This window comes from Phenylobacterium sp., assembly GCF_016124325.1.
Classification (GTDB): Bacteria; Pseudomonadota; Alphaproteobacteria; order Caulobacterales; family Caulobacteraceae; genus Phenylobacterium.
On the sequence record NZ_WGNY01000028.1, the window covers coordinates 112,164 to 168,053 of the forward strand.

55 protein-coding genes and 1 other RNA gene (2 of these 56 running past the window's edge) are annotated in these 55,890 nt (G+C 69.5%); 17 read left to right on the plus strand and 39 right to left on the minus strand.

What is annotated here, in order from left to right; all coding sequences use genetic code 11:
* Positions 1-762, plus strand: partial view of an alpha/beta hydrolase gene (locus GC203_RS16180; protein ID WP_293456596.1) — the 3' portion only. Its footprint begins 45 nt before the window's first position; 762 of the gene's 807 nt are visible here — the last part of the coding sequence; its start codon lies beyond the left edge, outside the window; the stop codon is at positions 760-762.
* Between the two features lie 3 nt (positions 763-765).
* On the opposite strand, the gene chrA is transcribed toward GC203_RS16180, so the two are convergent.
* On the minus strand, positions 766-1,971 hold the full coding sequence (gene chrA, locus GC203_RS16185; RefSeq protein ID WP_293456598.1) for a chromate efflux transporter: 1,206 nt from the start codon (positions 1,969-1,971) through the stop codon (positions 766-768).
* Positions 1,972-2,090: 119 nt separating this feature from the next.
* Here chrA and GC203_RS16190 point away from each other — a divergent pair, with 119 nt between their 5' ends.
* Positions 2,091-3,173 (plus strand): Zn-dependent alcohol dehydrogenase, encoded by a 1,083-nt coding sequence (locus GC203_RS16190; RefSeq protein WP_293456601.1) that lies wholly within the window; start codon positions 2,091-2,093, stop codon positions 3,171-3,173.
* A 48-nt stretch (positions 3,174-3,221) separates the two neighbouring features.
* On the opposite strand, the gene GC203_RS16195 is transcribed toward GC203_RS16190, so the two are convergent.
* The 6 genes from GC203_RS16195 to ctrA form a co-directional block, all read right to left on the minus strand.
* Complete coding sequence (locus tag GC203_RS16195; RefSeq protein WP_293456602.1) at positions 3,222-4,730, minus strand: carboxylesterase family protein; 1,509 nt, start codon at positions 4,728-4,730, stop codon at positions 3,222-3,224.
* 91 nt (positions 4,731-4,821) lie between these two features.
* Positions 4,822-5,148, minus strand: a complete 327-nt coding sequence (locus GC203_RS16200; RefSeq protein ID WP_293456605.1) for a cytochrome c — start codon at positions 5,146-5,148, stop codon at positions 4,822-4,824.
* Positions 5,149-5,194: 46 nt separating this feature from the next.
* Positions 5,195-6,520, minus strand: a complete 1,326-nt coding sequence (locus GC203_RS16205) for a M23 family metallopeptidase (RefSeq protein WP_293456607.1) — start codon at positions 6,518-6,520, stop codon at positions 5,195-5,197.
* A gap of 117 nt (positions 6,521-6,637) precedes the next feature.
* Positions 6,638-6,988: an arsenate reductase (glutaredoxin) gene (gene arsC, locus GC203_RS16210; protein WP_293456609.1), complete on the minus strand. Its 351-nt coding sequence runs from the start codon at positions 6,986-6,988 to the stop codon at positions 6,638-6,640.
* Positions 6,989-7,018: 30 nt separating this feature from the next.
* Positions 7,019-9,394: a M20/M25/M40 family metallo-hydrolase gene (locus GC203_RS16215; protein WP_293456610.1), complete on the minus strand. Its 2,376-nt coding sequence runs from the start codon at positions 9,392-9,394 to the stop codon at positions 7,019-7,021.
* A gap of 109 nt (positions 9,395-9,503) precedes the next feature.
* Entirely contained in the window at positions 9,504-10,199 is a 696-nt protein-coding gene (gene ctrA / locus GC203_RS16220; RefSeq protein ID WP_293456611.1) for a response regulator transcription factor CtrA, read from the minus strand.
* 286 nt (positions 10,200-10,485) lie between these two features.
* Here ctrA and GC203_RS16225 point away from each other — a divergent pair, with 286 nt between their 5' ends.
* From GC203_RS16225 to GC203_RS16235, 3 genes are all read left to right on the plus strand, one after another.
* The gene (locus tag GC203_RS16225) at positions 10,486-10,869 is read left to right on the plus strand and encodes a hypothetical protein (RefSeq protein WP_293456613.1); all 384 of its coding nucleotides are present in this window, start codon (positions 10,486-10,488) and stop codon (positions 10,867-10,869) included.
* Positions 10,870-10,934: 65 nt separating this feature from the next.
* Positions 10,935-12,272 (plus strand): flagellar protein export ATPase FliI, encoded by a 1,338-nt coding sequence (fliI, locus tag GC203_RS16230; protein WP_293456615.1) that lies wholly within the window; start codon positions 10,935-10,937, stop codon positions 12,270-12,272.
* The gene (locus GC203_RS16235; protein ID WP_293456617.1) at positions 12,269-12,679 is read left to right on the plus strand and encodes a flagellar export protein FliJ; all 411 of its coding nucleotides are present in this window, start codon (positions 12,269-12,271) and stop codon (positions 12,677-12,679) included. The genes fliI and GC203_RS16235 overlap by 4 nt, the downstream gene beginning before the upstream one ends.
* A gap of 109 nt (positions 12,680-12,788) precedes the next feature.
* Here GC203_RS16235 and GC203_RS16240 read toward each other — a convergent pair whose 3' ends face one another.
* Entirely contained in the window at positions 12,789-13,631 is an 843-nt protein-coding gene (locus tag GC203_RS16240; RefSeq protein ID WP_293456619.1) for a LysR family transcriptional regulator, read from the minus strand.
* An 87-nt stretch (positions 13,632-13,718) separates the two neighbouring features.
* On the opposite strand from GC203_RS16240, the gene GC203_RS16245 reads away from it, so the two are divergent.
* On the plus strand, positions 13,719-14,654 hold the full coding sequence (locus GC203_RS16245; protein ID WP_293456621.1) for an MBL fold metallo-hydrolase: 936 nt from the start codon (positions 13,719-13,721) through the stop codon (positions 14,652-14,654).
* Positions 14,655-14,660: 6 nt separating this feature from the next.
* Here the strand turns inward: GC203_RS16245 and GC203_RS16250 are convergent, their stop codons facing one another.
* From GC203_RS16250 to ssrA, 13 genes are all read right to left on the minus strand, one after another.
* Complete coding sequence (locus GC203_RS16250) at positions 14,661-15,026, minus strand: DUF4282 domain-containing protein (RefSeq protein WP_293456624.1); 366 nt, start codon at positions 15,024-15,026, stop codon at positions 14,661-14,663.
* A gap of 234 nt (positions 15,027-15,260) precedes the next feature.
* Positions 15,261-15,623, minus strand: coding sequence for a ClpX C4-type zinc finger protein (locus GC203_RS16255; RefSeq protein ID WP_293456625.1), 363 nt, complete (start codon positions 15,621-15,623; stop codon positions 15,261-15,263).
* A 76-nt stretch (positions 15,624-15,699) separates the two neighbouring features.
* Positions 15,700-17,793 (minus strand): flagellar biosynthesis protein FlhA, encoded by a 2,094-nt coding sequence (gene flhA, locus GC203_RS16260; protein WP_293456626.1) that lies wholly within the window; start codon positions 17,791-17,793, stop codon positions 15,700-15,702.
* A gap of 5 nt (positions 17,794-17,798) precedes the next feature.
* Complete coding sequence (locus GC203_RS16265) at positions 17,799-19,166, minus strand: sigma-54 dependent transcriptional regulator (protein WP_293456627.1); 1,368 nt, start codon at positions 19,164-19,166, stop codon at positions 17,799-17,801.
* Between the two features lie 27 nt (positions 19,167-19,193).
* Entirely contained in the window at positions 19,194-19,526 is a 333-nt protein-coding gene (gene fliN, locus GC203_RS16270) for a flagellar motor switch protein FliN (protein ID WP_293456628.1), read from the minus strand.
* A gap of 4 nt (positions 19,527-19,530) precedes the next feature.
* Positions 19,531-20,175, minus strand: coding sequence for a flagellar assembly protein FliH (locus GC203_RS16275; protein WP_293456630.1), 645 nt, complete (start codon positions 20,173-20,175; stop codon positions 19,531-19,533).
* Positions 20,175-21,206, minus strand: a complete 1,032-nt coding sequence (fliG, locus tag GC203_RS16280) for a flagellar motor switch protein FliG (protein ID WP_293456633.1) — start codon at positions 21,204-21,206, stop codon at positions 20,175-20,177. The genes GC203_RS16275 and fliG overlap by 1 nt, the downstream gene beginning before the upstream one ends.
* Entirely contained in the window at positions 21,206-22,849 is a 1,644-nt protein-coding gene (gene fliF, locus GC203_RS16285; protein ID WP_293456636.1) for a flagellar basal-body MS-ring/collar protein FliF, read from the minus strand. The genes fliG and fliF overlap by 1 nt, the downstream gene beginning before the upstream one ends.
* Before the next feature lie 110 nt (positions 22,850-22,959).
* Positions 22,960-25,065 carry a serine hydrolase domain-containing protein gene (locus GC203_RS16290; RefSeq protein WP_293456637.1) on the minus strand — a complete coding sequence of 702 codons (2,106 nt, stop codon included), beginning with the start codon at positions 25,063-25,065 and terminating at the stop codon, positions 22,960-22,962.
* A 71-nt stretch (positions 25,066-25,136) separates the two neighbouring features.
* On the minus strand, positions 25,137-25,913 hold the full coding sequence (locus tag GC203_RS16295; protein ID WP_293456639.1) for a C13 family peptidase: 777 nt from the start codon (positions 25,911-25,913) through the stop codon (positions 25,137-25,139).
* Between the two features lies 1 nt (position 25,914).
* Complete coding sequence (locus GC203_RS16300; protein ID WP_293456641.1) at positions 25,915-26,403, minus strand: PaaI family thioesterase; 489 nt, start codon at positions 26,401-26,403, stop codon at positions 25,915-25,917.
* A 16-nt stretch (positions 26,404-26,419) separates the two neighbouring features.
* The gene (locus GC203_RS16305) at positions 26,420-26,923 is read right to left on the minus strand and encodes a ClpXP protease specificity-enhancing factor SspB (RefSeq protein ID WP_293456644.1); all 504 of its coding nucleotides are present in this window, start codon (positions 26,921-26,923) and stop codon (positions 26,420-26,422) included.
* Between the two features lie 239 nt (positions 26,924-27,162).
* Positions 27,163-27,525, minus strand: a transfer-messenger RNA (tmRNA) gene (gene ssrA / locus GC203_RS16310).
* A 138-nt stretch (positions 27,526-27,663) separates the two neighbouring features.
* On the opposite strand from ssrA, the gene GC203_RS16315 reads away from it, so the two are divergent.
* A complete protein-coding gene (locus GC203_RS16315; RefSeq protein ID WP_293456647.1) occupies positions 27,664-28,248 on the plus strand; it encodes a septation protein IspZ in 585 nt (194 codons plus the stop codon).
* A gap of 5 nt (positions 28,249-28,253) precedes the next feature.
* On the opposite strand, the gene ilvN is transcribed toward GC203_RS16315, so the two are convergent.
* Both ilvN and GC203_RS16325 read right to left on the minus strand, forming a co-directional pair.
* Positions 28,254-28,802: an acetolactate synthase small subunit gene (gene ilvN / locus GC203_RS16320; RefSeq protein WP_293456650.1), complete on the minus strand. Its 549-nt coding sequence runs from the start codon at positions 28,800-28,802 to the stop codon at positions 28,254-28,256.
* A 32-nt stretch (positions 28,803-28,834) separates the two neighbouring features.
* Positions 28,835-29,362, minus strand: coding sequence for a DUF4262 domain-containing protein (locus GC203_RS16325; protein ID WP_293456653.1), 528 nt, complete (start codon positions 29,360-29,362; stop codon positions 28,835-28,837).
* A gap of 64 nt (positions 29,363-29,426) precedes the next feature.
* On the opposite strand from GC203_RS16325, the gene GC203_RS16330 reads away from it, so the two are divergent.
* The 5 genes from GC203_RS16330 to GC203_RS16350 all read left to right on the plus strand — a co-directional run bounded on the left by GC203_RS16330 (position 29,427) and on the right by GC203_RS16350 (position 33,099).
* On the plus strand, positions 29,427-30,203 hold the full coding sequence (locus GC203_RS16330) for an SDR family oxidoreductase (protein ID WP_293456655.1): 777 nt from the start codon (positions 29,427-29,429) through the stop codon (positions 30,201-30,203).
* 263 nt (positions 30,204-30,466) lie between these two features.
* Positions 30,467-31,489: a hypothetical protein gene (locus tag GC203_RS16335; protein WP_293456657.1), complete on the plus strand. Its 1,023-nt coding sequence runs from the start codon at positions 30,467-30,469 to the stop codon at positions 31,487-31,489.
* A 43-nt stretch (positions 31,490-31,532) separates the two neighbouring features.
* The gene (locus tag GC203_RS16340) at positions 31,533-31,868 is read left to right on the plus strand and encodes a DUF6665 family protein (protein WP_293456660.1); all 336 of its coding nucleotides are present in this window, start codon (positions 31,533-31,535) and stop codon (positions 31,866-31,868) included.
* 66 nt (positions 31,869-31,934) lie between these two features.
* Positions 31,935-32,459 carry a DUF1993 family protein gene (locus GC203_RS16345; RefSeq protein ID WP_293456662.1) on the plus strand — a complete coding sequence of 175 codons (525 nt, stop codon included), beginning with the start codon at positions 31,935-31,937 and terminating at the stop codon, positions 32,457-32,459.
* A gap of 7 nt (positions 32,460-32,466) precedes the next feature.
* The gene (locus GC203_RS16350; RefSeq protein ID WP_293456665.1) at positions 32,467-33,099 is read left to right on the plus strand and encodes a glutathione S-transferase family protein; all 633 of its coding nucleotides are present in this window, start codon (positions 32,467-32,469) and stop codon (positions 33,097-33,099) included.
* A gap of 78 nt (positions 33,100-33,177) precedes the next feature.
* On the opposite strand, the gene ybaK is transcribed toward GC203_RS16350, so the two are convergent.
* The 4 genes from ybaK to miaA form a co-directional block, all read right to left on the minus strand.
* Positions 33,178-33,648 (minus strand): Cys-tRNA(Pro) deacylase, encoded by a 471-nt coding sequence (gene ybaK, locus GC203_RS16355; protein ID WP_293456666.1) that lies wholly within the window; start codon positions 33,646-33,648, stop codon positions 33,178-33,180.
* A gap of 32 nt (positions 33,649-33,680) precedes the next feature.
* Positions 33,681-34,088 carry a GFA family protein gene (locus GC203_RS16360; RefSeq protein ID WP_293456669.1) on the minus strand — a complete coding sequence of 136 codons (408 nt, stop codon included), beginning with the start codon at positions 34,086-34,088 and terminating at the stop codon, positions 33,681-33,683.
* Entirely contained in the window at positions 34,088-35,878 is a 1,791-nt protein-coding gene (locus GC203_RS16365; protein ID WP_293456672.1) for an acetolactate synthase 3 large subunit, read from the minus strand. Before GC203_RS16365 ends, GC203_RS16360 begins: the two co-directional genes overlap by 1 nt.
* Before the next feature lie 171 nt (positions 35,879-36,049).
* Positions 36,050-36,979 carry a tRNA (adenosine(37)-N6)-dimethylallyltransferase MiaA gene (gene miaA, locus GC203_RS16370; protein ID WP_293456675.1) on the minus strand — a complete coding sequence of 310 codons (930 nt, stop codon included), beginning with the start codon at positions 36,977-36,979 and terminating at the stop codon, positions 36,050-36,052.
* Here miaA and serB point away from each other — a divergent pair.
* Both serB and GC203_RS16380 read left to right on the plus strand, forming a co-directional pair.
* On the plus strand, positions 36,966-37,868 hold the full coding sequence (serB, locus tag GC203_RS16375; protein ID WP_293456678.1) for a phosphoserine phosphatase SerB: 903 nt from the start codon (positions 36,966-36,968) through the stop codon (positions 37,866-37,868). The two genes, miaA and serB, sit on opposite strands and share 14 nt — an antisense overlap.
* A gap of 49 nt (positions 37,869-37,917) precedes the next feature.
* On the plus strand, positions 37,918-38,586 hold the full coding sequence (locus tag GC203_RS16380; RefSeq protein WP_293456680.1) for an HAD family phosphatase: 669 nt from the start codon (positions 37,918-37,920) through the stop codon (positions 38,584-38,586).
* Between the two features lie 146 nt (positions 38,587-38,732).
* Here the strand turns inward: GC203_RS16380 and GC203_RS16385 are convergent, their stop codons facing one another.
* Entirely contained in the window at positions 38,733-39,623 is an 891-nt protein-coding gene (locus tag GC203_RS16385) for a protease modulator HflC (protein WP_293456682.1), read from the minus strand.
* On the minus strand, positions 39,620-40,792 hold the full coding sequence (hflK, locus tag GC203_RS16390) for an FtsH protease activity modulator HflK (protein WP_293456685.1): 1,173 nt from the start codon (positions 40,790-40,792) through the stop codon (positions 39,620-39,622). Before hflK ends, GC203_RS16385 begins: the two co-directional genes overlap by 4 nt.
* A 127-nt stretch (positions 40,793-40,919) precedes the next feature.
* Between hflK and GC203_RS16395 the strand changes: the two genes are divergently transcribed.
* The gene (locus GC203_RS16395) at positions 40,920-42,065 is read left to right on the plus strand and encodes an Mrp/NBP35 family ATP-binding protein (protein WP_293456688.1); all 1,146 of its coding nucleotides are present in this window, start codon (positions 40,920-40,922) and stop codon (positions 42,063-42,065) included.
* Between the two features lie 8 nt (positions 42,066-42,073).
* On the opposite strand, the gene GC203_RS16400 is transcribed toward GC203_RS16395, so the two are convergent.
* From GC203_RS16400 to GC203_RS16430, 7 genes are all read right to left on the minus strand, one after another.
* Complete coding sequence (locus GC203_RS16400; protein ID WP_293456691.1) at positions 42,074-43,492, minus strand: MFS transporter; 1,419 nt, start codon at positions 43,490-43,492, stop codon at positions 42,074-42,076.
* A 117-nt stretch (positions 43,493-43,609) separates the two neighbouring features.
* On the minus strand, positions 43,610-45,040 hold the full coding sequence (locus tag GC203_RS16405; RefSeq protein WP_293456694.1) for an MFS transporter: 1,431 nt from the start codon (positions 45,038-45,040) through the stop codon (positions 43,610-43,612).
* Positions 45,041-45,098: 58 nt separating this feature from the next.
* Positions 45,099-46,484, minus strand: coding sequence for an MFS transporter (locus tag GC203_RS16410; RefSeq protein ID WP_293456697.1), 1,386 nt, complete (start codon positions 46,482-46,484; stop codon positions 45,099-45,101).
* A gap of 197 nt (positions 46,485-46,681) precedes the next feature.
* Entirely contained in the window at positions 46,682-47,587 is a 906-nt protein-coding gene (locus GC203_RS16415; protein ID WP_293456699.1) for an SDR family NAD(P)-dependent oxidoreductase, read from the minus strand.
* Positions 47,588-47,739: 152 nt separating this feature from the next.
* A complete protein-coding gene (locus GC203_RS16420; protein ID WP_293456701.1) occupies positions 47,740-48,711 on the minus strand; it encodes an HlyD family efflux transporter periplasmic adaptor subunit in 972 nt (323 codons plus the stop codon).
* A 5-nt stretch (positions 48,712-48,716) separates the two neighbouring features.
* Positions 48,717-49,478 (minus strand): ABC transporter ATP-binding protein, encoded by a 762-nt coding sequence (locus tag GC203_RS16425; protein ID WP_293456704.1) that lies wholly within the window; start codon positions 49,476-49,478, stop codon positions 48,717-48,719.
* A complete protein-coding gene (locus GC203_RS16430; RefSeq protein WP_293456706.1) occupies positions 49,475-50,617 on the minus strand; it encodes an ABC transporter permease in 1,143 nt (380 codons plus the stop codon). The genes GC203_RS16425 and GC203_RS16430 overlap by 4 nt, the downstream gene beginning before the upstream one ends.
* Before the next feature lie 249 nt (positions 50,618-50,866).
* On the opposite strand from GC203_RS16430, the gene GC203_RS16435 reads away from it, so the two are divergent.
* Positions 50,867-51,688, plus strand: coding sequence for a thioesterase family protein (locus tag GC203_RS16435; RefSeq protein ID WP_293456708.1), 822 nt, complete (start codon positions 50,867-50,869; stop codon positions 51,686-51,688).
* Positions 51,689-51,698: 10 nt separating this feature from the next.
* On the opposite strand, the gene GC203_RS16440 is transcribed toward GC203_RS16435, so the two are convergent.
* Genes GC203_RS16440 through GC203_RS16450 form a run of 3 tightly spaced genes read right to left on the minus strand, consistent with a single transcriptional unit; the run spans position 51,699 to position 54,696 of the window.
* Positions 51,699-52,601 (minus strand): hypothetical protein, encoded by a 903-nt coding sequence (locus GC203_RS16440; protein WP_293456711.1) that lies wholly within the window; start codon positions 52,599-52,601, stop codon positions 51,699-51,701.
* Positions 52,598-53,512 (minus strand): hypothetical protein, encoded by a 915-nt coding sequence (locus tag GC203_RS16445; protein ID WP_293456714.1) that lies wholly within the window; start codon positions 53,510-53,512, stop codon positions 52,598-52,600. The genes GC203_RS16440 and GC203_RS16445 overlap by 4 nt, the downstream gene beginning before the upstream one ends.
* A gap of 2 nt (positions 53,513-53,514) precedes the next feature.
* The gene (locus tag GC203_RS16450; protein WP_293456716.1) at positions 53,515-54,696 is read right to left on the minus strand and encodes a glycosyltransferase; all 1,182 of its coding nucleotides are present in this window, start codon (positions 54,694-54,696) and stop codon (positions 53,515-53,517) included.
* Between the two features lie 199 nt (positions 54,697-54,895).
* On the opposite strand from GC203_RS16450, the gene GC203_RS16455 reads away from it, so the two are divergent.
* Positions 54,896-55,890: the 5' portion of a glycosyltransferase family 1 protein gene (locus GC203_RS16455; protein ID WP_293456719.1), read on the plus strand. The gene runs 271 nt beyond the window's last position; only the first 995 of its 1,266 coding nucleotides appear in the window; its start codon is at positions 54,896-54,898; its stop codon lies off the right edge, out of view.

The following is a 55,890-nucleotide window of genomic DNA, read 5'->3' on the forward strand; positions in this document are numbered from 1 at the left end:
ATTTCCGCCCTCGAGACCCCGCGCGAGAAGCCGGCCCCCTGGAAGATCGTCGTGATCACCGGCGCGCCGTCGTGGGCCGAATATTGGGCCGAGGTGCTGGCCGAGCTGCCGAAGGACCGCGAAATGGTCGTGGTGGACCGTCCGGGGTTCGCCGCTTCCGAGCCGCTGCATCCCGTCACGGACATCCGCGTGCAGGCCGAGGCGTTGAGCCCGGTGCTGAATGTCCCGCGTGGTCAGAAGGTGCTGCTGGTCGGTCAGAGCTATGGCGCGGCGATCGCCTCGATCATGGCCGACCGCAATCCCGGCAAGGTGGCCGGCCTCGTCCTGCTGTCGGGCTACTTCGGCGAGTCCGGGCCGACGGCCAAGTGGCTGCTCGACCTCGGCTCCCGCGCCCTGGGCGTCATCCCACGCGACCTGCGCAACGCCGTCATCGAGGTGACCGGCCAGAAGCCCCAGTTGCGCCACGCCCGACGTGCGCTCGCCCGGCTCAACATCCCGGTCCACATGATCCATGGCGACCAGGACGACTTCGCGCCGCTCGAGGTGGCCGAGAAGCTGGCGCAGGACACGGTCACCCGACGTCCGATCCGCGTGGTGCGCACGGAGGGGGCCACCCATTTCCTGAACGATGGCCCGACCGAAACCCTGATCGAGGCGCTGGAGGCGTGCATTCCGGCGCGGCGGTTCGGCTGGAATTTCATTTGGCCGAAGATGTCCCAGCTCTGGCCCGCGAAGCTGCCCGATACGGCGTCGGCCGCCTGACGTTCAGGACGCGAACACCCCGGTCGCCAGGGCGAACCCCACCACGACCAGCCACGGCGGCAGCTTGACGACCTGCAGGAAGACGAAGGCCGCGGCCACCAGGGCCCAGTCCGTCGGCTTCCGCACCGCGCTCATCAGCACGGGGTTCCACAGCGTCGCGGCCAGGACGCCCACCACCGTCGCGCCGACGCCCGCCATCAGGCCTCGCGCCCAGCCCTCGCGCTTCAGCCGGTCCCAGAACGGCAGCACGCCGGTCACCAGCAGGAGGCTGGGGAGGAAGATGGCGAACAGGGCGATCAGCCCGCCCACGAAGCCCCGCGGTCCGTAGCTCTCCGACGCGCCCACATAGGCCGCGAAAGCGAACAAGGGGCCGGGCAGCGCCTGCATGAGCCCGTAGCCGGCCAGGAACGACGACTGGTCCATCCAGCGCCGGGCGACGATCTCGTGCTCGAGGAGCGGCAGCACAACGTGGCCGCCGCCGAACACCAGCGAGCCGGTGCGATAGAAGACGCTGGCGACCCCCAGCCCGGGGTTCTGCAGAAGGCTCGCCAGGAACGGCAGACCCACCAGCAGGCCGGCGAAGAGTCCGAGCGCGACGAGCGCGCTCTGCGGATCGATCCAGCCGGCCGCCGCGTCGGGCGCGTCTTCGGGCGGCGTCCCGCGCAGGAACACGACGCCGAACAGCCCGCCGGCGACCAGCGCCGCGACCTGGGCCACCGGCCCCTGCGCCACGATCAGTCCCGCCGCCGCGCCGATCGCCAGGCCGGCGCGGATCGGGCCGGTGGCCAGCGTGCGCGCCATCCGGATGACCGCCTGCATCACGACGGCCGCGGCCGCCACCTGCAGCCCGTGGAGCCAGCCGTACCCGAACCGGGCGGTCAGATCGGGCGCCAGCATGGCGAAGGCGATCATCGCGACGGCCGCGGGGAGGGTGAAGCCCGCGAAGGCGGCCAAGGCGCCCGCCAGCCCCGCTTGCCTGAGCCCGATCGCCATGCCGATCTGGCTGGACGCGGGGCCGGGCAGGAAGTGGCAGAGGGCCAGGAGGTCGGCGAACGCCGCCTCGCTGAGCCAGCCGCGCCGCTCCACGAAGTCGCGCCGGAAATAGCCGATGTGCGCGGCGGGCCCGCCGAACGCCGTCAGGCCCTGACGCAGGAAAGCCAGGAACACGTCGAGCGGGGAGGCGGTCCTTGCGGGTTGAGCGGCGTCCATGGTCCCTAGATGAAAGGCGGTTGCGGCCTTGTCGAGGCGAACCGCCGATAAGGGCTTCCCAGCGCCATCTGATCGGCGATAAGGCTCTTGGCAAATCCAGGAAGGACAAGGGGAACGTCATGAAGGCCGCTGTGTTGCGCGAAGTGGGCAAGCCGCTCGCGATCGAAGACGTCCAGATCGCCAAGCCGGGTCCGCACGAGGTGCTGATCCGTACGGCCGCGGCCGGCGTCTGCCACTCGGACCTCCACTTCATCGAGGGCAAGTATCCGCACCCGCTGCCGGCGGTTCTGGGCCACGAGAGCGCCGGCGTTGTCGAGGCGGTGGGCTCGGAAGTCCGCACCGTGAAGCCGGGCGACCACGTGATCACCTGCCTGTCGGCCTTCTGCGGCCACTGCGAGTATTGCCTGACCGGCCACATGAGCCTCTGCACCTCGCCCGAGACTAAGCGGGAGCAGGCCGACGAGCCGCGCCTGACCTCGCCCAAGGGGCCGATGCTCCAGTACCTGAACCTGTCGTCCTTCGCCGAGCAGATGCTGATCCACGAGCACGCCTGCGTCGCGATCCGCAAGGACATGCCGCTCGATCGCGCCGCTCTTATCGGCTGCGGCGTGATGACCGGCGTGGGCGCGGTGTTCCACACCTCGAACGTCCGGCCGGGCGACACCGTCGCGGTCATCGGCTGCGGCGGCGTGGGCCTCGCGGCCATCAACGGGGCGGCGATCGCCGGCGCCGGACGCATCATCGCCATCGACATGGCGGCGGGTAAGGAGAACCTGGCCAAGTCGATGGGCGCCACCGACTTCGTGCTCGGCGGCGACGACGCGGTGAAGCAGGTCATCGAAATGACCTCGGGCGGGGTTCAGCACAGCTTCGAGGCCATCGGTCTGGCGAAGACGGCCGAGCAGGCCTTCAACATGCTGCGCCGGGGTGGCACCGCCAACATCATCGGCATGATCCCGGTCGGCCAGACCATCAGCCTGATGGGCGCGGCCTTCCTGGGCGAGAAGCGTATCCAGGGCTCGCTGATGGGTTCGAACCGCTTCCCGGTCGACATGCCGCGCCTGGTCGACGCCTACATGGCCGGCAAGCTCCACCTCGACGACATGATCAGCCGGCGCATCAAGCTGGACCAGGTCAACGAGGCGTTCGAGGAAATGAAGACCGGCGCGGTGGCCCGCTCAGTCATCGTCTTCGACTCCTAAGCCTTCGGATCGTCCCTCCCCCGAAGCTTCGGGGGAGGGACGGCCGTCTCAGCTCAGGACCGTGCGCACTTCGCTGAGGGGATCGTCCTCGAGGCGGCTCTCCACATCGAACACCTTCGTCGTCCGCGTGGCCGCGTCATAGGCGGGCCAGCCAGGATCGCTGGTGCGGGCGAAGCGCAGCCAGGCGTCCGACATCTGATCGGCGACGATCTGCGGTTCGTCGCCCCGGCCCACGAAGTTCCGGGCCTTCTCGACATTGTCGAACACCAGCGGGATCTCCAGCGCATGCGGGCACTTCAGCCGCCCGCGCGAGACCGGCGTCTCCCAGGTCAGCATGTACATGAAGACGGGCGCGGCCTTCTGCGCGGCCTTGCGCTCGGCCAACCGCACCGAGTTGATCCACATGTTGCCGACGGTCTGGGCCGCGGCGCCGATGTGCGTCGGCGAATAGTCGGGATAGGCGCGCCGCAGCGCCGCCAGCAGCTCGTCGGCGCGGTCGCCCGCGGCGGCCCTGGCCTGCTTCGCCACGTCGTCGTCCGTGAAGTCGCCGAACCGTGGATGGGCCAGCAGGAACAGCGTGGCCTCGTCCTTGTTGCTGCCGATCATCAGCGGCACGTCGGCGTTCAGGGGTGAGGCGTCCGGCTGGTACGGGTGGCGCGGGATGGCCGTTCCGTCCAGCACCGGCGAATAGAGGCGCATGACCTCGCCGGGCAGGGTGACGCTGGCTTTGGAGAGCACGTCCGTAGGCACGGCGGCCAGCGCCTCGGGCGTGTCGACGCCAAGGATCTTCAGCAGCGCGCGGGCCGTCTCGGTGGCGTCCTTCACCGGCTTGGCCGTCAGGCCGGGACCGCTCTGGATCACCGCCTTGTGGAACAGGCCGCGCGCGCCGGGCATGGCCATCAGCAGGCTGACCTTCCAGCCGCCGCCGCTCTCGCCGAAGATCGTCACGTCGCCGGGGTCGCCCCCGAAGGCGGCGATATTGTCGCGCACCCACTCCAGCGCCTGGACGATGTCGAGCATGCCGGCCGCGCCGGACTGGGCGTAGTCGTCGCCGAAGATCTCGCCCAGGTGGAGGTAGCCGAAGACGTTCAGGCGGTGGTTCACGGTCACGGTCACCACGTCGCCCTTCCGGGCCAGCGCGCCGCCGTCGTACATGGCCGCGCCGCCAGAGCCGTTGGCGAAGCCGCCGCCGTGCAGCCAGACCATCACCGGCCGCCGCGCCGCGTCGGTTCCCGGCGTCCAGACGTTGAGGAACAGGCAGTCCTCGGACGAGGCCGGCTCGTCCGGCGCCGGGGGATCGCCCGGCGAGGTCCGCCGTTCACCCGCGGCCAGACCGGACTGGATGGCCGGCGCGCCATAACCCGTAGCGTCGGCGGGCGCGGCCCAGGGCTGGGGTCTCTGCGGCGGCTTGAAGCGCAGGGCGCCGACCGGAGCCGCGCCGTAGCGCAGGCCCTTGAACACCGCGAGCCCGTCTTCGAAGTAGCCCGCCACGGGACCGTTCGAGGTGTTCACCGCATCGGTGCGCGCCAGGGCCGCAGGGGCCAGGTCGTCCGCCATCGCCATTCCTCCCACCATCCCGGCGTCTTCGCGCGCCCGGTCGGAGGCATTGTGGCGCCGTGCGGGGCGCCGGCAAACCGTTGTTTCGAAATCAGCCCGGCTGCTTGGTCTGGATCGATTTCAGATAGATGATGATCGACTGCACGTCGTCGGGCTCGAAACGGAACTCCGGCATCATCGGGTGGCCGGTCAGCAGGCCCTCGCCCAGCGCCTCGCCGAGCTGTTCCGGATCGTAGCGCTTGTGCAACTCGCGGAAGGGCGGGGCGGCCGGCTCGTGGCTCGCGCCGCTGCGGCCCACCGCATGGCAGCCGCCACAGTGGAGCCGCACGAGCGCCTCGCCGCGTTCGGGGGTGGCCGCCGAGGCGGCGCCGGCGAACGCGAGGCTGGAGGCCAGGACGATGGCGAAGTTGCGGTTCATGGTCGGCACTGGACAGCCTTGAGCATCCGGTCCGCCTTGACGCCCGTCAATCCGCGGCCGCGTATTCGGAGGTCTTCATGTCGCCGCCCTGCGCAAGCAGCTGCTCGACGCGCGCCTTCTCGATCCGGAAGCGCTTGAGTTCGGCGCCGGCCAGGATCGTGCCCTGGGGAACCTTGGCCCCGATGGGGTTCACGCGCTTGCCGTTCCGCCAGACCTCGTAGTGGAGGTGCGGACCGGTCGCCAGGCCGGTCGAGCCCACGTAGGCCACCACCTGGCCCTGGCGCACGTGGACGCCGGGATGGACGCCCTTGGCGTAGCGGGAGATGTGCGCATAGCCGGTGGCCCAGCCGCCGGAGTGGCGGATCTGGAGCCAGTTGCCGTAGCCGCCCCAGCGGGAGGCGCGGGTGACGACACCGTCGCCCGCGGCCAGGATCGGCGTGCCGCGCCCGGCGCCGAAGTCCACCCCCTGGTGGGCTCGCGTGTAGCCCAGGATCGGATGCTTGCGGCGGCCGAAGGTGGAGGTGATGCGCGCGCCATCCACCGGCGTCCGCAGGAGGAAGCCGCGGATGTTGCGGCCCATCTCGTCGAAGTAGTCGACGTCGCCGTCGTCGCGCTCGAAGCGGAAGAACTTCACACCGTGGATTTCGGCGTATTCGACATCGCCGGTCTCGACCGTGCGGCCGCTCTCGGTGACCTTGCGGTCGAAGATGAGCCGAAAGTCGTCGCCGGGCTGGATGTCGCGCTGGAAGTCCAGCTTGTGGGCGAACAGCTTGGCGACCTGTGCGATCAGCGTCGGCGTGGCCCCGAGCTGCTGGGCGCTTTCGTAGAGCGAGCCCTCGATCTTGCCGTCGGCTACGGTGGTCTCGTCGCTGACCTTCTCCTCCATCGCGCGCACCCGAAGCGCGCCGTCGAAGGTGCGGGAGAGGGTCACCGCGCGGACCGGGCTGGTCCTGAGCGAGATTCCGATCAGGCGCGCCGGGCGGTCTTGTCCGTCGGCTCCGGCCACGGCGGCGTCGAACGCCATGCCGGCCTTGATATGAACCGTATCCATGGCGCGGCCGAGGACGCCGACGGCCTCGCGCGCCTCTTCGGGAGCCACGCCTGCGCGCAGGACCGCTCGCTCCAGGGTCTCGCCGCGCTGCACGCGGACCTGGACGTTGCGGGGCCGTCCGTAGCCGTCCCGCGCCTCGGCCTCGGTGAAGGCGGCGTGCTGCAGCGCCGCGGCCGCCTCGGGCGTCAACCTGGCGCCGCCGTGGTCGATCCGCGCGGCCGTCTGCCACCCCACGATGCCGAACACCGCCGCGCCGGCGACGGCCAAGGCCACCACCGGAATCCGGCGGATCGGGAACTTTCGCGGATCAAACTCGGCCATAGGATCCCCCAGGCGTTCACGACTGAGCGGCCGCAGCTTGCAGCGCCGCCGCCATGTGACCACCCCCCCAGGCTCACGCTTCGATATCAGCAGACCCTAACCGGAACCTTTCCGGATTCAGATCAGGCTCAGGACCAAGTCGGCCGGCCGGCACAGGGCCGCACCCTTGTCGGTGACGACGATAGGGCGATTCACCAGGATCGGTTCGACGATCATGGCGGCGATGATCGCCGCGTCCGAAACCGACGGGTCGGTGAGCCCGAGTTCGTCGGCGTTGGTGCCGCGAACGCGCAGGATTTCGTGCGCGCCGACGCCCATCCGCTTCAACAGGTCCTCGAGCTGGGCCTTGGTCCAGCCGGTCTTCAGATATTCGACGATCTTGGGCTCGATCCCCTTCTCGCGCAGCAGCGCCAGCGTGTTGCGCGAAGTCCCGCAATTGGGGTTGTGGTAGATGGTCACGTCGCTCATGGGCCGCCTCGATAGCGGGTCGCAGGCCGATCACCAAGCGTAGGCGTGCGAACCGGTGACGAAGGTCGAATCCGAGTCGTCCCAGAGCATGATGTCGGCGGGCCGCGGGGGCAGGGGAGCCGCCTCGGCCGGCCAGCCGTCGATCGTGGCCGCGTAGCGCACCTGCAGCCGGCCCGGCGCGGAGGGCTGCAGGTTCATGACGATCGGCGCGCCCGGCGACGCCCAGAACACCCTCACCCACCGGTCGGTCGGCAGCGCCAGGTCAGTCGGCACGCCGTTGACGGCCAGAAGGCGGGCGGCCTTGTCGGCGCGGAGTTGGAGCGCAAGCCGCCGCGATCCCGGCGGCGGGGCGACGGTGAGCCGCATGGCGCCGTCGGCCGCGGGCTCCAGCGTGGTCGCGGGCGTGGCGACCGACACGGGACGTCCCGGCGCAGCCAGCATCGGGACCCGCCATGACCAGTGGCCGCGCGGCTGCACCGTTCCGCCCAGCGCCTGGCGCGTCCACGACCCGTCCATGGAGGCTGGCGCGAACCGCCACGTGCGGCCCGTGTCGGCCTCGACCTGGAAGCCCACGTAGGTGATCCGCGGATAGCGCGGCGTCCAAGGATCCTCGGCGCGGACGAAGAGCGTGATGATGAAGCCCATGATCAGCAGGGCGCCGCCCACCACCAGGCCCTTTTCCGCGTTGGTGTCGGGCTGGGCCAGCGGCCACAGCACCAGGCCGGCGGTCACCATCTGCAGCGAGAACAGCGCCATGACGTCCATGCTGAGGAAGGCCAGATGCGAGATGCCGCCCTCCCAGCCTAGCGCGAGGGCCGCCAGGACCGTCAGCAGCGCCAGGCCAAGGACGCCGCGCCGGGCGCTGAGCGCCGTGGCCGCCGCGCCGAGGCTGGCCACCAGCAGCGGCCAGGCGATCACATAAGCGGCCTCGGGCGCCGCGATCTGGAGAACGATCGCCAGCAACAGGCCGAGAAGCAGGACGCCGGCCCAGGCGCCCTTGCGGCTGGTCGGACGATTGTAGACGAAGAACCCGATGACCCCGGCCGTCACCCCGGCGACGGCGCCCACCATGTCGAACGTGCCGAACGCCGAGCACGCCAGGCCGAACAGCACCGGAATGGCCGCCATCCAGCGCCGCCCGCGCGCCATGTCGCCCGCCGATCCCATCAGCACGCCGAGCGAGATGAGCATGATCGCCCATTCCCAACGCTGGGCCTGGGCGAGCAGGAACCGCTGTTCGAGGTAGCCGAACTCGGCGCCGGTCAGCCGCCTCGCGAATTCCAGCACCGCGGCGGTGGAGAGCGCCGCAAAGGCCAGCGCGCCCGCGCCTCGCACGATGTCCATGGCCGGGAACTCGCCCGAGTGCCGCGCCCAGCGCACGGCGAGCGCGATCAGGAATGCGATCGCCGCCAGCAGCACCCAGCCCGCCCAGACCGGGTAGGCGATGACGAGGTCGCCGAAGACGCTGCTGTAGACGGCCGAACCCGCCCGTCCCGGCAACTGCTGCGAGAACGCGAGTTCGCTGGCGACGGCCAGCGCCTGGGTTCCCATGTCCTGCAGCGAGCCCCGGTCGAGGTTGGCCGCCGTCGCCGTCGGGCTGTGGTAGTCGAACTGGTTGCCGATGATCGCATAGTTGAGGCCCGACTTGCCGGCTTTCAGCGCCTCGGTCAGGTCGGTGTCGTTGGGCATCTTGTCGTAGATCAGCACCGACAGCGATGACGACGCCGGGCGTTGCGCGGTCCGTTGGAAGACCTCAATCAGCTTGCCGTTGTCGGGGCTGGTCTGGAACATCTGGACCCGGCCGGCCGACCCGCGCGCCTCGAGGTTGACGACCAGTCCGATGCGTTCGGCCAGCGGATCGCGGCGGAAGAAGGCGTTGGCGCCCAGGAGACCGGCTTCCTCGCCGTCGGTGATCAGGAGATAGACGTCACGCGCCGGCGTCCCCCGCGCCTTGATGGCGCGCGCGGTCTCCAGGACGGCGGCGACGCCCATCAGATCGTCGGCGGCCCCGGGCGAGCCCGGCACGCTGTCGTAGTGGGCCATCAGGGCCAGCGCCGGCGCGCTGCGGTCGCGGCCGGGCAGCACGCCCACGATGTTCTCGATCTGGCCGGCGATCACGGCGTCTGGCGCGCGGGGCGACTGGAACACTCCGACGCCCGGCCGCACCTGCGGGCTGAAGCCGAGCCGCAGCATCCGCCCCACGATGGCGTCGCGAACGTTGGCGTTGGCCACCGAGCCGGTGGGGTGGGGCACGGCGGACAGGAAGTTCACGTCGGCGAAGGCGCGTTCGCCGGAGAATTCGGTGGCTGGCGTCGAGAGCGGCGCCGACTCGGGCAGCAACTGGTCGTTGAAGGCGATCCATGACCCCAGGATCAGAGCCAGCAGCAACGCCAGATATCGGCCCATCTCGTTGTCCCTCCCCGCGAACAACTTCTATCCGGCAGGCTAGACCGGCTCGGCGAAAACGAAAACGCCCGCCGGAGGGCGGGCGTCTCGCTTGGACTGTCGATCAGGATCAGGCCGCGACGGCGCTTTCCTGCGGGTCGCGCAGCACATAGCCGCGGCCCCAGACCGTCTCGATGTGGTGCTTGCCGTCGGCGGCGGCCGCCAGCTTCTTGCGCAGCTTGCAGATGAAGACGTCGATGATCTTCAGCTCGGGCTCGTCCATGCCGCCGTAGAGGTGGTTCAGGAACATTTCCTTGGTGAGCGTCGTGCCCTTGCGGAGCGAGAGGAGCTCCAGCATCTGGTATTCCTTGCCGGTCAGGTGCACGCGGATGCCGTTCACCTCGACCGTCTTGGCGTCCAGGTTCACCACGATATCGCCGGTCTTGATGACCGACTGGGCGTGACCCTTGGAGCGGCGGACGACGGCGTGGATGCGGGCGACCAGTTCGTCCTTGTGGAACGGCTTGGTCATGTAGTCGTCGGCGCCGCCGGAGAAGGTCTTCACCTTCGTCTCGATCTCGGCGGTGCCCGAGAGGATCATGATCGGCGTGTTGATCTTGCCGACGCGCAGCGTCCGCAGGACATCCATGCCGCTCATGTCAGGCAGATTAAGGTCGAGAAGGATAAGATCGTAGTCGTAGATCTTCCCCAGATCGACGCCTTCTTCTCCAAGATCCGTCGTATAGACGTTGAATCCTTCGGACTTGAGCATCAATTCGATGCTCTGCGCGGTCGCGCTATCGTCCTCGATCAACAATACGCGCATTGCCCTCTCCTGCCCGCGTCCCGCTCTGCACCGCGAATTCCGCCGAACCCGCATGGTGGCTCGCTGTTAACCTGCCCTACCGTTCTTTAAGACCGGTTAATGCTGCTGGCCCCTCCGTCCGAATCGTTAATCTGATTTCGGAATCCGACTCAAGCTGAGCTGAGTGGGCGGCGAGTCGGATCGGCGATGAATCTTTCGTGATTGGACAGCCGCGGCGAAGCGAGCCGGGGGGAACGCATTGTCCCGTCGGGGGTTTTCATGGGTAGGCCAAGTCGGAGGACGACCCATGACAGATGACACCAAAGTTCTTGCCGATCACCGCCTTCCCTGGCGGCGCGATCCCCTGAAGCGCCAGCGCGCGCAGGCGGCGCGGCGCGGCGGCGCGGGCATGTTCCTCGGGGCGATCGCCCTCGGGGTGGCCGGCTTCTTCGCCTGGCGCAATCGCGAACAGATCGCGCGCAAGGCCGGTCCGATGATCGATGGCGCGAAGTCCAAGAGCCTGGACGTCCTCGACAAGGCTGCGGCGAAGAGCCACGACCTGATGGACGACGCCGCGCTCAAGGGCCATCGCCTGGTCGACGACGCGCGGACGCGCGGGCAGGCGCTCGCCGCCAAGGCGCGCGTGCGGCGACCGGCCGCGCCGGAGTCGAACTCGCTGGAAGTTCACTGACCCTCTTCTTCATCACCCCTTAAGACCGCCCGGCCAGAGTGCCGAGCATAGCTCAAGGGGTGTGCGTGAAGAGCCTCGTGGCCGCGATCGAACGGCTCGATCCACTGACTGTTTCTGGCCGCGTCGCCGCGGTGAACGGCCTCCTGATCGAGGCGCGCGGCGGGTTGTCGCGGCTGGCCGTCGGCGCCAGGGCCGAGATCGATCGCTTCTCCGCCAAGCCGGTCGCCGCCGAGGTGGTGGGCTTCCGTGAGAACCGCGCGCTGCTGATGCCCTTCGGCCCGGTCGAGGGCGTGGCGCCAGGCGCCGAGATCCGCATCCAGCCGCTGGGTTCGGCCGTCCGGCCGACCAAGGCGTGGCTCGGCCGCATCGTGGACGCCTTTGGCGAGCCCATCGACGGCAAGGGGCCGCTGCCGCAGGGCGTCGCGGCCTACCCGCTCCGCGCTTCACCGCCCTCGGCGCATGCGCGGGCCCGCGTCGGCGAGCGCCTGGACCTGGGCGTCCGGGCCATGAACGTCTTCACCACCTGCTGCCGCGGCCAGCGCCTGGGCGTGTTCGCCGGCTCCGGGGTCGGCAAGTCGGTGCTGCTCTCCATGCTGGCCAAGAACGCCGACTGCGACGCCGTCGTCGTGGGCCTGATCGGCGAGCGGGGCCGCGAGGTCCGCGAGTTCATCGAAGAGACGCTGGGCGAGGAGGGCCTGAGCCGCGCCATCGTCGTGGTCGCGACCTCGGACGAGCCGGCGCTCAAGCGCCGCCAGGCGGCCTACATGACCATGGCCATCGCCGAATATCTCCGCGACCAGGACATGGAAGTCCTGTGCCTCATGGACTCGGTCACCCGCTTCGCCATGGCCCAGCGCGAGATCGGCCTGGCCGCGGGCGAGCCGCCGACCACCAAGGGCTATACGCCCACCGTCTTCACGGAGCTGCCCAAACTGCTGGAGCGCGCCGGGCCCGGCCCGATCCGTCCCGACGGCACCAAGGCGGGGCCGATCACCGGCCTCTTCACCGTGCTGGTGGACGGCGACGACCACAACGAGCCGATCGCCGACGCCGTCCGCGGCATCCTCGACGGCCACATCGTCATGGAGCGGGCCATCGCCGAGCGTGGCCGCTTCCCGGCGATCAATGTGTTGAAGTCGATCAGCCGGACCATGCCGGGCTGCCAGTCGCCTGAGGAGCGCGAGGTCGTGCGCGAAGCGCGCGAGTCGCTGTCAGCCTACGCCAATATGGAAGAACTCATCCGGATCGGCGCTTACCGCGCCGGCGCCGACCCCCTGATCGACCGCGCCATCGAACTCAATCCCGCCGTTGAACGGTTCCTCGCACAGAACCCGAACGACGCCACCAGCCTGGAAGACAGCTTCGCAGGCCTCGCTGACATCCTGAACGGAGCCGCCGCGTGAGTTGGGCCGATTCCCTCATCAAGCTGTCCACCTACGAGGCCGAGGTGTTGCAGAAGCGCCTGGCCGAGATCGTCGATCGCCGGGTCGCCGCCGAGGTGCGGCTGGCGATGCTGGAGGCGGAGGGCGAGGCCGAGGCGGCGTTCTCCGCCCAGGACGCCGCCGCCGGAATCTATCGTGCGGGCTTCTTCGAGGGGCTCAAGATCCGCAAGGCCAAGGTCCAGTCCGAGATCGACGTGATCCTGGTCGAGGAGCAGGGCGCCCGCGACGCGCTGGGCGAGGCCTTCGAGACCCAGAAGAAGTACGAGCACATCGCCGAGAACCTGCGGGTCCAGGCGCGCAAACAGGCCGGACGCATCGAAGCCGCCGCGCTCGACGAACTGGGCCTGCGAAAGAAGGCCGTCGGCTAGAGTGCGTTAGGCGAAAGTGTGAGCGGTTTCGCCGCTCGAACGCGCTCCATACTTCTGAATCTCGAGCACGATTCAGCGGTCAGGTGACTCCACCTGACCCCATCGTGTTCTAGGCGGCGCGCCGCCGCGGCCGATCGGCCGGGCGATCCCTCAATCCGTCCAGGATCCGCGTCACGCCGGGCGACGTCGCTTGCGCGCGGCGGTAGGCGACGCCCACCTCGCGGCGGAGGCCGAGGTCGGCGAGGGCGCGCAACTCGACCCTCGCGCCCGTCGGCGCCACGCCCTCCGGGATGACGGTGGCGCCGAGACCGGCCTCGACCAGCGCGATCGCCCATTCCTCGGTCGTGGCTACGGCGGCGATGTCGGGCCGGAAGCCGAGGTCGGCCATCGCGGAAGCATTCTCGCAGTTGCAGCGAGCGATGAGGCGGACACCGCCCAGGTCGCCCAGGCTCAGCGCGGTCTTGAACGTCAGCGGATGGCGTGCCGGCAGCGCCACGACGTAGCCTTCCGACCATAGCGGCGCGAACGCTTCGTCCTCGGCGACCATGGGGCGCGCTACGATCCGCGCGTCGCAGGGTTCCTCGGCCTCCACCAGCGAGAGCTGGATATCGCCGCTCTCCGTGAGCGGCCTGAGGATCGAAAGGGTGCGGGCGATGTCGAGGCTGCGCATCAGGCCCAGTGTCACGCGGCTTGCCGGCTCGGGCTCGAACATCGCCTTCAGCGACATGGCGTCGTCCACCAGCCGCCGCGCGCGGTGGTACAGGCGGTCGGCGGCCGGCGTCGCCGTCACGCCCTTGCGGTGGCGCACGAACAGCGTCGCCTCCAACTCTCGCTCCAGCGTGGCCAGGGCCGCTGATATGGACGGTTGGGAGATGAAGCAGCGTCGCGCGGCGGCCGTCACGCTGCCCGTCTCGTAGACGGCGAGGAAATAGCGGAGCTCTCGAAGTTCCATAGTCAGTGCCTATAGGTAGTCCCAGAAGTCCATATTTTACGTATGATACGCCGTGCGCAAGGCTGAAGGCTGTTCCGGAGGAGCCTCATGCCCAGACCCCTGATCACCCTCGCCCTGGCCGCTGCGATCGGCGCCATCTCGCTGGCCGCCTGCGGCGCACCCCGCGCGTCGGCCCAGATGGCCCCGCCCGCGGCCCCGCCGCCGGCTCGTCCGCCCGCCGCCATGACCATCGCCGCCATCCCGTCGGGGGCGACGCAATCGAGCGCGGCCATGGCCTTCGAGGGCGGCAAGAGCAGCGACAAGCGGACCTTCGTGGCCGGCGCCATCCTGGTGGACCATCCGCGGGGCCGCCTGCTCTTCGACGCGGGATACGGCCGCGACCTGGCGCAGCACTTCAAGACTGCGCCGAAGCTGATGCAGCTGACGATCAAGCCGGTGCTCGATGCGACGGTCGCCGACCAGCTCGCGGCCGCGGGCGTGCCGCTCGCCAGCCTGAAGGCTGTGGTGCTGACCCATGCGCACTGGGACCACGTCAGCGGCCTGGCTGATCTGCCTGGCGTGCCGGTGTGGGTCGACCGCGACGAACTGGCCTTCATCAACAGCGGCGATCCGGCCGCCGAGCTGGCGCGAAAGCTGGGGCTCGCCGACTACCGAACCTACGATTTCACCGACGGCCCGTACCTGGGCTTTCCCCGCAGCCGGGACGTTTTCGGCGATGGCTCCGTCGTCCTGGTCCCGGCGCCTGGGCATACGCCCGGATCGATCGTGGCGTTCGTGAACACTCCCGACGGCCGCCACTACGCCCTGATCGGCGACACCGCCTGGCAGGCGGAGGGCGTCGAGCTTCCGGCGCAGAAGCCGATGCTCACCCGGTTCGTCGACCACGATCCGAAGTCGACCTGGATCATGCTGCAGCGCCTGCACGCCGCGAAGGCGACCGTGCCCGACCTCATCGTCGTGCCCGCACACGACGCGCGGGTCTGGGCCAACCTGCCGCAGCTCCGGCCGCGGCGGGCCGAATAGGGGAGTCTAGCCGGCCTTGCCCTGGCGGGCGCGTTCGGCCTCCACGTCCTCGCGCAGGGCCGACAGGTCTTCCGAGATCTTGAAGATCGTGACGTAGAACTCGCAGAACGCGCGCCAGAGCAGGGCGGCGACGCCCACGCCCAGGACGCCGGCGCCCAGCACGCCCAGCGCCAGCAGGATTCCCCAGCCGCCTTCGCGGATCGCCACGCCCACCGAGGCGCCCAGCACGCCGAAGGCCATCACGCCGATGATGCCCAGGCCGGCCCAGTAGACCAGGTGGACCACCGTCCCGGTCACGAGCCGCTCGAAGGTCAGCAGGTCCCAAAGGAAAATCCGCCGGGATTCCTGAGCGCGCTGTGCTGGTCGCCGCATCCGATATCCGAGACTCACGACGGGCGGATCGCCCCTCCAAGGACCGAACCGCTACCAGCCGGGCGCGCGCGCTGCAACGGCGCAGGGTGTCTCGCGACGTCAGCAGCTTGTTGGCTGGCCTGACGAATGCGAGCCGCTGCGTAGACGGTCGCTCAAGGCTCGCCGGAAGGAAGGCCAACAGGCCATCCATCGCGAATGCGTCGCCCTAATGAGCGTAGACTGGACACTTAGAAGCTATCCGAACCGCTTCCAGGCCGCTTGTCGAGACACGCCCAGCGCTTCGCCGATCACTGACCAGCTCACATTGCGCTCGCGCAGAATGTCGGCGAGGTCCTGCATGGCGGCGTCTACTCGCTCAACGGCGGTATTGTATCCTCTGAGCACGGCAAGAAGCTGCTCGATCGGCATCTTGTCCGGGACCATGATTGAGGCCGGCTCCAGCTGATCCGGATAGGCGGCCATGACGTCCTCGCAGAGCTTGACGCACTCGTTGCAGATGAGGACTCCGGGCCCGGACACCATCTTGGCCACCTCCGTCTGCGGCTTCGCGCAGAACGAGCAACGGAACATGCGGGCAGGGGATTCGGGATCGGCCATGGCGCGGCTCCTGTCAACCTGATGTTGACAGTCAACCCCATGTTGACATCGATTGTCAACCCCATGTTGACGCGTTCTAGATCGTTCCGACCGTCTTCAGGCGGGCGCGGGGATGGATCTCGTTCTGGCTCATCACCGGCGTCTGGCCGCGGAAACGTTCGATGATCGAGCGCACGTAGGGCCGGATCGCGGGGCTGGTGAGCAGGACCGGGGAATCGCCAGCCAGGGCCGCCCGTTCGAAGGTTTCGCGCACCGCGCGGATGAAGTCCTGGAGCCGTGACGGCGCGAGCGCCAGCTGCTTTTCCTCGCCCGATCCCACCAGGGCGTCGGCGAACGCGTTCTCCCATTCCGCCGAAAGCGTCACGATGGGCAGCGTGCCATCGTCGCCGCGGTAGGCGTAGCAAAGCTGGCGGGCCAGCCGCGCGCGGACCTGTTCCACCAGCAGCGTGATCGAGCCGGTGTGCGGCGCGGCCTCGCCGATGCCTTCCAGGATCGCGGGGAGATCGCGGACCGAGACGCGCTCGCGCAGCAGCGTCTGCAGCACCCGCTGGATGGTCGTGGCGGAAACCGTGTTGGGGATCAGGTCGTCGGCCAGCTTCTTCTGCTCGGCCGGCAGGTCCTTGAGCAGCTTCTGGACCTCGGCGTAGCTGAGGAGGTCCGGCATGTTGTCCTTGAGGATTTCGGTCAGGTGCGTCGTCAGCACCGTGGCCGGATCGACGATGGTGTAGCCGCGGAAGGTCGCCTCCTCGCGCAGGGAATCGTCGATCCAGGTGGCCGGCAGGCCGAACGCCGGCTCCTTCACATGCTCCCCGGGCAGCTCCACCTGGCCGCCGCGCGGGTCCATGGCCATGAGCTGGCCGATGCGCACCTCGCCCGCCCCGGCCTCCATCTCCTTGACGCGCAGGGCGTAGCCCATCGAGGGTAGGCGCATGTTGTCGAGGATGCGCACGCTGGGCATCACGAAGCCGAAGTCGCTGGCCAGAGTGCGGCGCAGCGCCTTGATCTGGTCGGTGAGCCGGCGGCCTTCCAGGTCGTTGATCAGCGGCAGCAGGCCATAGCCCAGTTCGATCTTGATCTCGTCGATGGCGAGGGTCTGGGAGATCGGCTCCTCTTCCTCGGCGACCGGGGCGTCCTCGACCTGGATCACTTCCGGCTCCGCCGCCTGCTGGGCCCGCCGCCAGGCCAGCGCGCCGGCCCCCAGCGACAGGGCCGCGAACGGGATGATCGGCATGCCCGGAATGATCGCCAGCACGCCGGCGGAGGCGGAGACCATGCCCAGGCTGATGGGGTTGGTGGCGAGCTGGGTCACCAGCGCCTTGTCGGCCGAACCTTCCACGCCAGCCTTCGACACCAGGAAGCCAGCCGCGATCGAGATGACCAGCGCCGGGATCTGGCTGACCAGGCCGTCGCCGATCGACATGATCGTGTAGGTCGAGAACGCCTGCTGCAGCGGCACGTGGTGCTGCAGCATGCCGATCAGGATGCCGCCGATGACGTTGATGGCCAGGATGACGAGGCCCGCCACCGCGTCGCCGCGGACGAACTTCGAAGCGCCGTCCATGGCCCCGAAGAAGGTGCTCTCCTGCTCCAGCTCCTTGCGGCGCTTCTTGGCCTCGTCCTGGTCGATCAGGCCGCTCGACAGGTCGGCGTCGATCGCCATCTGCTTGCCGGGCATCGAGTCGAGGGTGAAACGCGCCGCCACCTCGGCGATGCGGCCCGACCCCTTGGTGATCACGACGAAGTTCACCACCACCAGGATGGCGAAGACGATCACGCCGATGACGAAGTTGCCGCCCATCATCAGCTTGCCGAACGTCTCGATGACGTGGCCGGCGCCGTGGGCGCCTTCGTGGCCGTGGCTGAGGATCAGGCGGGTCGTGGCGATGTTGAGCGCCAGCCGGAAGAGCGTCGCCACCAGCAGGACGGTGGGAAAGGCCGTGAAGTCCAGCGGCCGCTTGATGAACAGCGACGTCATCAGGATCAGGACCGCCGACAGGATCGAGATCGAGAGCAGCCCGTCCAGCATGAACGCCGGCACGGGCAGGATCAGCATCACGACGATGCCGACCACGCCGAGCGCCAGCGCTACTTCGCCACGCCCGACCCAGCCCCAGACGTCCTTCGCGGACGGGGCGGCGGAGAGCCGTGTTGAGACGCCGGTGTTGGCCATCTAGGTCAGGCCGCGCTCGCGCCCATCTGCGGGGCGGGAACCGGGACGCCGGCCTCGCCGTATTCCTTCAGCTTGTTGCGCAGCGTCCGGATCGAGATGCCGAGGATGTTGGCCGCGTGGGTGCGGTTGCCGAAGCAGTGCTCCAACGTGTCCAGGATCAGCTGCTGTTCCATCTCGGCGACCGTCTGGCCGACGAAGGAGCGGCTGGCGGTCTCGGCGGCGGCGGCGGCGGCCTGGGCCGTGCGCGTGTGCGCGTCGGCCGGGGCCAGCGGCTGGCCGTCGGGCAGGCGGATGGCGTGCTCGTCGATCTCGGGGCCGACCGCCAGGAGCACGGCGCGGTGCATGGCGTTTTCCAGCTCGCGAACGTTGCCCGGCCAACGGTGGGCGGCCAGTCGGCGCTTGGCCTCGGCCGAAAGCGGCTTCTCCGGCATGCCGTTGGCCGCAGCGTATTTCTTCACGAAGAACTCGGCCATGGCCACCACGTCGCCAGGACGCTCGCGCAGCGGCGGCAGGCGCAGGTTCACGACGTTCAGGCGATAGAGCAGGTCCTCGCGGAACACGCCGTCCTTCACGGCCTGGGCCAGGTCGCGATTGGACGTGGCGAGAATGCGGATGTCGACCTTCACGGGCTTGGTCCCGCCGACACGGTCGATCTCGCGCTCCTGGATGGCGCGCAGCAGCTTGGCCTGCAGGCGCGCGTCCATCTCGGAGATCTCGTCGAGCAGCAGCGTGCCGCCATTGGCCTCCTCGAACTTGCCGATGCGGCGGGCGAGGGCGCCGGTGAAGGCGCCCTTCTCGTGGCCGAACAGCTCGCTCTCCAGGAGGTTCTCGGGGATGGCGGCGCAGTTGACCGAGATGAAGGGCTTGTTGGCGCGGCGCGACTTCTGGTGGACGTAGCGGGCGACGACCTCCTTGCCGACGCCGCTTTCCCCGGTGATCAGGATCGAGGCGTCGGAGGCCGCCACCTGGTCGGCCAGCTGGATGACCTGCTGCATCGACGGGTCGCGGACGACCATGGGGCGGTTGTCGTCGGAGACGGCGGCGAGGACGGCGGCGATCAGTTCGGCCTCGGGCGGCAGGGGGATGAACTCCTTGGCGCCCGCGCGGATGGCATCGGCCGCGCGCCTCGGATCGGCGGCGATGCCGCAGGCCACCACGGGGGCGTGGATCCGCTCGGTCTCGTTGGCGGCGATCAGGCCCGCGATGTCCAGGTCGTAGTCGACCATCAGCAGGTCGGCGCCCTGGCCGGCGCGCAGCGCATGGGTGGCCGCCTCGATGGTCTCGACGTGGCTCACCTTGGCGCCCGCGCTCATTGCCATCTTCACGGCGGTCGAGAGCTGTCCGCTCAGTTTTCCGACGACCAGAAGCCGCATGTCCTACTCCTCTACCTGTCCAGCGCCTCAGGCCTGGGCGTCGCCGTCCTTGATGATTTCCGTCATGGTCACGCCGAGCCGCTCGTCGACGATCACCACCTCGCCGCGCGCCACGAGCCGGTTGTTGACGTAGATGTCGATCGCCTCGCCGACCTTGCGGTCCAGCTCCAGCACCGAGCCCTGGGCCAGTTGCAGCAGCTGGGCGACCGACATGCTGGACCGGCCCAGCACGGCCGAGATGCTCACCGGGACGTCGAACACGGTCGCCAGGTCGGCGGCGTTCTTGTCCTCGGCGGTGGTGTCGGGCAGCGCCCCGTCTTCGGGCGAGAACTCGTCGAGTTTCATGTCGTCGTCGGCCATGGTTCTAGCTTTCTGAGCCGGGGATCAGGGGTTCGGCGTGGAGGCCTTCGGCGGCCAGCGCCGCCTGCAGGGTCTGGGCGACGCGCTCGGCGGCGGCGGCCGGGTCGAAGGTCGCCTGGCCGTCGCCGAAGTCGAGCGTGAAGGCGTGCGGACCGAGGGCGCCGTCGGCCTTGACGATCACCGCGCCCTCGAAGCCGAGGTGGCGCACGGCCTCCTCGATGAGGCCCTGCAACGCCTCGGCCAGGGTCGGCTCGGCCGTGACCACGAGGCGTGGCTGGGCGTCGATCTCGCGGGCCAGCGACTCCAGCGCCGCGCGCACGACGGCCTCCGGGAACTTGTCCAGCGCCGCATCGGCGATAGCGCGCGCGCAGGCGATCGACAGATCGGCCGAGCCCAGACGGTGCTCGTGGGCCACCTGCGCCAGGCGGGGCAGGGCCTGCCGGCAGGCGTCGGCGATCTGGGAGAGCGCGGCGGCCTGCTGGGCCGCGATGCTCGCCAGGGCCGTCCGCTCGCCCTCGGCGTAGGCCGCGGCGCGGATCTGCTCGACCTCGTCGGCCGGGAACAGGCGCTTGGGGCGGGGGGCGGCGTAGGCCACCTCGCCCGTGGCGTCGAACTCGGTGTCGAACGCGAATTTCTGAGCTTCCGACATCAGTAGATCAGCTCATCTTCGCTGCCCGAGCCGGCCAGCATGATCTCGCCCTTGTTGGCGAGGTCCTTGGCGACCTGGACGATGGCCATCTGGGCCTGGTCGACGTCGCGCAGGCGGACCGGGCCCATGGTCTCCATGTCTTCGCGCATGATCTTGGAGGCGCGCTCGGACATGTTGGAGAAGAACATCTCGCGCAGGGCGTCGGAGGCGCCCTTGAGGCCGAGGGCGAGCTGGTCCTTCTCGACCGTCCGCAGCAGGGTCTGAACGCCGCCGGGGTCGAGCTTGGAGAGGTCTTCGAACACGAACATCAGGGCGCGGATGCGCTCCGCCGCCTCGCGGTTGCGCTCCTCCAGGGCGGTGATGAAGCGCGTCTCGGTCTGGCGGTCGAAAGCGTTGAAGATGTCGGCCATCATCTCGTGGCTGTCGCGCTTCGAGGTGCGCGCCAGGTTCGACATGAATTCGTTGCGCAGGGTCTGCTCGATCTTGTCGAGAATCTCGCGCTGGACCGGCTCCATGCGCAGCATGCGCATCACGCACTCCAGGGCGAAATCCTCGGGCAGCGCCGCCAGCACGCGCGCGGCGTGTTCCGACTTCACCTTCGAGAGCACCACCGCGACCGTCTGCGGGTATTCGTTCTTCAGGTAGTTGGCGAGCACGGCCTCGTTCACGTTGCCGAGCTTGTCCCACATGGTCCGACCCGCGGGGCCGCGGATCTCCTCCATCAGGGCGTCGACCTTCTCGGCCGGCATGATCGAGGCCAGAAGCTTCTGGGTCTGCTCGAACGAGCCCATGATCGCCCCGGTGCCGGTGGCGCCCGAGACGAACTCCACCAGCAGGTCCTCGACGACCCCGGAGGAGACGTTGCCGAGGCTCGCCATGGCCTGGGAGATTTCCTTGATCTCCTCCTCGTCGAGCGACTGCCAAACGCCGGCGTGCTCTTCGCCCAGGGCGAGCAGGATCACCGCGCACTTCTCGGCCCCATTCAGCCGGGAGGGATCGACGATGTTCTTGTTTGAGTTCGCGCGGGCCATCAGGTCGTCTCATGCAGCCACGAGCGGAGGATCGCGACGGACTCGTCGGGGTGGGCCTCCACGAACTCGGCCACCTTCCTGACGGTGCTCTGGCGGACCTGGCCGTCGACGCGGGCGAGGTCGATGCGGGCCTCATCGCCGCCCGGTCCGGGCAGGGCCAGTTGGCTCGAGCCGTCCGACGAGACCTGCATCTGCTGGCCGTCCGGGGTCACCATGATGCGGGTCACCGCTGGCGGGGCGGCTCCGCCGCGCGCGCCCTTGCCGCCGCCGCCGGCGCCGGCGGCGCCCAGCAGCGGACGGGCGACGAAGAAGATCATCAGGATGCCGACCACCGCCAGCACGCCCAGTTCGGCGGCGCGCATGATGTCGTTCTTGTCGAAGCCCATCAGCGGGCTGGCGGCTTCCACGCCTTCGCCGCTGTCGACGGTGGGGAAGCGCACGTTGACGACACTGATCTGGTCGCCCCGGTCGGCGTTGTAGCCCACGGCCGTGCGGACCAGCTGCTCGATCTGCTGCATCTCGGCGGTCGAGCGCGGGGTATAGGAGCCGGGCTTGCCGTCCTTGCCTGCGGCGGCGGTCACGCCATCGACGGCCACGGCGACCGACAGGCGCTTCACCGTGCCCGGCTCCTGCACCTCGGTGCGGACGGTCTTGGAGATCTCGTAGTTGGTCGTCGATTCCTGGCGGCCGCTGGTGGAGGTGTTGGAATTCAGGTCGGGCGAGCCGGCGCTCGGGATGTTGGCGGCGACCGAAGCCTGGCCCGATCCCGTCGCGTCGTTCTCGCGGCTGTTCTCGTCGGTGGTGGACTCCGAGCGGATCACCTGGCCGTCGGGGTCGAACTTCTCCTCCTGGAGCGTCACACGCGACAGGTCGAGGTCGGCGGTCACGTTCACGCGCACCTTACCGGCGCCGACGATGCCCTCGACCAGTCCCTTCACCTGCTTGCCGATGCGCTGCTCCACCTCCGACTTGCGACTGTCGGCTTCGGCGGCCATGCCGGTGTCGCCGCCGGACAGGGTCTTGGCGTGCTGGTCGACGACCGTCACCCGGTCGGGCCGCATGTTCGGCACGGCGCCCGCCACGAGGTTCTGCATGGCGCGGACCTGTTCGGCCGTGGGTTCACGCCCGCCGACGCCGATGGACACCGAGGCCGAAGGCTGCTCGGCCTCTTCCTCGAACAGCTGGCGCTTGGGCAGGACGAGGTGAACCCGCGCCGAGGTGATGCCGTCCAAGGCGCGGATCGTGCGGGCCAGTTCGCCTTCGAGGGCGCGCTGCCGGTTGAGCTGCTGGACGAAGTCGGTCTGCCCCAGGGCGTTGGCCTCGTCGAAGATCTCGTAGCCGACCGACCCCGAGGTCGGCAGGCCCTTGCCGGACAGCATCAGCCGGGTCGAGGCGACGTCGTCTCGCGGCACGAGGATGGTCGAGCCGTCGCCCTTCACCTCGTACTTGATGCCGGCCTGGTCCAGCGCCTGGGTGATCGATCCGGCTTCCTTGAGATCCAGGTTGGAATAGAGCAGGGCCTTGGGTTGGCCCAGGTTCATGAAGATGGCGGCCGACACGGCGGCCAGACCCGCGGCGATCCCGAGGATCGCGGCCAGGCGGCCGATCCCGAACCTCTGCAAAGCAGCCAAAAGCGAGTTCAAGTCGGGACGCCCCTTCCAGACACACGAAAGGGCGTTTTCTTTGCCCGCCCTTCAGCTAGGCAGGATTTACCCAGTCCTTGGTTAAGGCCCCGTTTAGAGCTGGGCAGGAATTACCGGCTCCAAGGCTCCAGGGCGCCCGCCATGGCGAGCAGCACCGAGAAGCCCGCGTAGATCGCCACAGTGGCGGTGAAGAACACCTTACGCAGCACGGTCCATGAATCGACGCGCCGGCCGCCCTGCCACACCGCCGGCAGGGCCGCGATCGTCAGGAGCGTGAGAGCCGCCGCCACGAGCGCTGCGGCCGACGCGGTGACCAGCACGGGGCCCGGCCAGTCGTACATCAGAGCCTGGGCGTCCCCGGCCTTCGCAGCCCAGATCGAGAAGAGGCCGAGGACAGTCAGCCACAGGCCGGCCTGGATGTTCTGGACGAGGGCGGCGCGGGCCTGCGTCTGGTTCTGGCGCAGCTCCCTGCGGTTGCGGAGCGCCAGGCCGAAGAGTGTCGCCACAGCGGCGATGGCGACCAGGATCGTCAGCAAAATCATAAACATAGGGCGCTGCCACATCGCCGCGCGCTGAAATGTCTGCGAGTTGTCCGCCATCTGGAAGCTGACCGCGCGGCCGCCGCTGACGCGGAACGCCATGCGCGTGTCGCCGGTCGTCGAGACAAAGCGCCCGTCGCCGAACGCGCCGTCGGGAACCCAGGCCTTGAGCCCGCCCGCCCCCGCGGTGATCAGCCGTCCGTCCGGCGTGACCGAGACCTTCGCACCGCCGCTCAGCAATCCGGCGAAGCCCTCCAGGCCGCCGTAGGCGCGGCGGGTGGTGATGTACTGGCCCGCGAACATGCCGCCCTCGCGCGCCAGCTCGGGCGACCCCGGGCGCGGGAAGATCGTCGGGGGTGCGTAGAAATGTCTCACCAGCTCCGCCGGCAGGATGTCGGCCAGCCGATCGCCGGTTTCGCTGTTGGTGGTGACGAACACGCCGAGACCCAGGCTCGGGACCAGCGTCATGTTCGACTTGAAGGCGATGGTGTGGCCAAGGTGGCCGTAGCCCTCGAAGCCGCCGGGCAGGTCGAACATCATGAAGCCGTGCGCCCACCCGTTGATCCCTGGCGGCGTGCGCCGCAGCGGCGTCCGGAACGCCTTGGCGGCGCGGGGGCCGAACACTGTCGCGCCGTTCCATGAACCGTCGCCCAGCAGCATCAGCATGTAGCGCGACATGTCGCCGGCCGTGGACGAGGCCGCGCCGGCCGGGGCGACCTGGCCGATATACTCGTAGTCGTTCTTGGCGAAGCGCGCGCCGCGCCAGCCGTAGCCCTGGGCCACGTCGGGCCAGAGCGCCCGGGGCATGGCGGCGGGCAGTCCCCGCCGTTCCGGCCTGGGCTCTCGGAACGTGGTGTGGTCCATGCCCAGCGGCCGGGCGATGTCGTCCTCGACCCGGCGCTCGAAGGTCTTGCCGGAGACGAAGGCGACGGCCTCGCCCGCCAGCGCCGCGCCGTAGTTGGAATAGCTCGACAGCACGCCTGGCGCCCGCACCCGCCCTGGCCGTTCCTGGCGAAGGTAGAGAGCGAGCGGCCGCACCCGTCGCGGATTGTTCTCGAAGAGCTGGCCCAGTGCGCGATCCTCGAAGCCGGCGGAGTGGTCCATGAGGTTGGAAACCATCAGGTCGCTCGACTTGCCGGGCAGGCGGACCTTCTCGGGGAGATAGAGGTTGATGGGCCGGTCGAGCCGGATGCGCCCGGCCTCGACGTCCTTCATCAGCAGGATCCAGGTGAACGTCTTGGAGATGGAGCCGATGCGGAAGAGCGTCCGGTCCGGATCGACGGGACGCCGCGGGGCGAGGTCGGCGAAGCCATAGCCCTTGTCCAGGATCACCTGGCCGTTCTGCACGACCGAGATGGCGGCTCCGGCGATGTGCTCGCGAGCCATGGCGTCGGAAATCCAGCCGTCGAGGAAGGCTTGCAGCTCCGCGGGATCCAGCGCCTGCCCCGGTTCGAGGCGCACCCCTGCGGACGGGCGGGACGGCGCCGCCGCCGCCGCCGCCTCGGCCGGCGGCGCTGTCCGGGCGGGCGCGATCCGCGGCGCGGGCTTCGGTGCGACCTGGCTGTAGGGGATCGGCGTCTCGGGCAGCCTGGCGGCTGGAGCCTCCTGGGCCGATGCGGCGGGCGTGGCCAGCAATAGGATGAGCGCCGTCGCGATCGCCTTTCCGAGGCTTCCCATCGTCGATCGTCCACTCCCTGCTGAAGCGCCGACCATAGAGCATCTCGGCTGAGTCGCGGCGCCCGCCGGCTTCAGTCGTCCGTCTTGATGGCGCTGTCGAAGGCGTAGAACGGCAGCATGGGGCGAAGCTGCGCGCCGACCCACACCTGCGGTTCGGACGGCGGGCTCATCTTCTCGGCGATCTCGCGCCGGCTGACGCATTCGCGCACCGCATCGGCCAGGCCATCGAAATCGTGGGCGCCCGGCATCGACGACAGGAAGCAGTCGTCGAAGTAGGGGTACTTGTTGTCCTGGCCGCAGCCGAAGGATGTGCGGTCGGGCCGTGCGGCGGTCAGCACCATGCGGTTGGGTCGCGCCAGGGTCGGCACGAACACGCCCGAGAAGCACGCAGAGATCACGACTACCGTGGGACGCTTGCCGCAGCTGCGGTCGAGCATGGTCCCCAGCGTGCCGGGGAGGAGGATGGTCTGGTCGACCAGCGCGCCTTGCGGGGCTCCGTGCGAGGAGATGTAGAACAGGCACCCGCCCGGCGCCTTGGCCGAGAGGTCGACCAGCGCGTCGTAGATGCCCTGGAGGCTGGTCTTGCCCGGGTGGGTGTCGGCGTAGCGCTCGGGTCGCACCGAGAACTGACGGATGTTCGTCTCGGCGAAGCCCGCGTGCTCCAGCGCCAGGCTCACGTCGCGCCGGGCGTTGTCGAACGCCTCGGAAGGGCCGCCGTCGTGGGCGTGCCAGTCGCCGGCGACCACGACCGCCGACCAGTCGGAAAACGCCGAGGCCGCCGTCGCGCCGCCCGCCGCGACCAGCCAGAGGCTGGCGATCAGGGCGATCAGGCGGCCGGCGGCGAACATGTCACTTGGTCTTGTAGTTCGTGAAGGGCGTGGGGATCGCCGTGCCGGTCGCCTTGGCCAGCAGCCGGCCGTCGGGATCGTAGAGTTCGCCCTCGGTGAAGGCGACCTGGCGGCCCCACTTCACCACCTTGCCGATCCCCTTGATCTTCCCCGGCATGCCGGGGCGGAAGAAGCTGGTCTTCATCTCCAGCGTCGGCGCCACCGCGGTCATGCCCGAGGCCACCATGCAGGCCACGCTCATGCACTCGTCCAGCATGGCGCAGAGGTAGCCGCCCTGGATCTGCTTCATGGGGTTCAGCAGCAGTTCGGCCTTGGCGTCGAACTCGACCTCGACCGATCGCTCGGCCTGGCTCACCGACACCATCCGGAAGCCCAGGGTTTGCGATCCCGTCGGCTGGTTCTTGGTGCGCTGGAACCGTTGGAGAATGGCCTCGTCGGTCAGACCCTCCTCGTCGGTCCTGGAAGCCGAAGGGCTGGCGACGTCGGTCATGCGGGCTCCTGAACGGTCACTTCTTCCGGAACTGGTCGAGGGAGACGATCTTGGCCTCCCCCTCGGGCGCGGCGGTTGCGGCGGTCGCGGTTTCGGCCGGCTTGGCCTCGGGCGCGCTTTCGGCTTCGGCCTTGGCCGGGGCCGCCGCCGGCGGCTCGAACTGCAGCAGGAACTGCACGGACGGGTCGTAGAACCGGGTGATCGCCGCGTAGGGGATCGAAAGGCGCTTGGGTTGGCCGCCGAACTGCAGCGTCACCGAGAAGAACGTCTCGCCCGGCGCCAGGTCCCAGTACTGGTGCTGCAGCACGATCGTCATCTCGTCGGGATACTTCGACAGCAGATCGTGCGGGCCCGACACCCCCGACGCGTCGGTCTTGAAGGTGATGTAGAAGTGGTGCGCGCCCGGCAATCCCTCGGGCGAGGCGGCCCGCTTCAGCGCCGCCTTCGCGACGCCGCGCAACGCGTCCTGCGCCAGGGCCTCGTAGTTCATCAGGTCCTGGGTCGGCGGATCCTGCGCCACGGGCGCCTCCAAATGCGAACGGAACGCCCGGAAGGTAGCGCGTGGCGGGCTCTGCGCAAGGGAGAGTACAGAGGACGCCGCACGGACTGAGGAAGGTGAGGGGCTTCTGTCGCCAGGCGCCCCCGGACTCCTGATGAAAAAGAGGGGCGCCGCACGGACTGAGGAAGGTGAGGGGCTTCTGTTGCCAGGCGCCCCGAAGACTCTTCCTGGAAATGGAGGGCGCCTTCACCGATGTGGAAAGTGGAGGGCTTCTGTTGCCAGGCGCCCTCCGGGCCCCGCCTAAGGATCTGAACCCCTAGGGCTTAGGTCGGATGTCTACCGGACCGCATTACGCGGCCAGGCGAACTTCCTCAGCGAAGTTATCGTTCGCATTTAGTTTAAAGACCCGGGACGGTGGGTCATGCCGAGAGAAAGCAACGCCTTTACACGTCTGTCGATGCTGATCGGCCCCGCACTTTTCCGGCGATAACCCGGACAAGGTTTGGTGGAGCCGCCGGGAATCGCACCCGGGTCCAGTCCGCTTATTTCGCGCGCGTTTATCTCCATAGTCGGGCGAACCCGACGCGCCAGATATAGGCGCTCGCGATTGAGAAATGAAGAACCGGAAGCGGGCGCGCCATTCGCGAAGCGCGGACGGCGGGGTGGATTTCGCGGATCGCCGCGCATTCGTCGCGGACGGATTCACGGGTTCCCGCGGCCGGTCGCTAGCCTCAGGCCATCGTTTTCCGCAGGAGTTTTCGATGGGTAATCTGATGTTCGCGGCCAAGGGCCTCCTTCAGGATCTCGCCCCCACGCTCGTGTTCGCGCTGCTGGTCGCGCTAAAGGTGGATCCAGTGATCACCACCGCCGCGGCCATGGCCGTCGGCGTCGTCCAGATCATCGCCCTGCGGCTGCTGGGCCGCCAGATCGCACCCCTGCAATGGGCGAGCCTGGGCCTCGTGCTCGTGTTCGGCACGGCCAGCCTGCTGGCCCATGACGTCCGCTTCCTGATGGCCAAGCCCACGCTGATCTACGCCATCGTCGGGGTGGTGATGCTGAAGCGCGGCTGGATGCTGCGCTACCTGCCGCCGGTCGCCGAGGGCCGAGGCGAACGCGCCATGATCGCCTTCGGCTACGTCTGGGCCGGGCTGATGTTCGTTTCCGGCGCCGCGAACCTGGTGTTCGCCATCTGGTTCAGCTCGCTGTGGCCGCTGTTCCTGGCCGTCTTCCCGACCGTCTCGAAGGTCGCCCTCTTTGCGATCCAGTACGTGACCATGCGCGTGTTGATCGTCCGCCAGGTGAGGGCCGAGCAAGGGGCGGCGCAGGCCGAACCGCAGGCGGCGTAGGCGCCCTAGAAGACCTCGACGCCCCGCTGCATCGACAGCACGCCGGTCCGCGACACCTCCACCAGGCCCAGCGGACGCATGAGGTCGACGAACTTGTCGATCTTGGTCGAGGCGCCGGTCAGCTCGAAGACGAAGCTCTCGTGGGTCGTGTCGATCACCTTGGCGCGGAAGATGTCGGAGACGCGCAGCGCCTCCACCCGATCGGCCCCGGCGCCCTTCACCTTCAGCAGCGCCAGCTCGCGCTCGATGCCGTTGGGGTCGCGGGTCACGTCCTGCACGTGGCGGGTCGAGACCATCTTCTGCAGCTGGGCCTCGATCTGGGCCAGCACCTGCGGCGTGCCGCGCGTGACGATGGTGATCCGGCTGGTGTGGGCGTTGGCGTCGGTCTCGGCGACGGTGAGGCTGTCGATGTTGTAGCCGCGCGCGGCGAACAGCCCGACCACCCGGTGCAGCACGCCGGGCTCGTTGTCCACGATCACGGCGAAGGTGGCGCGGCTCTCGGGCGCTTCCTCATGGCTGAGGTCGTAGACGGAGGCGGGCTGCTGGTCGGTCATGGCGGCGGTTCCTGAGGGTCGCGCGTCAGGTGTCACACCCCATCCGCCACTTCAAGCGCGCCGCCGCCTGGCAGGTCTGGATCGAACGGTCTGAAGAGCTGGGGCTGGCAGCGTCGAACGCCTTCCGAGCATCCATCTTCCCAGGGGAAGCGGCCGGCGTTGTCAGGAGAGAACAACTGAAAGCACTCGACGGGCTCCCGTCGGCTCGCGCGGCTTTCGTAGTACCATTTTGTGAAATAGAACCACTGAAAGCCTAGGTACTGGCTTTCGCTCACGCGCCGCCAGCAGCACTCGAAGCCGAGATCGTTCCACAGAAGACCGTCTTCCAGGGAGAGGTTGGTGGTCGCAATGCACGCCTGGGCTTCAGCGATCAAGCGAGCGGCATCGTCCCCCGACAAGGTGAACGTGATCAGCTCGGGAAGCCCGAACCTCTCCCATAGGCCGACCGTATAGGCCCAACCGAAGTCCGGTCCTTCGACCGGCACAATCGTCCAGCCATTCGTCTCAATGTTCTTTCGCAGTGCGCGCTGAGTACGCCACATGCCAAGCTGTCGAAACATCGGTTCCTCCGGAACGCATCCACGCAGTTCCGCTTTTGTTCGTCAACTAGGGATTGCTGAGTTCATGGACCTGAATCTCGCCGGCCGCACGGTGCTGATCACCGGCGCTTCGAAGGGCATCGGCGCGGCGGCGGCCGAAGCGTTCGCCGAGGAGGGCTGCCACCTCATCCTGGCCGCGCGCAGCGGCGCGGCGCTGGAAGCGCTCTGCGAACGCCTGCGCTCGGCCCGCCAGATCCAGGCCCGGGCCGTCCCCACCGACATCCGCGACCCGGCCCAGCTCGCCGCCCTGGCCGAGGCGGGCAAGGACGCCGACGTCCTGGTCAACAACGCCGGAGACATCCCCGGCGGCACGCTGGAAAGCGTCGACGAGGAGACATGGCGCCACGCCTGGGAGCTGAAGGTGTTCGGCTACATCAACCTCACCCGCGCCATCTACGCCCACATGAAGGCGCGCGGCTCGGGCGTGATCATCAACGACATCGGCGCGGCGGGCGAACGGATGGACGCCGGCTATATCGCGGGCTCGGCGGGCAACGCGGCGCTCTACGCCTTCACCCGCGCGCTCGGCGGCAAGTCGCTGCGCGACGGGATCCGGGTGGTCGGCGTCAGCCCCGGGCCCGTCGAGACCGATCGCATCGTCACCCTGATGAAGACGGCCGCGGCCCGCCGCTTCAACGACGAGAGCCGCTACCGTGAGCTGATGGCCAACTATCCGCTGGGCCGTCCCGCCAAGCCCCGCGAGGTCGCCGACCTGATGGTGTTCCTGGCCTCCGACCGCAGCGCCTATACGACCGGCGCCGTGTTCACCGTCGACGGCGGCATCAGCGCCAGCCCGGGGTGAGCGTGGCCTTGGGAACACAGCTCCGGGCCGACGCCGCTGGGGCCTGTTCCCCGCGCTTGCCACGTCCCGGCGTTCCGTGAGACACGGCGCGCCTTCTCGAATGAGAGCCCACCGAATGAACACGCACGACACACAGCCGAGCTGGGACCGTCTGATGACGGCCGCCGCTCTCGTGCGCTTCGGCGGAAACCCCGGCGCACCCCCGATCAACCGCTGACGCCGGCGCTCCTGCAGGGTGCGCGGCGCACCCTTGGGAGCCAAAGATGTTCTTCCCCGTCCTGGGCGTCGGCGCGGCGCCCGCACAGTCCGGACCGAGCGCCCTGCTGCAGATGGTGGCGGGCGAATTCGCGCCGCGCGTGGCGGCGCTGTGGCCTGCGCCGCATGGCGAATTCCTCGCCGCCTCGGCGGTGCGCCGCCATCTCGTCTGTCTCGGGCTCGCGCTGGGCCGCGAAGTGAGGCCGCTCGCCGACCGCCTGCTGGGCGGCCGGGTGCGCGAAGCGATCCGCCTGCTCTTGGCCCGCCCGCCCGCCGGCCTGGAGCGGCTGATGGGTCGCGCGGGCGAGGTGGCGTGGGACGCCGAGGCCTACCGCGCCGCGATCCGGCTGCTGGAGCGGCGCGCGCCCGCCAAGGTGCTGCGTCACGCCGAGACGGTGGACGCGGCCCTCGTCCACCGCCTGGCCGGCATGCCCGAACCCATGGCCGAAGCGGCCGGACTGGCCGCCAGTCTGAGCCCCGAGGGCGTGCTGATGCTGCGCGAGGCCTATGAGGCGGTCGTGCTGCGCGACGGGCCGGTCGCGGCCCAGGCGGTGGCGGACGGCTGGGCCAGGGCGGTCACGCCCAAGGCGCTGTTCGAGGCCGTGCGCGACGACCTGACGCCCGAGCCGGCGCCGCCGCCGCATCCGGGCACGGCGCGGCTGCGGCCGCTGGCCACCAAGGCGGCGCTGAAGGATGCGGCGCGCCGGTTCCGCAACTGCCTGGCGGACCGCGGCTCGGACGCGGCCACCGGCTGGGCGGCCTTCTACGAATGGGAAGGCCAGCCCGGCGCGATCGTCTCCATCAGCCGCGACCACGTGTTCGGCTGGCGGCTGGACGAGGCGCGCGTCCGCGGCAACGCGGCCGTGCCGGAGGACGTGCGCGAGGAGATCGTCTCCGAGCTGGCCCTCATGGGCGTGCACGTCGGCCGCAGCGGCTGGGCGATCGACCGGCTGCTGCGCGAGGACGTGGGTCGTGGCTATCGCTACTGGCCGGCGACCGACGATGTGGCCGAGGCGTTCGGCGCCGACTGATCCATCGGCGCCGGGCGCTTCCCACGCCCTTGCCATCGGCGCCGTGGCGGCCAACATGGCGGCCATGTCGTCGTTGCGCATGCCCCAGAGCCTTTCGACCCGGCTCAAGGTCGAGACCGGCGAGGCCATCCTCCGCTACGAGCTGCTGGAGGAGCAGGCCCATTCCCTGGGCCGGGCCGGCCGCAAGGTCGAGGCCGCCCTGGCGGCGCTCAGCGAGCATCCGGGCGGGGAGGGCCGCGCCGAGGCGTTGCGGGCGGCGGCCGACGCCGTGTGGGGCTTCTTCGTCCAGCGCGAGGTGATGGGCCTGCGGGACCGCGCCGCGGTGATCGCGCAGTATGGCATTCCGCGCGAAGTGCTGGCCCGCCTGGGCGCGCGCTGAATCGGTTGGCTTCCGCAGGGCGATCCGGGCATAGCTCGGCCGAACAAGCCGCTTCGGGAGGGCCCCATGTCGATCTCGCTCTATGACTGCACCGTCCGGTCGTTCCTGCAGGTGCTGGGAAGCGTCTCGGGTTTCCTGGAACGCGGGCGGGCGCACTGCGAGGACAACGGCATCGATCTGGCGGGCGTGGTCGAGACCCGCATCTTCGACGACATGTTGCCTTTCCGCTTCCAGCTTGTCTCGGTGGCCCACCACTCGCTGGGCGCTATCGAGGGCGCCAGGGCCGGCGTGTTCCGGCCGCCGGGCGGCTCGGGCATGGACCTCGACTACACGGGCCTGCAGGGCCTGGTGACCGACGCCAAGGCCGCGCTCGAGGCGCTGAGCCCCGACGAGGTCAATGCGCTGGAAGGCAAGGACATGGTCTTCGAGATCGGTCCGCGGCAGATGCCCTTCACGGTCGAGGGCTTCCTGCTCAGCTTCTCCACGCCCAACCTGCATTTCCACGCCACGACCGCCTACGACATCCTGCGCTCCAAGGGCGTGCCGCTGGGCAAGCGCGACTACATGGGCCAGATGCGGCTGAAGGCCTGAGGGCCCGATGCAGCTCATCGGCCAGTACGATTCCCCGTTCGTCCGTCGTGTGGCCATCGCGCTGCGCCTCTACGGCATCGCGTTCGAGCACTGGCCGTGGTCCACCTTTGGCGACGCGGACAGGATCGCTCCGTTCAATCCGCTGCGCCGGGTTCCGACCCTGGTGCTGGACGACGGGACGGTCATCGCCGACAGCTGGGCGATCATCGACATCCTGGACCAGATGGTCGGCCCCGAACGGGCCCTGATCGCCGCCTCCGGGCCCGACCGGCTGGAGGCCATGCGCCTGATCGGGCTGGCGGCCGGCGCGGCGGACAAGAGCGTGGCGCTCGTCTACGAGCGGGTGCTGCGAGACGCGCCGCTCGAGGCCTGGGTCGCGCGCTGCCGCGGCCAGGTGGGCGGCGCGCTTGACCTGATCGAGGCGGCGCGGGCCTCGCGCGCCTCGCCTTGGCTGTTTGGCGACCGGATCGGCCACGCCGACATCATCCTCGCCGCCGTGGGCCGGTTCGTCGGCGAGGCGCTGGAGGGCGTGTTCGACATGGGCGCCTGGCCGGCGCTGGCCGCGCACTGCGCCCGGGCCGAGGCGATGGCCGAATTCCAGGAACTGTCCCAGCCGTTCAAGGTGGCCGCGCCGAAATGAGGGCGCCGCGCTCGGGGGCGCGACTACGTGGCCCTCCGGAGCGGCGGGAATCTCCATCCTTGCCCGACGCGCTTCGCCTCAGGTCACGAGCGCTACGATCGCGCCCAGCGCGCGGACCAGATCGGCGGGCGCCAGGCGCGCCTGCAGGCCGCGCTGGCCGGCGTTGACGAAGGCGGCGGACAGGGCCGCGGCGTCCGAGTCGATCACGGTCGGGACCGCCCGCTTCTGGCCGAACGGGCTGACGCCGCCCACGCGATAGCCTGTGATCCGCTCGGCGTCGGCGGGCTTCATCATCTCGGCGGATTTTGCCCCCAGCGCGGCGGCCAGCTTCTTCATCGAGACTTCGCGGTCCGAGGCCAGCACCACGCAGGCCGGCTTGCCGTCGGCCTTGACCATCAGGGTCTTCAGCACCTCGCCGGGCGGAACGCCGAGCGCCTCGGCCGCCTGCAGGCCCACCCGCTCGGCGTTGGGATCGTAGTCGTAGCTCGCCAGCGAATAGGCGAGGCCCGCGCGGTCGAGGGCGAGCGTGGCGGGGGTCGTGCGGCTCATCTTCCAGCGACGTCTGCGTCGTTCGGGGGAGGTCAGGCCGGGCCGGCGCCGGGATAGGCCGGCCGGTCGTCGTCGATGGGCCACCATGCCGCCCGCGAGGCGGCCTGGATATGGAAGCCCACCTCCAGGCCGGTATCGCCGTCCAGGGTCCCGGCGCGAAGACGCAGGGCGCCCAGGGCGTCATCGCGCTGGCTGAAGATCGGGCCGCCGCACGCGCCGCAGAACACCCGTCGCTTGCCGGGCGTGGCGCGGTGTTCGCGAAGCACCTCCTCGCCCTGGAGCAGCCGGAACGCCGAGGCGGCCACGGGGATGTTGGCCGCGAACGCCGAGCCCTGCGCCTTGCGGCATTGCCCGCAGTGGCAGAGCTGGATCGGCGCCAGCGCCCCCTCGACCTCGTAGCGCACGGCCCCGCAGAGGCAACCGCCGCGCCGCGCCGGCATCAGACGAGCCGCTTGCCGGCGTCGTCGATGATCGCGCCCAGGTCGCGGGCCTCCTCGGCCAGGATCATCTCGTTGTGCGCCTTGCCGGACGGGATCATCGGGAAGCAGTTCTCTTCCTTGGTGACCCGGCAGTCGAACAGGACCGGCTTCCTGACCGCGATCATCTCGGCGATCTTGTCGTCCAGCTCGTCGGGATGTTCGGCGCGCAGGCCGACGCAGCCGTAGGCCTCCGCCATCTTCACGAAGTCGGGCAGCGAGGCCGAGTACGAGTGGCTGTAGCGCTCGCCGTGCAGCAGCTGCTGCCACTGGCGCACCATCCCCATCCATTCGTTGTTGAGGATGAAGATCTTGATCGGCAGGTCGTACTGAACCGCCGTCGACATCTCCTGCATCGTCATCTGCACCGAGGCGTCGCCCGCGATGTCGATGACCAGGCTGTCCGGGTGGGCCATCTGCACGCCGACCGCCGCCGGCAGGCCGTAGCCCATGGTGCCCAGGCCGCCCGAGGTCATCCAGCGGTTCGGCTGGTCGAAGTGGTAGAACTGGGCCGCCCACATCTGATGCTGGCCCACCTCGGTGGTGACGTAGGTGTCGAGGTCCTTGGTGGCCGCGTAGAGCCGCTCGATGGCGTACTGCGGCTTGATCAGCTTGCCGTCGGGCCGATAGCGGAACGACTGGCGCGCCCGCCACGCGTCGATCTCCGTCCACCAGTCCTTCAGCGCCGTCTTGCTGACCGACAGGTTGCGGCTCTTCCAGGCGGCGATCAGGTCTTCCAGCACGCTGCCTGCGTCGCCGACGATGCCGATGTCGGCGCGCACGTTCTTGCCGATCGAGCTGGCGTCGACGTCGATGTGGATCTTGCGCGAGCCGGGCGCGAAGGCGTCGAGGCGGCCGGTCACCCGGTCGTCGAAGCGCGCGCCGACGGCCACCATGACGTCGCAGTCGTGCATGGCGTTGTTGGCCTCGAAGCTGCCGTGCATGCCCACCATGCCCAGCCACTGCGGGCTCGACGCGGGGAAAGCGCCCAGACCCATCAGCGTCGAGGTGACCGGCGCGCCGGTCAGCTCGGCCAGCTCGCGCAGTAGCAGCGCCGCCTTCGGTCCGGAATTGATGACGCCGCCGCCGGTGTAGAGGATCGGCTTCTTGGCCTTGGCGATCAGCGCGGCGGCCTCGGCGATGCGTCCGGCGTCGCCCTTCACGCGCGGGGCATAGTTGTGGGCGTGCTTCACCTCGGTGGGGCCCTGGTAGGCGCCCTTGGCGAACTGCACGTCCTTCGGGATGTCGATGACCACCGGGCCTGGGCGTCCGGACGTGGCGATGTGGAACGCCTCGTGGATGATCCGCGGCAGGTCGGCGACGTCCTTCACCAGATAGTTGTGCTTGGTGCAGGGCCGGGTGATCCCGATGGTGTCGCATTCCTGGAAGGCGTCGGTGCCGATCAGGTGGGTGGCCACCTGGCCGGTGATGACCACCATGGGGATGGAGTCCATCAGGGCGTCGACGATCCCGGTGACCGCATTGGTCGCGCCGGGGCCCGAGGTGACCAGCACCACGCCCGGCTTGCCGGTCGAGCGCGCGTAGCCCTCCGCGGCGTGGGTTGCGCCCTGTTCGTGGCGAACCAGCACGTGCTGCAGCCGCGGCTCGGCGAACAGCGCGTCGTAGATCGGCAGCACCGCGCCGCCCGGATAGCCGAACAGCGTGTCCACGCCCTGGTCGAGAAGGGCGCGCACCACGATCTCGGCGCCGGAGATCGTCGTGGTTTCGGCTTCGATCGTCTGGTGGGCGGACATGGGGGCGAACCTGGGCTTAAGGGCAATAAAAAAGGCCCGCGAGGGGGCCTGGACGAGCGACCGGTCGGTCCTGACGGCTAGGTCAGTCCGTTACGGTCGCCCTACGAGTACAAGAATCTTGCGCACGAGATTTCCCGCGATTGATCGTCTTGGGGCTTTCGCATGTCGCGCTCAGACCGTCAAGCCGGGGTTGAGCGCAAGAAACTGCCTCCAATGGTCGCGGGAATCGAGGCCGGACAGCCGCGGCCAGTCCGCCATCTGGCCGCGCATCCAGGTCGTCTGGCGCTTGGCGTAGCGGCGGGTCTCCTGCTGGGCGGCGGCGAGCGCAGCCTCGAGGTTCGTCTCGCCGCGCAGGTGAGCGGCAAGTTCGCGAACGCCCACGGCCTTCATGGCGGGCAGGTCGGGATCGAGGTCGCGGGCCATCAGCGCGCGGACCTCGTCCAGAGCGCCCTCGGCGACCATCCGCTCCAGGCGCGCGTCGCAGCGGGCGTAGAGCGCCGCCCGCGGCGGATCGATCGCCACGGCCCTCCAGCTTCCGGTGGGCAGGGCCCCGGCGGCGCTGGCCTGATGGTCGGTGAGGGAGACGCCGGTGGCGACATAGACCTCCCAGGCGCGGCTCAACCGCTGGCGGTCGCCCGCCGCGATGCGGTCGGCCGCCGCCGGGTCCACGCCCGCGAGGCGTGCGCGGAAGGCGTCTTCCCCCAGGGCCTCGAACTCGGTCGCCGTTGTCCGGCGCAGATCGGCGGCGATGGCTGGGATCTCGGCCAGCCCCTGGGTCAGCGCCCGGAAGTAGAGGCCCGTGCCGCCGCCGACGACGACGTCGCGCCCGCGCGCGCCGATGTCGGCGATCGCCGCGCTCGCCGCGCGCAGCCATCGGCCCACCGACCAGCCCTCGGCCGGATCGACGGTTCCGAACAGGTGATGCGGGGCCCGCGCCGCCTCCTCAGGGCTGGGCCCGGCGGTCAGCACGCGCAGGCCCGCATAGAGCTGCATGGAGTCGGCGTTGACGATCTCGCCGCCCACAGCCTCGGCCAGGGTGAGGGCCAGCGCCGACTTGCCGCTTGCGGTCGGTCCGGCGATCAGCCAGATGCGGCCGGTCATGGAACTCGTCCTCACCCTCGTCAGCCCCGACGCCGGCCTGGCCGGCGCAGCCGCGGATCGCGCGCAGGCAGCGCTCGCAGGCGCGGGCGTCGCCGTCAAGCCGCCGCGCGCCCTCGGGCCCGGGGCCTATGAACTGCCCCTGCTGGCCGACCGCGAGGCGGCGGAGTCGGTCGTCCACACCGAGCTGGACGGCCAGCCGGTCGACATCTGCATCCAGCCCGCGGCGGGGCGGAGGAAACGGCTGCTGGTGGCCGACATGGATTCGACGATCATCAATGTCGAATGCCTGGACGAGCTGGCCGACTTCGCGGGCCTGAAGGCCGAGATCAGCGCCATCACCGAGCGCGCCATGCGCGGCGAACTCGCCTTCGAGGGCGCATTGCGCGAGCGGGTCGGCATGCTCAAGGGCCTGCCCGCGACCGCGCTACAGCAGGCCTACGACCAGCGCGTGCGGCTCAATCCCGGCGCGCGGACGATGGTGCGCACCATGGCCGCGCATGGCGCGCGCTGCGTGCTGGTCTCTGGCGGCTTCACCTTCTTCACCTCGCGTGTCGCCGAGGCCGCCGGCTTCCAGGCCAACCGCGCCAACACCCTGATCGAGACGGCCGGCGCGCTCACCGGCGAGGTGGGCGAACCGATCCTGGGCCGCGAAGCCAAGCTGGCCGCGCTGCAGGAGGAGGCTGCCGCGCTGGGCGTCGAAGCCTCGTCGGCCCTGGCGGTGGGCGACGGCGCCAACGACCTCGCCATGATCCAGGCGGCGGGCCTGGGCGTGGCCTATCGCGCCAAGCCGATCGTGGCGGCCCAGGCCCATGCGAAGATCGACCACGCCGACCTGACCGCGCTGCTCTACTTCCAGGGCTACCGGGCGGACGAGTTCGTTACGGATTGAAGCGGGCTTTGATTTCCCTGCCGGGCCCGAACGCCGCTAGAGCCGCGCCATGACCCTGCCGCGCCCCGTCAAAGCCGTCGTGTTCGATATGGACGGCCTGCTCGTCGACACCGAGGTCGTCGTCTTCCGGGCGATGGGGCGCGCGGCTGGGGGCTTCGGCGGCGAACTGCCCTTCGACACCTTCAAGCGGATGGTGGGCCTGCAGCACGCCGCCAGCGACCGGATCGTCATGGAGCACTTCGGCGACGGCTTCGACCTCGACAGCTGGAACGCCGCCGTCTCCGCCCACTTCCGCGAGGAGCTTGCGGCCGGCATCGCGCTGAAGGCGGGCGTGCTGGAGATCCTCGACCACCTCGACGCCGTGGGCATGCCGCGGGCGATCGCCACCTCGTCGAACCTGGAATCCGTGCACGCCAGCCTGGGGCCGCACAGTCTGGTCGACCGCTTCCACGCGCTGATCACCCGCGACGTGCAGACGATGGGCAAGCCGAATCCCGAGCCGTTCCTGAAGGCCGCCTCGGCCCTGGGCGTCGATCCGGCGGCCTGCCTGGCGCTTGAGGACAGCCACAACGGCGTGCGCGCGGCCGCCGCGGCCGGGATGATGACCGTGATGGTGCCCGACATGCTCGACCCGACCGAGGAGATGCAGACGCTCTGCGTGCGCATCGCCCGTGACCTGCACGAGGTGCGCGACCTGCTGGCCGCGCAGGCGGGCTGAAAAGGCGCCCCTCCTCCCCCGGCCATGAAGAAGGAGGGGGCAAGTGAACGGGCCGCGGCTTGGGGCGCGCGGCGGGACTGCGAGATTACGCGCGTAATAACTTACGCTTGTAGTGCGCTAGGTCAAGAGGGCTGGCCCCGGCCGCCTCAGCGGGCGGCGGGGCCGCGCTCGAAGTACTTGAAGAAGGCGCTGTCGGGCGACAGCACCAGCGTCGTCTCGCCGTCGGCGAAGCTGCCTTCATAGGCCTGCATCGAGCGGTAGAAGGCCGCGAAAGAGGGATCCTTGCCGAAGCTCTGCGCGAAGATGCGGGTGCGCTGGGCGTCGCCTTCGCCCATGGTCTGGCCGGCCTGTTCGCGCGCGGTGGCCAGAGTGACGGTCACCTCCTTGTCGGCCTCGGCGATCTTCTGGCGCTTGGCCTGCTCGCCGATGGCGCGGATGCGCGCGGCCTCCTGCTGGCGCGAGGTGGCCATGCGGCGGAAGACCGACTCGCGGTTGAAGGCCGGCAGATCGACGCGGCGGATGCGCAGGTCGATCACCTGGATGCCCATGCGAGATTCCTTCGCCCGCTGGGACACGGTCGCCTGGGCCTGCTGCATCAGTTCGGCCCGCCGGCCCGAGATGATATCGGACTGGGTCGCCGTACCCAGCACCTGTCGCAGCGACGAGCTGACCAGCCGTTCGATACGGTCCTCGGCGAGCTGCGGGCTGCGCAGGGTGGTGTAGAACTGCAGCGGGTCCGAGATCCGGTAGCGGATGAAACCGTCGACCAGAAGCCGTTCCTGCCGCGCGCCGATGATCTCTTCCTGGGCGATCTCGAGGGCGATGTTGCGCCGGTCCAGCTTGAGGACCTGCTGCATGAACGGGATCTTCGCGTGCAGCCCCGCCTCGTTCTTGCCGGGCGGATTGATCACGTACTGCGGATCGCCGAAGGCGACGATGATGGCTTCCTCGCGCTGATCGACGATGAAGAGGGTGTTGAGCGCCAGCACGGCCACGACGACCACGCCAACGATCCAGGCGACCAGACGCGCGTTCATTGGCTGGCCTTGGCTTGGGGTTGGGGAGTTGGCGCGCTGACCTGCGGCTGGATCGCCGGGGCCGAAGTCGATGCCGAGCCCTTGGGCCGGAACACGTCCGGCGGCAGGATGATGGGGGCCGTGGCGCCCTTGGCGTCGATCACCACCTTGTTCGTGCGCTGCAGGATCCGCTGCATGCTCTCGATGTAGAGCCGGTCGCGGGTGACGCCCGGCGCGCGCTTGTATTCGGCGTAGAGCTGGTTGAACCGCGCCGTCTCGCCGGTGGCCTCGCGGACCGCCTGCTCGCGATAGGCCTCGGCCGCCTGGATGATGCGCGAAGCGTCGCCCTTGGCCTCGTTGACCACGCGATTGGCGTAGGTGTCGGCCTCGTTCTTGTAGGAGTCGGCGTCCTGCACGGCGTTGTTCACCTCGCGGAAGTCGCCGGCGACTTCCTGGGGCGGATCGGCCGAACGGATCTGGACCTCGACGATGCTGATGCCGGTGTTCCAGGAATCCAGCGTCTTCTGCATCAGCTCGGCCGTCCGCTGCTGGACCTGTCCGCGCTCGGTGGAGATCAGCGGCTGCAGCGGAATCTTGCCCACCACCTCGCGCATCGCGCTCTCCGCGACGTCCTTCACCGCCAGCTTCGGATCGCGCACGGAGAAGAGGTACTTGCTGGGATCGGAAATCCGCCAGGTGACGCTGAAGTCCAGATCGACGATCTGCTCGTCGCCGGTCAGCATCAGGCTTTCGGCCGGCGCCTCGTTGTCGCCGTTGGAGCCCACGTCGGTGCGGTTCAGCGTGGTCACCGCCACCTTCTCGACGCGCTCGACCGGGAACGGGACGTGGTAGCGCAGGCCAGGGGTCTCCGAGCGCGAGTAGGCCCCGAAGGTGGTGACCACCGCCTGCTCGTTGGGCTGGACGATGTAGAAGCCAGACAGCGCCCAGAGGCCGAACGCGCCGCCCAGGATGGCGAACAGCACGCTGGGCTTCATGCCGCCCGGGCCGCCCATCAGCTCGCGGAGGCGCTGGATCAGGCGCTCGACGTTGACGTTGAAGTCGGGTCCGCCCCCACGACCGGGGCCACGCGGGCCGCCGCCTTGCGGCCGCCGCGGCGGATCGCGTCTGTCTCCGTCTCCCCCGGAGGGTGAGCCCCAAGGCCCGGGGTTGGCGTTGTCATTCCAGGGCATCGACCGGTTCGCGTCGTCCTTGCTTCACGTCTTCAGCTTCGATCCATAAAGCCCCGGGCGGGCTTGTAAACAGATGCTGGGGGCCGGATATGAGGTCCCACCTTAGGCGACACAAGACGAAAGCGGCATGAGCGAACCGGCGGGTCCGGACCGGACGGCGATCCTTCAGGCCCTCGACGGGGTCGTCGACCCGAGGTCCGGCAAGGGCCTGACCAGCGCCGGCATGGTGCGGGGCCTGGTCCTGCGCGACGGCCGCGCGGCCTTCATGCTGGAGGTGGCCCCGGCCGACGCCGACCTCTACCGCCCGGTCCGCGACCAGGCCGAGGCGGTGCTGGCCGACATGCCCGGCGTCGAGATGGCCCAGGTGGTGTTGACCACCGAGATCCAGGCGCCGACGCCCAGCCCGGGCTTCCAGGTCTCGCCGCGCCGTCCGCTGCCGGGCGAGACACCGCCGGCCCGGCGGGCGCGCATCGCCGAGGATCCCCAGGCCCGCCTCCATCCGATGGTCGAGGCGGTGAAGCCGGCCCACGTGACCAAGGTCATCGCCGTGGCCAGCGGCAAGGGCGGCGTCGGCAAGTCGACCGTCTCGGTCAATCTGGCCGCGGCCCTGGCCCGGATGGGCAAGCGCGTGGGCCTGCTGGACGCCGACATCTATGGCCCCTCGGCGCCCACGATGCTGGGCGTGGACGGCGATCCGACCTTCGACGCGGACAAGCGTCTCAACCCGATGGAGGCCTGGGGCGTGAAGGTCATGTCCATCGGCTTCATCGTGGAGCCTGGCACGGCCAACATCTGGCGCGGCCCGATGGCGTCCTCCGCGCTGCGCAGCCTCATGAACTCCAACTGGGGGACGGCGGACGAGCCGCTCGACGTGCTGGTCATCGATCTGCCGCCCGGCACCGGCGACATCCAGCTCACCCTGGTCCAGAAGCTGGTGATCGACGGGGTGATCATCGTCTCCACGCCGCAGGAGATCGCCCTGATCGACGCGCGGCGCGCGGCGGCCATGTTCGACAAGACGGGCGCGCCGATCCTGGGCGTCGTCGAGAACATGGCCTATTTCGTCGACAGCTCCGGCGCGAAGGCGCCGATCTTCGGGACCGGCGGGGCGCGGGCCGAGGCCGAGCGCCTGGGCGTGCCGCTGCTGGCCGAAATCCCGATCGAGGTGGCGTTGCGCGAGGCATGCGACCAGGGCCGGCCGCTGGCCGCCACCGACGCCGACAGCGCCGCGGCCCGGGCCTTCGTCGAACTGGCCGGCAAGGTGGCGGGCTAGCGGCCCCGTCAGCGCGCCGGGGCGACGCCCTCCACGGGCCCGGTCAGGCTTTCCTCGGCGGCGGCGACGTCCTTCTCCACCAGCGCCTCCAGCTGGCTGCGGATCTCGGCGTGGCGCTCGGCCGTCAGGCTGTAGCCGATGAGGCAAAGTCCGCCCACGACCACCAGGATCACGGGGGCGAAGAGGTAGCACATCTCCAGGCCCCAGATGGCGTGCTCGGTGTTCACCGCTCCATCCTTGGCGTTGTACCCGACGTAGGCGAGGATTGGATAGACGATCGAGACGGTGATCGAGGTGCCGAACTTCTGGGTCATGGTCACCAGGGCGAACAGCACGCCAGACCGCTCCCGCCCCGTTTCGAGCCGCAGCTCGTCGGCCACGTCGGCCACCATCGCCCGGATCAGCAGCACGAAGGCGCTGGCCGCGAAGCCCACGGCGAACATGCCCAACGCCGTCAGCCAGAAGTTGCCGGCGGGCATGGCCATCAGGAGCGACTGGGTGATGGCATAGACCACGCAGGCCACCTGAATGGTGCGGTGCTTCCCCAGCTTACGGGCCACGTGGCCCCAGGCCGGCGCGCCGACCACGCCCGCAAGCAGGTAGAAGATCAGCAGTTCCGGGACCTCGGTCAGGGTGAACTTCTTCGCGTCGTGGAAGAAGAAGACATACATCGGCGCCGTCGTGCCCGGGCCGAGCGTGAGAAACAGGTCGGCCAGGATCAGCCGGAACATGGACGGCTTGGTCACCACCGCCGCGTAGTCCTTGAACGACAGCTTCTCCTTGTGGGCCACCGGCGGGGCGCGCTCGGGCGCCAGCATCACCGCCAGCGGGATCGTCACGGCGGAGATCGCGATGATGATCCAGCCGATGGTCGGCATGCCCTCGGACCGGGCGGGGTTGATCGCGCCGCCGGTCAGGAAGGGCAGGGCGTTGATGGCCACATTGCCGGCCAGGGCGATGCCCATCATCCAGCCGAAGATGCGCGACCGCTCGTTGTAGTTCGCCGTCAGCGTGCCGGCCCAGGCGGCATGGCCCAGCACCAGCAGCGAATAGGCCACGTAGAGCAGCATGTACCAGACGACCAGGTACGAGATGCCGGCGTCGTCGGGCGGGTTGAACACCTTGAACACCGTGAACGCCAGGACCGGCAGGCCCAGCAGGTACCAGGGCCGGTAGCGGCCGAACGGTGTCTTGGTCTTGTCCATGGCCATGCCGATGGCCAGGTCGATGCCGATGTCCACCAGGCGGATGCCCGCGATGGCCGCGCCGAGCTCCAGCAGGCCGATGCCCAGGTGGCCGGCGTAGAAGCGGGGCAGGTAGACGCCCATGATCCCGATCAGCAGATAACCGGGGATGGCCCCGCTCGAGAACGCGAGCAGGCGCGGGAACGACAATCGATCCGCGTGCGTGGCGGTGGCGGTGGTCAAGCGGGCGTCTCCCATATCTCAGGTCGCCCTCTGGCGGAGCGTGGACTGCAGCAGAAGCCTCCGTTCCCCGCGTTACAAGAATATTTCGAAGCCAAGGTACGGCGTTACGCGGCCCGATCAGGCGGTGCGGGGCACATGCGGCGCGGCCGGTTCGCCCGCCGGGCCGCCGCCGATGGCGGCCGCCGCCTCGAGCTCGGCGTCGCGTTCCTCGAGCAGGCGACGGGTCTCGGCGGCCCGCTCGGCGGTCAGCCTGTAGCCGATGAAGCACGCCGCCCCGAGCGCCAGGAAGAAGGTGGGGCCGGCCAGGAAGGCGAACGTCAGGCCGCGGATCGCCTCGGGCGTGTTCGCCTGGCCCAGGTCGGGATGGTAGCCCAGGCTCGCCAGGAACGGATAGGTGATGGCCGGCCCCGCGGCGCCGGCGATCTTGCTGGTGGAGGTGGTGAGGGAGAAGAGCAGGCCGCTGCGTTCCTTGCCCTGGGTCAGGCGGATGTCGTCCGAGACGTCGGCCACCATCGCCCGGATCATCACGACGAAGCCCGCGCCCACGAACCCGGTGACGAAATTGATCGGGATGTTGGCCAGCACATTGCCTTTCGGCGCCCAGATCAGGGCGATGAGCGCGGCGGAATAGACCAGGCACGAGACCATGGCCGTGCGGTGCTTACCGATGCGCGTCGCCAGCCAGGCCATGGTGGGCGCGCCGAACAGGCCGGCCACGATGTAGACGCCCAGGAGCTGGTTGGCCTCGGCGGTGGTGAAGTGCATGCGGTCGCGCGAGAAGAACAGGAACAGCGCCGCCATCCAGCCCGGTCCCAGCACGAGGCACAGGTCCGCCAGCAGGATGCGGCGCATGGCCGGATGCAGGATGAGTTCGGCGTAGTCGCGCAGGCGGAAGCGCTGGCCGTGCGATTCCGGCGCGATCCGCTCGGGCGTCCCCCAGACGACGATGGCCACGCACAGCGGGGTCAGCCCGATGATGTACCAGATCATGGCGCGCACGCCTTCGGCGTCGGTCTTGCCCATGCCCGACATCAGGATCGGCACGGCGAGCACGCCCAGAGACCCGATCACGCCGGCGCCGGTCATCACGCCGAACAGGCGCGACCGCTCGTCGTAGGTGCGCGCCAGCGTCGAGGCCCACGCCGCGTGGCTCAGGATGAGGATCGACATGCCCAGGTACATCACCAGCAGCCAGACGATCAGATAGCCGCGGCCGACGCCCTGTTCCGCCTCCATCAGCATGTAGAGGCCCAGTATCAGCAGCGGTCCGCCGATCAGGGTCCAGAGCCGGTAGCGGCCCAGCCGCGTGCGGGTGCGGTCCATCGCCAGGCCCAGCGCCGGCTCGATCGGGATGTCGATGAAACGGCAGATGGCGAACACCGCGCCCACGGCCACCAGGGGCACGCCGACGCTGGAGGCGAAATAGGCCGGCAGGTGGATGGAGATCGCCAGCACCACCGCCGACAGCGGCAGGCTCGTGGCCGAGAAGGCCAGCATGCGCCCGATGGAAAGGGGCGCGCCCGCCGCGCCGGTTCCGCTTTGGGTCAAGGCTTCCTCCTTCGCGCCGGGGCCTCTGCCGGGCCCTCGGCGATGGTCGACAGTCAGGTCATGTGGTTCGCGGCGCCGTTGCGAAGTCGGTCTCGCCGGTCAGGCTTTCCAGCGCCGCGGCAGGATCGTTCATCGCCGCGTCGCGCTTCTCGAGCTCGGTGCGGATCTCCGCGTGGCGCTCGGCGGTCAGGCGGTAGCCGACGAAACACGCCCCGGCGATCATCACGAAGACGATGGGCCCGATGATGTAGGCCAACTCCAGCCCCTGGATCTGGGCCGGGCCGTTCGCGGCGCCTTCCCTGGCCTCGTAGCCGACGGCGGCCAGGACGTTGAAGGTCAGGAAGATCGAGCCCGCCGAGGCCAGTTTCGAGGTGGCGTTGGTCATGGCGTACATCAGGCCCATCCACTCGCGGCCGGTCTCCAGGCGGATCTCGTCGGCGATGTCGGCGGTGATCGCGCGGATCATCACACCGAAGCCGGCGGCCATGCCGCCGACCAGGAACATCAGTGGGGCGAAGAGCAGGAAATCGCCCCTCGGCAGGAAGGGCAGGGCGATCAGGCCCAGCGAGTAGGCCGTGGTGTTGGCGATCAGGGCGCGGTGCTTGCTGAGCTTGTTGCCGAGCCAGGCGGTGAACGGCGCGCCCACGAAGCCGGCGCCGATGTAGATGGCCAGCAGGATGTTCGCCTGGGCGATGGTGAAGCCGCGGCTGTCGGTGAAGTAGAAGAGATAGAGGGCGGCCATCCAGCCCGGGCCGAGGGTGACGAACAGGTCGGCCAGCAGCAGGCGGATCACGTTGCCGCGCGTCAGCAGCAGCATGTAGTCGCGCAGCTTGAAGTGCACCGTGTGGTCGCGGGCCACGGTCTCCCGCGTGGTCGACAGCGCCAGCAGCACGGTGATCGGCACGCCACCGATGATGAACCACATCATGGCCTGCACGCCCTCGGCGTCGGTCGCGCCGAACATGGTGGTCATGACCACGGGAATCAGCAGCACGCCCATGGCGCCGACCACGCCCATGGCCATGATCGCGCCGAACACCTTGGAACGCTGCTCGTAGGTGGGGGCGAGGCGGCCCGCCCAGGCGAGCTGGGACAGGTAGACGCACGAATAGCCGATGTACATCACCAGCAGCCAGCCGAGCAGATAGCCCTCGCCGACGTCCTGCGGCGAGCGCATCAGCATGAAGAGGGCGAACATCAGCAGCGGCGCGCCGAGGGCCATCCAGACGCGATAGCGGCCGAACCGCGTGCGGGTCCGGTCCATGCCGACGCCGATGACGGTGTCGATCGGGATGTCGACGAAGCGGACCAGGGCGAAGGCCCCGCCCACGGCCGCCAGCGACAGGCCCAGGTGGCTGGCGAAATAGCGCGGAAGATGGACCGCGACGGCCAGGATCAGGGCGGAGATCGGAATGTAGGCGCTGGCGAAGGCCAAGGCGTTCAACGGGGAGAGGGCGCCGTTCGGCCCGGCCTTACCAACGTTCGACGCCAACGTCCTGATCCTCCGAGCGCGCCTCTCGAAGGGCGCTGCGCGCAATCGTAGGCGCCTCCGCTAGGGAAGGAGCAAGCGGAATTGGATTACAAAATCGAAACGGGCGGCCGTCGGGCCGCCCGTCCAAGCTTCGCAGTGAGCGGCTGTATTCAGCCGCCTTGCATCTTGCGGAAGAACTTCGCGGTTTGCTCGCCGCCGTTCAGATAGGCCTGCTGGCCGGCCGCGTCGGTGATCTTTTCCCAGTTGTCGCGGACCTTCTCGACCGTGGCCTCATGGCCCAGGTAAACACCCTCGGTCTCGACGATGCGGCTGAGCGCGAAGGCGCCGGCGCCGGCGGTCAGGACCGCGCCCGTCGGCGCGTCCTCCGAGCAGAGGAACACCACGCCCGGCGTCACATATTCCGGCTTGAGCTGCTCCAGCACCTGAGCCGGCATGCCCAGGTTTTCGGTCATCCGCGTGGCGGCCACCGGGCTGATGGCGTTGACGTGGATGTTGTTCTTCTGGCCCTCGAGCTTCAGAGAATTCATGAAGCCGACCAGGCCCAGCTTGGCCGCGCCGTAGTTCGTCTGGCCGAAGTTGCCGTAGAGGCCGGTCGACGACGTCGTGACCACGATCCGCCCGTAGTTCTGCTCGCGCATGATCTCCCAGACGGCCTTGGCGGGCTTCACCGAGCCCATCAGGTGGACGTCGACCACCACCTGGAAGTCGCTCAGCTCCATCTTGGCGAAGCTCTTGTCGCGCAGGATGCCGGCGTTGGCGACCAGGATGTCGATGCGGCCCCAGTGGTCCATGGCGTCCTTGACCATCCGCGCGACGCCGGCGTCGTCGGTGACCGACGAGCCGTTGGCGATGGCCTCGCCGCCCAGGGCCTTGATCTCCTCGACGACCTTGTGGGCGGCTTCCGAGCCGCCGCCCGAGCCATCGACCGAGCCGCCGAGGTCGTTGACCACGACCTTGGCGCCGCGCCGCGCCAGCTCCAGCGCGTGCTGGCGGCCCAGGCCTCCGCCCGCGCCGGTCACGATCGCCACTTTGCCATCGAAGCGGATGTCCGCCATCAGGATCCCCTTTGGAACAGGTATTCGAATGCGGCCCGCCTTGTGAGGGCCGCTGGGGATCGCGTCAAGCCGACGCAGGAGAAGGCGGCGTCGAGGGAGGTCGACCTCCCCGGGGCGGAACTGGGAACCCCGAAGAGGCCTCCTCAGCCCGGTCAGCCGATTGGGGCGGCGGCTGCCTGGGCCTGTTGCTGGCCGCGTTCGAACTTCACCAGCACGCGCTGGCCGATGAGGAACGGCGCATGGGAGGAGTCGACCACCACCTCGACCACGCGGTCGTCGGTCTTCTCGTTCGGATCATCGGATTGCAGCTTGCGGGCGCCGAACACCGCGGCGCGGCGCAGCACCTTGCCAGGATAGATCTTGGTGGGGTCGCTCTCCGGCGACATCTGCACCGTCTGGCCGATCTTCACGAAGGGCAGGGAGCCCTCGGCGATCTCGGCGCGGACGATGCGGCCGGTGTGAGGTTCAAGGTCGAACATGTTCGAAACGTTCAGCGTCGAGGCGCCGGCGCCCGGGTTGGCGTATCGCCGGATGACCCGGCCGTCGGCCGGCGCGCGGATGATCGACAGCTCCTGGTCGTAGCGCGCTTCGTTGAAGGCCGCCTCGGCGGTCGCCACCGTGGCCTTCTGGGCCAGGATGCGCGCCTCGGCCTCGCGCACGGCGTCGCGCGCCTGGTCCAGCTTCTGGGCGGCCACGAAGTTCGACGGAGCCAGGCCCTCCAGCCGCTTCAGTTCGCGCTGGGCGGCGGAGAGTTGCACCTGCAGCAGGGCCAGGGCGGCGCGCGCCTGGCGCACCTCGGCGTCGGCCCGCTGCGAGGCGAGCCGGGGCTCGTCGTCCTCCAGCCGGGCCAGCACCTGGCCCTTCACCACATCGTCGCCTTCCTGGACCAGGACGTCGCGGATCACGCCGGCGCGCCGGGCGGCGACCTGGATGATCCCGCCTTCCACGTCGGCCTTGCCGTTGGCGATGGCGGTGTACGGGCTGGGCTTCACCTGCGCGGCGGCCTTGGCCTCCTCGGCCTTCTTGGCCTTGGCCTGGCTCTGCATGAAGAGGCCGCCGCCGACGACCATGGCCACGAGCACGAGGCCGATCCAGACGAAGCGGTGGCGAAGGAAGGCGAACATGGTCTTCAGGCTCCCAGGAGCGCGGGTTGTCGGTGGTGCTGAGGATCGACGCCGGAGGGCGTCGGCGCGCCCTCGACGCGCCGGTCATCCAGGATCTGGCCGTCCTCGAGGTGGATGACCCGGTCGGCGAAGGCCTCCAGGCGGATGTCGTGGGTGACGCAGATGACCGCTGCGCCGTGGCTCTTGGCGGCGCGTTGCAGCAACTTGATCACCACCAGGCCGTTCTCGCCGTCGAGCGCGCTGGTGGGTTCGTCGGCGAACACCAGCCGCGGGTCCTTGGCCAGGGCGCGGGCGATGGCCACCCGCTGCTTCTCGCCGCCCGACAGTTCGGAGGGGCGCTGGTTGAGCTTGTGCTCCAGACCCACCTCCATCAGGGCGGTGGCGGCCTTCTCGCGCGCCACCTTCTTCGGATGGCCCTGGTGCTTCAGGATGATCTCCACCTGCTGCAGCGCGGTCAGGGCCGAGAACAGGTTGAAGCCCTGGAAGATGAAGCCGCAGTGGTCGAGGCGGAACTTGTCGAGCTTGCCCGAGCGCATGCCCCAGATTTCGCTGTCCAGGGCGCGCACCTTGCCCTCGTCGGGCTTCAGCAGTCCCGACAGCGAGGCCACCAAGGTCGACTTGCCCGAGCCGGACGGGCCCATGACCATGGTCACCTCGCCATGGTTGGCGTCGAAGTCGACGCGCTTCAGCACCTCGATGTGCGTGCGCCCGGTCTTGAAGCGCTTGTAGACCCCGTTCGCCTGGATGGCGGTCTGTTTCGTGCTCATCGCAGCAGGTCCGCGGGTTGGCTCTTCTTCAGGATGCCCAGGGCCAGCAGGCCCGAGGCGCCCGAGATCACGAGCAGGAGGATGGAGACGCCGATGACCCACGGCGCAGGGAAGCCCATGGGCAGGCCGCCGCGAGTCGCCAGCAGATAGACACCGCCCGTGAACAGGGCCGTCGTCACCAGGCCGACGATCCCGACCCAGAACGACAGCTCCATCACGATCAGCCGCAGCGAGCCCATCGACACGCCCAGGGCGCGCAGCGAGGCGAACTCCTTGATCGACGACAGGATCGCCCCGCGCAGGGTCTGCGAGGTGATGCCCACGCCGATGAGAAAGCCCAGGAAGACCGAGAAGCCCAGGAAGATCCCGATGATCTGCTCCTGCATGATCGCGCCCTGGTTGGCTTCGGCCAGTTCGCTGCGGGTCCAGGCGCGGTAGCGCCCGTCGGCGGTGCGGTTGAGCTGGTCGCGCACGATATCCGCGCGCGCCGGGTCCTTGATGCGCACCATCAGCGGGCCGGTCTTGCCGCCCTGGGTCAGCTTGCCCATCAGGCGCAGCGAGTCCCGGCTCATGGTCACCGAGGCGTTGTTGATGTCGGGATAGCCGTGCAGGATCGCCCGGACGTGCACGGTCTTGCCGCTGATCGAGGCGTCGTCCCCCAGCTTCACGCCCAGCCGGCCGAGCTGGCTCTCGTCGATCGCCACGGCGTAGGGCTCCATGAGCGCCATGCGCACGTCGTCGGTGAAGTCGGTCGGCAGGTTCACCGCGCCCGCGCGCGTGTCGACCATGTTGATGTTGATGTAGGTGGTGACGGCCTTGGCGCCGTTCTTGGGGTGGTTCACCCACCGGCCGCCGTCGTTGTCCATCGAAGCGACTTCGACGACTTCGGGGTTCATGTAGATCTGCGGCTGCAACCGTTCGGGCAGCGCGCCGCCGCCCGAATTGATCAGGCTCTCCATCTTGGCCGGCAGGATCATGATATCGGCGCGGCTGCGATCGATCGTGGCGGTCGCGCCCTTCACGATGCCGGTGAACATGCCCACCTGGGCCAGGATCAGCAGGCCGGAAAACGCCAGCGCGACGACCGCCGCCGTGTAGCGGCGCCACTCGTAGAGCAATGTGGCCAACGCCAGTGACATTGTGATCTTCAGCCCTCACCTTCGAGCGCTGGGTGTCGCCTTCGGGGCCCGACCGAACCAGTTAAATCCCCGTAACGCGGGGTTGTGTGCCGGGCGTCCAAAGGCGTGCGAGGCGCTCACTTCCGAGAGGCGCCGAAGGCGCCGGGCGGATGCGGAGCGCCCTATTAAACCTTCGTAATCTCGGCCTCGGGACAGCGTTCAACCGCGCAGGGGCTTTCGTCACGCTGCGGTGGCTGGGTATCAGGGGCCATGAGCGAGACCGACACCCACGCCATGACCCTCACCGCCATCGGGCCCGGACGGTGGATCACGACCGCCGGACCCGAGTGGCGCAACCCGGGCGGCGGTCTTTGGGGCGGCTATGCGATCGGGCTGTGCGTGCGTGTGCTGGAGGCTGAACCCGAGGCGGTCGGAGAGGCGTTGTCCCTGACGCTGACCTATGCCGCCGGCCTGCCCGCGGGCGATCTCGACATCCGCACGCGGCGCCTGCGCCAGGGTGGCTCGATCGGCGTGTGGGAGGTCGAGCTGCGGCCGGCCGGCTCGGAGGAGGTAGGCGTCCACGCGATGGTGACGATGGCGCGGCGTCCCAGGACGCCCGAGTTCGTCTTCGCCACCATGCCTGGCGCGCCCGCCCCGGAAACCCTGCCCAGCCCGCCCATGCCCGAGGGCATGCAGCATTTCGGCGCCCAGGTGCTGGAGCGGCGCACGCTCGATGGCTTCCCGCCCACGCCGACGGGGGATTCCCGCTCGCTCGCCTGGGTGCGCTCGCGGCGCGGGCCGTTGGACAAGGCGCTGCTGGGGATGATCACCGACAACTCGGCCCCGCGCGCGATGTACGCGCTCGCCAACGTCATGACGACGACCCTGTCGCTGACGGTCTACCTGCACGCCACCGTCGAGGAGATCGCCGAGGTGGGCGACGACTTCATCCTCGTCGAGTGCGAGGGTCGGGTCGGCGGCGGCGGCGCCTCGGACGAGCGTTCCAGCTATTGGCGGCGCGACGGCAAGCTGCTGGCCACGAGTGAACAACTCGCCTGGTATCGCGAGCTCCGCCGCGAGCCGCCGGAGTAGGCGCGGGCGGTCACGCCGCCTGGCCATCCCCCGACCGCCGCGACCCGAGGCGCGCGGCCAGGGCGCTCAAGCTTCGGTCGATCCGCTTGACGTCGAACAGGGTGACGTCGCCACAGCCGGAGAGGGTGTGGAGCCCATTGCGATAGGGCCCGGCCGACGGCGGCCGAAGCGGCGGGCCCGCCCGGGCTTCGAAACGGTCGATGGTCAGCTCGAGGATTTCCAGCAGGCGGATCGCGCCGCCGTAGGTGCGCGTGCAATCCTGGACGGGGAGCCGGAGACGGCCATCGAGCATGAACGGTGTCCCGCCCGGGCGGCTCGACGCGAGGTCGACGCGCACGGGGTTCCCAGGATGAGGACGCCACGGACCCAGAAGCCCCTCGGCGAACGCCAGGTGCAGGCGTCCCTGCTTCCAGCGCTGGGGGCCGTCGGGCGAATAGGCCAGCCACCACAGCCCGCCATGACGGAACGGCGTGGCGTCGATGGCCGGGGTGTCGAGCCGCAGGCGCGCCGCCGGCTCCCAGATTCGCGGGAAGTCGGCCGCCCTATAGAGCGTCAGGCCGCCCGAGCGGTGGGCCTCGGGCAGCATCCACATCTCGCCCTCGGCCGCGAAGACCTGCGGATACGACAGGTGCCAGGGCTCGCTTAGCACCGTCACGGGCGGTGACGGCCGCAATTCGCCGTCCAGCTCCATCCACTGGATTACGCCGCGGCGGGTCCGGTAGTCGTATGCTTCGACGAAGAGCTGGAGACGCCCGTCGCGCCAGACGCCGAACGGATCGGCCAGGAAGGTTGCGTTCGGCGTTTCAGCCAGCCAGTGAACCTTAGCTTCCGCCAGGCCGCCGTGGCGGGCGATGGCCTCGATTGGCGTCTCCGCCACGCCGACCCGCCAGATGTCGAAGCCCGGAATCTTCACGACGCCTTGCCCCGCGCCGCGCGCAGCAGGCTGAGGCCGCCCAATGCGCTCAACACGGCGAGATGCGCGGCGAGCCAGGCCAGGGCCAGGCTGGCCACCAGCAGCGCGGCTGGGGATTTCGCGCCGGCGAGCAGCAGCACCAGATTGCCGAACACCAGCTCCTTGTTGGTGACGAAGGGCGTGCGCGAGACGACCATCCGCAGGGTCAGAAGCTGGATCCAGGACTCTAGCGACAGGTCAGGCAGAGCCAGGCGCCACAGCAACAGTGTCAGGCCGGTGAAGACGGCCAGCCGCGCGGCGTGAACCGCGCCGACGAAAACCAGCGTCGCCGCCGGAAGCGAAAAGACCCGCCGACCAAAAGCCACCACGCAGAGTGACAGTGCGGTCAGGCCCAGCCCGAACCAGAGTGCAGGCCCCAGGTGCTGCGACAGATTGAGGGCGCCGAGCCGCGGCGCGGCGTAGGCCAGGAGACCGAGGGTCAGGAGATTGCCGCCCAGGGCCGAGAGGATGCTGACGTCCTTGACGGCGCCGAACGGAGCCGTCGCCATCGCCGGCCGATCGCGCGCCCAGAGGTAGAGATAGAGCTCGCCGCCGTAGCCCAGAACAGCCTCGTTGATGGCCGTCTTGCGCAGCAGGGCCTCGAATGCGCCGAGCGGCAGGTTCCAGAGCCGCCGAAAGATCACGAAGTCGGCGACCGGCTGCACGAAGTAGCTGAGACCGAACACCAGCCAGGCCGCCGCCGGGAGGGCCGCGAGCATCGCCACCGCCTCGCGGCTGGCGTCCTTGAGCTGCAGGAGGATCGCCGCGAGCAGTCCGACCGAGAGCAGGCCGGTCAACACGCCCCGCCACGGCCGCGAAGCGCTGGCCGTCGTCGACGGCGAATCCGCCGCTGTGGTCTCGGCGGCGGTCATGCTCAGGCGACGAAGCGGGCGGCCTCGCGGCGCGCGCCGGCGAGTTCGGCGTAGTCGGCGAACAGGTCCTGGAAGTGCTGATGGTCGCCACGGACCCGGCTGGCGAGGTGGCGCGCTGCGTCCCGCGTCGCCGGAAGCCGGGCGTGGAGCCGCTGGAGCGCCGCCGCCGCCGCCGCCGCGTCGCCGGCGCGATACACCTCCGAGGCGGCCGGATGCGCCAGGGCCGAGCATCCGCCGCGGTCCGGGACGACCAGGGGCGCGCCCGACGCGGCCGCTTCGGCGGCCACGAGCCCGAACGTCTCCGACTCGCCCCCGTGAACGAGAGCGTCGGCGCTGGCCAGGATCGCCGCCAGGCGGGGGCGGTCGTGGATGGGCGCCATCAGGCGGACGCGCGCGTGGCCGGCCGCGGCGCGCGCCACGGCGGCGCGATCCAGGCCGTCGCCGATCAGCACCAGGCCCAAGGGCGCGTCCTGACCCGCCCGTAGCGCCGCGGCGATCACCATCGGCCAGCGCTTCTCGGGATGAAACCGCCCGACGCCGACGAGGAGCGTCGCCGTCTCGGGCAGCGCGCATTCCCGCAGAAGCTCCGCGCGCAGGGCCGGATCATGCCGCGACGGCGAGAAGAGGCCGAGGTCGACGCCGAGGGGGATCGAGCGGACCCCCTCGATCCCGTTGGCGGCCAGCCGTCCGGCGAGCCAGTCGCCGCCCACCACCAGTCGGTCGAAGCGGCCGGTGAGCCGGCGCAGATACGACCAGTAGCCGGCGAAGAGGCGATCCACCTGCGCCGGCCCGGCGATCGGCGCGAGCCATCTCTGGGGATAGGACGCCACGGGGTCGGCGTGGACGAACAGCGCCCGGGGCGCCGATCCGGGCCACGCGCCGGCGATCCACGCGCCGCGCCAGGGCGAGGAGGCCTCCACCAGGTCGGGCTGGAGCGCGTCGAGCTGGCGGAACACCGGCTCGGACCGCCAGAACATGTGGTAGTTCGCATCCATCGGCAGCCGCGGCGAAGCGATCCACACCACGCCGCCGGAGGCCCGGCTCTCGAAGCGGTCCTCCGGCCCGGGGGCCAGCACGAACAGCTCGTGGCCGATCGCCGCGGCGGCCTGGAATTTCCGATCGATATAGCTGCGAACGCCGCCCCCGGTCGGCGAATAGAACTCGGCGACTTCGGCTATGCGCATGTCACCGCCCGATAGGCCGCCATCATGAACCTTTCATACGCGGAGGCCACGCTTCCGACTCGGCGGCTCCGTCCAAGTGAGACGCCGCCGAGGCGTCATCTCCGCACCGGCGTGGGAATTTTCTGCGGTGGTCGCCGGCCGGTGGCGTCAAAGGGGTGAAGCCGCCGGCCCTGGGGGGGCGTGCGCGACTGAGGCCAGGATGTATCTGCCGAATTTTCCGGACGGGAGGCCGCGCCCACTTCGTGTCGCGCTCTTCTCGGGCAACTACAACTACACGCTGGACGGGGCGAACAAGTCGCTCAACCGGCTCGTGGCGCATCTCCAGGCGACGCTAGGCGCCAGGGTCCGCGTCTACTCCCCGACGACGGCGCGGCCCGCATTCCCGCCGGCCGGCGAACTCGTCTCGGCGCCTTCGGTGGCGATCCCGCTGCGGCCCGATTACCGCTTCGCCCTGGGGCTGACGCCACGCCTGCGGCGCGACGTCGAGGCCTTCGAGCCGGACATCATCCACCTGTCGGCCCCGGATCTGCTGGGCCTGGGCGCGCAGCGCCTGGGGCGTCGGCTGGGGCTGCCGGTGGTGGCGAGCGTGCATACGCTGTTCGAAACCTATCTCGACTACTACGCCCTGGGGCGCCTGAAGCCTTATCTGCAGCGGCGTCTCCAGGCGTTCTACCAGGGGTGCGACTATGTGCTGGCGCCGACGCCGGCCATGGCCGACGAACTCCGCCTTCAGGTGATGCCCGCCCGAGTGCGGACCTGGAGCCGTGGCGTCGACGGCGCCCTGTTCAACCCGGCGCGGCGAGACTTGGCATGGCGGCGAAGCCAGGGTTTCGATGACGCGCGCCCCGTGATCGTCTTCCTCGGACGTCTGGTGCTGGAGAAGGGACTGGCGGTGTTCGCCGAAGCGATCGCCCGCCTGGAGGCGGCCTCGGGTCCCGCCCAGGTGCTGGTCATCGGCGAAGGCCCTGCCGGCGCATGGTTCCGCGAGCGGCTGCCCAGGGCCGTGTTCACGGGCCACCTCGCGGGCGAAGCGCTGGCGGCCGCGGTGGCGAGCGGGGACATCCTGCTCAATCCGAGCTGCACCGAGACGTTCGGCAACGTGAACCTCGAGGCCATGGCCAGCGGGCTCGCCGTGGTCTGCGCCGACGCGCTCAACACGCGCGCGCTGTTCACGCCGGGCCGCACCGGGCTCCT

Coding starts and splice junctions, on each gene's coding strand:
- flhA (WP_293456626.1), bottom strand. CDS start 17,793: ATGGCCAACACCGGCGTCTCAACACGGCTCTCCGCCGCCCCGTCCGCG.
- GC203_RS16195 (WP_293456602.1), bottom strand. CDS start 4,730: ATGGCGGACGACCTGGCCCCTGCGGCCCTGGCGCGCACCGATGCGGTG.
- GC203_RS16325 (WP_293456653.1), bottom strand. CDS start 29,362: ATGTTTCGACAGCTTGGCATGTGGCGTACTCAGCGCGCACTGCGAAAG.
- GC203_RS16420 (WP_293456701.1), bottom strand. CDS start 48,711: ATGTTCGCCTTCCTTCGCCACCGCTTCGTCTGGATCGGCCTCGTGCTC.
- GC203_RS16425 (WP_293456704.1), bottom strand. CDS start 49,478: ATGAGCACGAAACAGACCGCCATCCAGGCGAACGGGGTCTACAAGCGC.
- GC203_RS16415 (WP_293456699.1), bottom strand. CDS start 47,587: ATGGCGGACATCCGCTTCGATGGCAAAGTGGCGATCGTGACCGGCGCG.
- GC203_RS16190 (WP_293456601.1), top strand. CDS start 2,091: ATGAAGGCCGCTGTGTTGCGCGAAGTGGGCAAGCCGCTCGCGATCGAA.
- GC203_RS16250 (WP_293456624.1), bottom strand. CDS start 15,026: ATGCGGCGACCAGCACAGCGCGCTCAGGAATCCCGGCGGATTTTCCTT.
- GC203_RS16275 (WP_293456630.1), bottom strand. CDS start 20,175: ATGTCGGAAGCTCAGAAATTCGCGTTCGACACCGAGTTCGACGCCACG.
- chrA (WP_293456598.1), bottom strand. CDS start 1,971: ATGGACGCCGCTCAACCCGCAAGGACCGCCTCCCCGCTCGACGTGTTC.
- miaA (WP_293456675.1), bottom strand. CDS start 36,979: ATGACCGGCCGCATCTGGCTGATCGCCGGACCGACCGCAAGCGGCAAG.
- GC203_RS16315 (WP_293456647.1), top strand. CDS start 27,664: ATGGGTAATCTGATGTTCGCGGCCAAGGGCCTCCTTCAGGATCTCGCC.
- GC203_RS16365 (WP_293456672.1), bottom strand. CDS start 35,878: ATGTCCGCCCACCAGACGATCGAAGCCGAAACCACGACGATCTCCGGC.
- GC203_RS16385 (WP_293456682.1), bottom strand. CDS start 39,623: ATGAACGCGCGTCTGGTCGCCTGGATCGTTGGCGTGGTCGTCGTGGCC.
- GC203_RS16430 (WP_293456706.1), bottom strand. CDS start 50,617: ATGTCACTGGCGTTGGCCACATTGCTCTACGAGTGGCGCCGCTACACG.
- GC203_RS16215 (WP_293456610.1), bottom strand. CDS start 9,394: ATGGGCCGATATCTGGCGTTGCTGCTGGCTCTGATCCTGGGGTCATGG.
- GC203_RS16330 (WP_293456655.1), top strand. CDS start 29,427: ATGGACCTGAATCTCGCCGGCCGCACGGTGCTGATCACCGGCGCTTCG.
- GC203_RS16290 (WP_293456637.1), bottom strand. CDS start 25,065: ATGGGAAGCCTCGGAAAGGCGATCGCGACGGCGCTCATCCTATTGCTG.
- GC203_RS16265 (WP_293456627.1), bottom strand. CDS start 19,166: ATGCGGCTTCTGGTCGTCGGAAAACTGAGCGGACAGCTCTCGACCGCC.
- GC203_RS16380 (WP_293456680.1), top strand. CDS start 37,918: ATGACCCTGCCGCGCCCCGTCAAAGCCGTCGTGTTCGATATGGACGGC.
- fliN (WP_293456628.1), bottom strand. CDS start 19,526: ATGGCCGACGACGACATGAAACTCGACGAGTTCTCGCCCGAAGACGGG.
- GC203_RS16350 (WP_293456665.1), top strand. CDS start 32,467: ATGCAGCTCATCGGCCAGTACGATTCCCCGTTCGTCCGTCGTGTGGCC.
- serB (WP_293456678.1), top strand. CDS start 36,966: ATGCGGCCGGTCATGGAACTCGTCCTCACCCTCGTCAGCCCCGACGCC.
- GC203_RS16300 (WP_293456641.1), bottom strand. CDS start 26,403: ATGACCGACGTCGCCAGCCCTTCGGCTTCCAGGACCGACGAGGAGGGT.
- GC203_RS16255 (WP_293456625.1), bottom strand. CDS start 15,623: ATGGCCGATCCCGAATCCCCTGCCCGCATGTTCCGTTGCTCGTTCTGC.
- ybaK (WP_293456666.1), bottom strand. CDS start 33,648: ATGAGCCGCACGACCCCCGCCACGCTCGCCCTCGACCGCGCGGGCCTC.
- arsC (WP_293456609.1), bottom strand. CDS start 6,988: ATGAGCGACGTGACCATCTACCACAACCCCAATTGCGGGACTTCGCGC.
- GC203_RS16345 (WP_293456662.1), top strand. CDS start 31,935: ATGTCGATCTCGCTCTATGACTGCACCGTCCGGTCGTTCCTGCAGGTG.
- hflK (WP_293456685.1), bottom strand. CDS start 40,792: ATGCCCTGGAATGACAACGCCAACCCCGGGCCTTGGGGCTCACCCTCC.
- GC203_RS16295 (WP_293456639.1), bottom strand. CDS start 25,913: ATGTTCGCCGCCGGCCGCCTGATCGCCCTGATCGCCAGCCTCTGGCTG.
- GC203_RS16200 (WP_293456605.1), bottom strand. CDS start 5,148: ATGAACCGCAACTTCGCCATCGTCCTGGCCTCCAGCCTCGCGTTCGCC.
- GC203_RS16360 (WP_293456669.1), bottom strand. CDS start 34,088: ATGCCGGCGCGGCGCGGCGGTTGCCTCTGCGGGGCCGTGCGCTACGAG.
- GC203_RS16435 (WP_293456708.1), top strand. CDS start 50,867: ATGAGCGAGACCGACACCCACGCCATGACCCTCACCGCCATCGGGCCC.
- GC203_RS16445 (WP_293456714.1), bottom strand. CDS start 53,512: ATGACCGCCGCCGAGACCACAGCGGCGGATTCGCCGTCGACGACGGCC.
- GC203_RS16205 (WP_293456607.1), bottom strand. CDS start 6,520: ATGGCCGAGTTTGATCCGCGAAAGTTCCCGATCCGCCGGATTCCGGTG.
- GC203_RS16245 (WP_293456621.1), top strand. CDS start 13,719: ATGCCCAGACCCCTGATCACCCTCGCCCTGGCCGCTGCGATCGGCGCC.
- GC203_RS16335 (WP_293456657.1), top strand. CDS start 30,467: ATGTTCTTCCCCGTCCTGGGCGTCGGCGCGGCGCCCGCACAGTCCGGA.
- GC203_RS16240 (WP_293456619.1), bottom strand. CDS start 13,631: ATGGAACTTCGAGAGCTCCGCTATTTCCTCGCCGTCTACGAGACGGGC.
- GC203_RS16395 (WP_293456688.1), top strand. CDS start 40,920: ATGAGCGAACCGGCGGGTCCGGACCGGACGGCGATCCTTCAGGCCCTC.
- GC203_RS16225 (WP_293456613.1), top strand. CDS start 10,486: ATGACAGATGACACCAAAGTTCTTGCCGATCACCGCCTTCCCTGGCGG.
- ctrA (WP_293456611.1), bottom strand. CDS start 10,199: ATGCGCGTATTGTTGATCGAGGACGATAGCGCGACCGCGCAGAGCATC.
- ilvN (WP_293456650.1), bottom strand. CDS start 28,802: ATGACCGACCAGCAGCCCGCCTCCGTCTACGACCTCAGCCATGAGGAA.
- fliG (WP_293456633.1), bottom strand. CDS start 21,206: ATGGCCCGCGCGAACTCAAACAAGAACATCGTCGATCCCTCCCGGCTG.
- GC203_RS16450 (WP_293456716.1), bottom strand. CDS start 54,696: ATGCGCATAGCCGAAGTCGCCGAGTTCTATTCGCCGACCGGGGGCGGC.